This window comes from Rhodanobacter sp. OR87 (genome assembly GCF_000473345.1).
Taxonomy (GTDB): Bacteria; Pseudomonadota; Gammaproteobacteria; order Xanthomonadales; family Rhodanobacteraceae; genus Rhodanobacter; species Rhodanobacter denitrificans.
In genome coordinates this window covers 1-56,608 of record NZ_AXBJ01000024.1, presented here as the reverse complement: position 1 = coordinate 56,608, position 56,608 = coordinate 1, and the positions used below count along the sequence as shown (strand labels likewise).

The 56,608-nt window shown below is 65.1% G+C and carries 47 protein-coding genes, 1 tRNA gene and 3 pseudogenes (1 of these 51 cut by a window edge); 22 read left to right on the top strand and 29 right to left on the bottom strand.

Annotated features, from left to right (window positions below; genetic code table 11):
- Both RHOOR87_RS0115700 and hisS read right to left on the bottom strand, forming a co-directional pair.
- Nucleotides 1–855 carry the 5' end (the start) of an aromatic amino acid lyase gene (locus RHOOR87_RS0115700; RefSeq protein ID WP_015447389.1) on the bottom strand. It extends 1,047 nt beyond the left edge of the window, so 855 of the gene's 1,902 nt are visible here — the first part of the coding sequence; the start codon lies at nucleotides 853–855; its stop codon lies beyond the left edge, outside the window.
- Between the two features lie 55 nt (nucleotides 856–910).
- On the bottom strand, nucleotides 911–2,290 hold the full coding sequence (hisS, locus tag RHOOR87_RS0115695) for a histidine--tRNA ligase (protein ID WP_007513134.1): 1,380 nt from the start codon (nucleotides 2,288–2,290) through the stop codon (nucleotides 911–913).
- A gap of 166 nt (nucleotides 2,291–2,456) precedes the next feature.
- On the opposite strand from hisS, the gene RHOOR87_RS0115690 reads away from it, so the two are divergent.
- Nucleotides 2,457–2,533, top strand: a tRNA-Pro gene (locus tag RHOOR87_RS0115690).
- A 149-nt stretch (nucleotides 2,534–2,682) separates the two neighbouring features.
- Nucleotides 2,683–3,333, top strand: a complete 651-nt coding sequence (locus tag RHOOR87_RS0115685; protein ID WP_007513113.1) for a BON domain-containing protein — start codon at nucleotides 2,683–2,685, stop codon at nucleotides 3,331–3,333.
- A 59-nt stretch (nucleotides 3,334–3,392) separates the two neighbouring features.
- Here RHOOR87_RS0115685 and RHOOR87_RS0115680 read toward each other — a convergent pair whose 3' ends face one another.
- On the bottom strand, nucleotides 3,393–4,376 hold the full coding sequence (locus RHOOR87_RS0115680) for a zinc-dependent alcohol dehydrogenase family protein (protein ID WP_231381813.1): 984 nt from the start codon (nucleotides 4,374–4,376) through the stop codon (nucleotides 3,393–3,395).
- Between the two features lie 108 nt (nucleotides 4,377–4,484).
- Nucleotides 4,485–5,849 (bottom strand): alpha/beta fold hydrolase, encoded by a 1,365-nt coding sequence (locus RHOOR87_RS0115675; protein WP_231381811.1) that lies wholly within the window; start codon nucleotides 5,847–5,849, stop codon nucleotides 4,485–4,487.
- 98 nt (nucleotides 5,850–5,947) lie between these two features.
- On the opposite strand from RHOOR87_RS0115675, the gene RHOOR87_RS0115670 reads away from it, so the two are divergent.
- A complete protein-coding gene (locus RHOOR87_RS0115670; protein WP_231381810.1) occupies nucleotides 5,948–7,279 on the top strand; it encodes an erythromycin esterase family protein in 1,332 nt (443 codons plus the stop codon).
- Between the two features lie 27 nt (nucleotides 7,280–7,306).
- Here RHOOR87_RS0115670 and RHOOR87_RS19325 read toward each other — a convergent pair.
- The 5 genes and pseudogenes from RHOOR87_RS19325 to RHOOR87_RS20480 all read right to left on the bottom strand — a co-directional run.
- A pseudogene (locus RHOOR87_RS19325) lies at nucleotides 7,307–7,861 on the bottom strand (ferritin-like domain-containing protein); the annotation flags it as partial.
- Between the two features lie 154 nt (nucleotides 7,862–8,015).
- Nucleotides 8,016–8,315, bottom strand: coding sequence for a hypothetical protein (locus RHOOR87_RS20485; protein WP_153021644.1), 300 nt, complete (start codon nucleotides 8,313–8,315; stop codon nucleotides 8,016–8,018).
- Nucleotide 8,316: 1 nt separating this feature from the next.
- Nucleotides 8,317–9,603, bottom strand: a complete 1,287-nt coding sequence (locus RHOOR87_RS19980) for a DUF3987 domain-containing protein (protein ID WP_081700014.1) — start codon at nucleotides 9,601–9,603, stop codon at nucleotides 8,317–8,319.
- A 387-nt stretch (nucleotides 9,604–9,990) separates the two neighbouring features.
- The gene (mobF, locus tag RHOOR87_RS19975) at nucleotides 9,991–12,915 is read right to left on the bottom strand and encodes a MobF family relaxase (protein ID WP_081700013.1); all 2,925 of its coding nucleotides are present in this window, start codon (nucleotides 12,913–12,915) and stop codon (nucleotides 9,991–9,993) included.
- Nucleotides 12,916–12,936: 21 nt separating this feature from the next.
- Complete coding sequence (locus RHOOR87_RS20480) at nucleotides 12,937–13,356, bottom strand: hypothetical protein (protein ID WP_153021660.1); 420 nt, start codon at nucleotides 13,354–13,356, stop codon at nucleotides 12,937–12,939.
- A gap of 307 nt (nucleotides 13,357–13,663) precedes the next feature.
- On the opposite strand from RHOOR87_RS20480, the gene RHOOR87_RS20475 reads away from it, so the two are divergent.
- Nucleotides 13,664–14,098 (top strand): hypothetical protein, encoded by a 435-nt coding sequence (locus RHOOR87_RS20475; protein ID WP_153021661.1) that lies wholly within the window; start codon nucleotides 13,664–13,666, stop codon nucleotides 14,096–14,098.
- A gap of 133 nt (nucleotides 14,099–14,231) precedes the next feature.
- Here RHOOR87_RS20475 and RHOOR87_RS19970 read toward each other — a convergent pair whose 3' ends face one another.
- The 9 genes and pseudogenes from RHOOR87_RS19970 to RHOOR87_RS0115615 form a co-directional block, all read right to left on the bottom strand.
- Nucleotides 14,232–15,902, bottom strand: a complete 1,671-nt coding sequence (locus RHOOR87_RS19970) for a recombinase family protein (protein WP_081700012.1) — start codon at nucleotides 15,900–15,902, stop codon at nucleotides 14,232–14,234.
- 54 nt (nucleotides 15,903–15,956) lie between these two features.
- Nucleotides 15,957–16,238: pseudogene (locus RHOOR87_RS0115650) on the bottom strand (DUF455 family protein); the annotation flags it as partial.
- 124 nt (nucleotides 16,239–16,362) lie between these two features.
- Entirely contained in the window at nucleotides 16,363–17,838 is a 1,476-nt protein-coding gene (gene purF / locus RHOOR87_RS0115645) for an amidophosphoribosyltransferase (protein WP_007513103.1), read from the bottom strand.
- A 27-nt stretch (nucleotides 17,839–17,865) separates the two neighbouring features.
- Nucleotides 17,866–18,486 (bottom strand): CvpA family protein, encoded by a 621-nt coding sequence (locus tag RHOOR87_RS0115640; RefSeq protein WP_007513101.1) that lies wholly within the window; start codon nucleotides 18,484–18,486, stop codon nucleotides 17,866–17,868.
- A gap of 37 nt (nucleotides 18,487–18,523) precedes the next feature.
- Nucleotides 18,524–19,582: an SPOR domain-containing protein gene (locus RHOOR87_RS0115635; protein WP_027485545.1), complete on the bottom strand. Its 1,059-nt coding sequence runs from the start codon at nucleotides 19,580–19,582 to the stop codon at nucleotides 18,524–18,526.
- Between the two features lie 77 nt (nucleotides 19,583–19,659).
- The gene (gene folC, locus RHOOR87_RS0115630; RefSeq protein ID WP_027485544.1) at nucleotides 19,660–20,934 is read right to left on the bottom strand and encodes a bifunctional tetrahydrofolate synthase/dihydrofolate synthase; all 1,275 of its coding nucleotides are present in this window, start codon (nucleotides 20,932–20,934) and stop codon (nucleotides 19,660–19,662) included.
- A 98-nt stretch (nucleotides 20,935–21,032) separates the two neighbouring features.
- Complete coding sequence (locus RHOOR87_RS0115625; protein ID WP_027485543.1) at nucleotides 21,033–23,633, bottom strand: heavy metal translocating P-type ATPase; 2,601 nt, start codon at nucleotides 23,631–23,633, stop codon at nucleotides 21,033–21,035.
- A complete protein-coding gene (locus RHOOR87_RS0115620) occupies nucleotides 23,630–24,055 on the bottom strand; it encodes a MerR family transcriptional regulator (protein ID WP_007513092.1) in 426 nt (141 codons plus the stop codon). The genes RHOOR87_RS0115625 and RHOOR87_RS0115620 overlap by 4 nt, the downstream gene beginning before the upstream one ends.
- A gap of 108 nt (nucleotides 24,056–24,163) precedes the next feature.
- The gene (locus RHOOR87_RS0115615; protein ID WP_027485542.1) at nucleotides 24,164–25,612 is read right to left on the bottom strand and encodes a PLP-dependent aminotransferase family protein; all 1,449 of its coding nucleotides are present in this window, start codon (nucleotides 25,610–25,612) and stop codon (nucleotides 24,164–24,166) included.
- Between the two features lie 208 nt (nucleotides 25,613–25,820).
- On the opposite strand from RHOOR87_RS0115615, the gene RHOOR87_RS0115610 reads away from it, so the two are divergent.
- Together RHOOR87_RS0115610 and RHOOR87_RS0115605 are read left to right on the top strand one after the other, a co-directional pair.
- Nucleotides 25,821–26,567: an MBL fold metallo-hydrolase gene (locus tag RHOOR87_RS0115610; protein WP_231381809.1), complete on the top strand. Its 747-nt coding sequence runs from the start codon at nucleotides 25,821–25,823 to the stop codon at nucleotides 26,565–26,567.
- Between the two features lie 9 nt (nucleotides 26,568–26,576).
- Entirely contained in the window at nucleotides 26,577–27,047 is a 471-nt protein-coding gene (locus tag RHOOR87_RS0115605) for a cupin domain-containing protein (protein ID WP_027485540.1), read from the top strand.
- Nucleotides 27,048–27,067: 20 nt separating this feature from the next.
- Here RHOOR87_RS0115605 and RHOOR87_RS0115600 read toward each other — a convergent pair whose 3' ends face one another.
- From RHOOR87_RS0115600 to RHOOR87_RS0115590, 3 genes are read right to left on the bottom strand one after another with little or no spacing between them, the layout of a single operon-like run.
- Entirely contained in the window at nucleotides 27,068–27,439 is a 372-nt protein-coding gene (locus RHOOR87_RS0115600; RefSeq protein ID WP_027485539.1) for a metalloregulator ArsR/SmtB family transcription factor, read from the bottom strand.
- A gap of 4 nt (nucleotides 27,440–27,443) precedes the next feature.
- Entirely contained in the window at nucleotides 27,444–28,529 is a 1,086-nt protein-coding gene (gene arsB / locus RHOOR87_RS0115595) for an ACR3 family arsenite efflux transporter (RefSeq protein WP_027485538.1), read from the bottom strand.
- Complete coding sequence (locus tag RHOOR87_RS0115590; protein WP_027485537.1) at nucleotides 28,526–29,032, bottom strand: arsenate reductase ArsC; 507 nt, start codon at nucleotides 29,030–29,032, stop codon at nucleotides 28,526–28,528. Before RHOOR87_RS0115590 ends, arsB begins: the two co-directional genes overlap by 4 nt.
- A 75-nt stretch (nucleotides 29,033–29,107) precedes the next feature.
- Between RHOOR87_RS0115590 and arsH the strand changes: the two genes are divergently transcribed.
- Nucleotides 29,108–29,875: an arsenical resistance protein ArsH gene (gene arsH, locus RHOOR87_RS0115585; protein WP_027485536.1), complete on the top strand. Its 768-nt coding sequence runs from the start codon at nucleotides 29,108–29,110 to the stop codon at nucleotides 29,873–29,875.
- 107 nt (nucleotides 29,876–29,982) lie between these two features.
- Here arsH and RHOOR87_RS0115580 read toward each other — a convergent pair whose 3' ends face one another.
- Both RHOOR87_RS0115580 and RHOOR87_RS0115575 read right to left on the bottom strand, forming a co-directional pair.
- A complete protein-coding gene (locus RHOOR87_RS0115580; protein ID WP_015447375.1) occupies nucleotides 29,983–30,546 on the bottom strand; it encodes a YdeI/OmpD-associated family protein in 564 nt (187 codons plus the stop codon).
- Between the two features lie 44 nt (nucleotides 30,547–30,590).
- Nucleotides 30,591–32,435 carry an ABC transporter ATP-binding protein gene (locus RHOOR87_RS0115575; RefSeq protein WP_027485535.1) on the bottom strand — a complete coding sequence of 615 codons (1,845 nt, stop codon included), beginning with the start codon at nucleotides 32,433–32,435 and terminating at the stop codon, nucleotides 30,591–30,593.
- A 153-nt stretch (nucleotides 32,436–32,588) separates the two neighbouring features.
- On the opposite strand from RHOOR87_RS0115575, the gene RHOOR87_RS0115570 reads away from it, so the two are divergent.
- The 3 genes from RHOOR87_RS0115570 (at nucleotide 32,589) to RHOOR87_RS0115560 (ending at nucleotide 36,349) form a co-directional block, all read left to right on the top strand.
- Nucleotides 32,589–34,997 (top strand): DUF3772 domain-containing protein, encoded by a 2,409-nt coding sequence (locus RHOOR87_RS0115570; protein WP_043795708.1) that lies wholly within the window; start codon nucleotides 32,589–32,591, stop codon nucleotides 34,995–34,997.
- A 36-nt stretch (nucleotides 34,998–35,033) separates the two neighbouring features.
- Entirely contained in the window at nucleotides 35,034–35,849 is an 816-nt protein-coding gene (locus RHOOR87_RS0115565) for a helix-turn-helix domain-containing protein (protein WP_027485533.1), read from the top strand.
- A gap of 77 nt (nucleotides 35,850–35,926) precedes the next feature.
- Nucleotides 35,927–36,349 (top strand): VOC family protein, encoded by a 423-nt coding sequence (locus tag RHOOR87_RS0115560; protein WP_015447371.1) that lies wholly within the window; start codon nucleotides 35,927–35,929, stop codon nucleotides 36,347–36,349.
- 12 nt (nucleotides 36,350–36,361) lie between these two features.
- Here the strand turns inward: RHOOR87_RS0115560 and RHOOR87_RS0115555 are convergent, their stop codons facing one another.
- Both RHOOR87_RS0115555 and RHOOR87_RS0115550 read right to left on the bottom strand, forming a co-directional pair.
- Entirely contained in the window at nucleotides 36,362–37,996 is a 1,635-nt protein-coding gene (locus tag RHOOR87_RS0115555; protein ID WP_027485532.1) for an alpha/beta hydrolase-fold protein, read from the bottom strand.
- 61 nt (nucleotides 37,997–38,057) lie between these two features.
- Nucleotides 38,058–39,737, bottom strand: a complete 1,680-nt coding sequence (locus tag RHOOR87_RS0115550; RefSeq protein WP_027485531.1) for a serine hydrolase — start codon at nucleotides 39,735–39,737, stop codon at nucleotides 38,058–38,060.
- Nucleotides 39,738–39,891: 154 nt separating this feature from the next.
- Here RHOOR87_RS0115550 and RHOOR87_RS0115545 point away from each other — a divergent pair, with 154 nt between their 5' ends.
- Nucleotides 39,892–40,686 (top strand): phosphatase PAP2 family protein, encoded by a 795-nt coding sequence (locus RHOOR87_RS0115545; protein WP_027485530.1) that lies wholly within the window; start codon nucleotides 39,892–39,894, stop codon nucleotides 40,684–40,686.
- Nucleotides 40,683–41,516, top strand: coding sequence for a DUF72 domain-containing protein (locus tag RHOOR87_RS0115540; RefSeq protein WP_027485529.1), 834 nt, complete (start codon nucleotides 40,683–40,685; stop codon nucleotides 41,514–41,516). Before RHOOR87_RS0115545 ends, RHOOR87_RS0115540 begins: the two co-directional genes overlap by 4 nt.
- Here RHOOR87_RS0115540 and RHOOR87_RS19320 read toward each other — a convergent pair.
- Nucleotides 41,517–43,068, bottom strand: a pseudogene (locus tag RHOOR87_RS19320) (oligopeptide:H+ symporter). It abuts the gene before it with no gap.
- 165 nt (nucleotides 43,069–43,233) lie between these two features.
- Here RHOOR87_RS19320 and RHOOR87_RS0115530 point away from each other — a divergent pair.
- Genes RHOOR87_RS0115530 through RHOOR87_RS0115520 form a run of 3 tightly spaced genes read left to right on the top strand, consistent with a single transcriptional unit; the run spans nucleotide 43,234 to nucleotide 44,367 of the window.
- Nucleotides 43,234–43,668, top strand: coding sequence for a ribonuclease domain-containing protein (locus tag RHOOR87_RS0115530; RefSeq protein ID WP_007513056.1), 435 nt, complete (start codon nucleotides 43,234–43,236; stop codon nucleotides 43,666–43,668).
- On the top strand, nucleotides 43,665–44,108 hold the full coding sequence (locus RHOOR87_RS0115525) for a barstar family protein (RefSeq protein WP_027485528.1): 444 nt from the start codon (nucleotides 43,665–43,667) through the stop codon (nucleotides 44,106–44,108). Before RHOOR87_RS0115530 ends, RHOOR87_RS0115525 begins: the two co-directional genes overlap by 4 nt.
- 31 nt (nucleotides 44,109–44,139) lie before the next feature.
- On the top strand, nucleotides 44,140–44,367 hold the full coding sequence (locus RHOOR87_RS0115520) for an RNA-binding S4 domain-containing protein (protein WP_027485527.1): 228 nt from the start codon (nucleotides 44,140–44,142) through the stop codon (nucleotides 44,365–44,367).
- Here RHOOR87_RS0115520 and RHOOR87_RS0115515 read toward each other — a convergent pair.
- Nucleotides 44,364–45,179, bottom strand: coding sequence for an arylamine N-acetyltransferase (locus tag RHOOR87_RS0115515; RefSeq protein WP_027485526.1), 816 nt, complete (start codon nucleotides 45,177–45,179; stop codon nucleotides 44,364–44,366). The two genes, RHOOR87_RS0115520 and RHOOR87_RS0115515, sit on opposite strands and share 4 nt — an antisense overlap.
- A gap of 130 nt (nucleotides 45,180–45,309) precedes the next feature.
- Here RHOOR87_RS0115515 and msrA point away from each other — a divergent pair, with 130 nt between their 5' ends.
- Together msrA and RHOOR87_RS0115500 are read left to right on the top strand one after the other, a co-directional pair.
- Nucleotides 45,310–45,990 carry a peptide-methionine (S)-S-oxide reductase MsrA gene (msrA, locus tag RHOOR87_RS0115510; protein ID WP_027485525.1) on the top strand — a complete coding sequence of 227 codons (681 nt, stop codon included), beginning with the start codon at nucleotides 45,310–45,312 and terminating at the stop codon, nucleotides 45,988–45,990.
- Nucleotides 45,991–46,229: 239 nt separating this feature from the next.
- Entirely contained in the window at nucleotides 46,230–48,014 is a 1,785-nt protein-coding gene (locus RHOOR87_RS0115500; protein ID WP_043795702.1) for an ABC transporter ATP-binding protein, read from the top strand.
- A 329-nt stretch (nucleotides 48,015–48,343) separates the two neighbouring features.
- Here RHOOR87_RS0115500 and RHOOR87_RS0115495 read toward each other — a convergent pair whose 3' ends face one another.
- Entirely contained in the window at nucleotides 48,344–49,576 is a 1,233-nt protein-coding gene (locus tag RHOOR87_RS0115495) for a hypothetical protein (RefSeq protein WP_231381808.1), read from the bottom strand.
- 164 nt (nucleotides 49,577–49,740) lie between these two features.
- Between RHOOR87_RS0115495 and parE the strand changes: the two genes are divergently transcribed.
- Entirely contained in the window at nucleotides 49,741–51,630 is a 1,890-nt protein-coding gene (parE, locus tag RHOOR87_RS0115490) for a DNA topoisomerase IV subunit B (RefSeq protein WP_027485522.1), read from the top strand.
- A gap of 48 nt (nucleotides 51,631–51,678) precedes the next feature.
- The gene (locus RHOOR87_RS0115485; protein WP_015447353.1) at nucleotides 51,679–52,200 is read left to right on the top strand and encodes a 3-hydroxyanthranilate 3,4-dioxygenase; all 522 of its coding nucleotides are present in this window, start codon (nucleotides 51,679–51,681) and stop codon (nucleotides 52,198–52,200) included.
- A gap of 18 nt (nucleotides 52,201–52,218) precedes the next feature.
- Here RHOOR87_RS0115485 and RHOOR87_RS0115480 read toward each other — a convergent pair whose 3' ends face one another.
- Complete coding sequence (locus RHOOR87_RS0115480; protein ID WP_027485521.1) at nucleotides 52,219–52,770, bottom strand: NUDIX hydrolase; 552 nt, start codon at nucleotides 52,768–52,770, stop codon at nucleotides 52,219–52,221.
- Between the two features lie 166 nt (nucleotides 52,771–52,936).
- Between RHOOR87_RS0115480 and RHOOR87_RS0115475 the strand changes: the two genes are divergently transcribed.
- From RHOOR87_RS0115475 to RHOOR87_RS19315, 3 genes are all read left to right on the top strand, one after another.
- Nucleotides 52,937–54,421, top strand: coding sequence for an amino acid permease (locus RHOOR87_RS0115475; RefSeq protein WP_007513030.1), 1,485 nt, complete (start codon nucleotides 52,937–52,939; stop codon nucleotides 54,419–54,421).
- Between the two features lie 74 nt (nucleotides 54,422–54,495).
- Nucleotides 54,496–55,980, top strand: a complete 1,485-nt coding sequence (locus tag RHOOR87_RS0115470) for an amino acid permease (RefSeq protein ID WP_027485520.1) — start codon at nucleotides 54,496–54,498, stop codon at nucleotides 55,978–55,980.
- A 406-nt stretch (nucleotides 55,981–56,386) separates the two neighbouring features.
- Nucleotides 56,387–56,608: transposase domain-containing protein (locus RHOOR87_RS19315; RefSeq protein WP_043795695.1), on the top strand; the 222-nt coding region annotated here is incomplete at its 3' end.

The following is a 56,608-nucleotide window of genomic DNA, read 5'->3' as shown; positions in this document are numbered from 1 at the left end:
GGTGGAATCGCCCAGCAGTTCGCGCACGTGTGCCGCGGTCTCCACCTGGCCCGGGTGCGGGCGCAGCGCGTGGACGTCCGCGCGCAGGGCGCCGCTGCGACCGGCGAAGGCATCCAGCGTCATCGCCGCGGCGAGGTCGGCGGTATCCAGCAGATGCTCCAGCGCATCCAGCGCCAGCGCGGCGGTCGCCAGCATCTGCGCGGTGCCGTTGTTGAGCGCCAGGCCTTCCTTGAATGACAGCCGGATCGGCGCGAGCCCGGCGCGCTTCAGCGCCTCGGCGCCGCTGATCCGCTCGCCCTGGTAGAACGCCTCGCCGCCGCCGAGCAGCACGATCGCCAGGTGCGACAGCGGTGCCAGGTCGCCACTGGCGCCGACCGAGCCCTTCTCCGGCACCACCGGCACCACGCCGGCGTTGAGCATCGCCGCGAGCGCTTCGAGCGTGCTCACGCGAATGCCGGAGTGACCGCGCATCAGCGTGTTGATGCGGATCAGCAGCATCGCCCGCACCACGTCCTCGCCGAACGGTTTGCCCACGCATACGGCGTGGGTGATGATCAGGTTGTGCTGCAGCTCCTCCAGCAGCGTGCCCTCGGGCGCGTGCGGATTCCCGCCCGGCAACTCGTCGCGCACGCGATGCGCGCCGAGCAGCTTGTCGGCGTTGCTGCCGAAGCCGGTGGTGACGCCGTAGGTCGGTTCGCCGCAGCTGACCTTGTCGGCGAGAAAATCGGCGGCGCGCTGCACCCGCGCGAGTCCGGCCGGGGCCAGCGTAACCTTGTTGCCGTGGCGCGCCACCGCCACCAGCTGGGCGCGGGTGAGGCTGTTGCCGTCGAGGACGATGGTATCGGTTGTGCTCACTGCTGCCTCATGGATGGATTGCGTCGTCTGTCATGGATCACCGGGAAGGTGGCACTCAGCCCATCGCCGCGGCCTGCTCCAGCTCCACCCGCAGCGTCTTGACCAGTTCGCCGCGCGCCACCTCGAACTGGTCCTCGCGGCGCAGGTCCTTCACCGTCACCACGCCGCGGGCCAGTTCGTCCTCGCCCAGCACCACCACGAAGCGGATGCCGGCGCGGTCGGCGTACTTGAACTGCCTGCCCAGCTTGCCGCCTTCCAGCACCACCTCGGTGGCGATGCCGGCACCACGCAACTCGCCGGCCAGCGCCAGGTAGGCCGGCAGCTGCGCCTCGTCCATCTGGGTCACCAGCACGTCGACGGTGCTCTTCGCCGTATCGATCAGGCCGGCGTCGCGCAGCTGCCAGTACAACCGGGTCAGGCCGATCGAGATGCCGACGCCGGGCAGGTGCGACTTGGTGTACTGGCCGGCCAGGTTCTCGTAGCGCCCGCCGGAGCAGATCGAACCGATCTGCGGGTGGTCGTTCAGCGTGGTCTCGTAGACCGTGCCGGTGTAGTAGTCGAGACCGCGGGCGATTGACAGGTTCAGCGCGTAGTGCGTCTGTGGCACGCCGAACGCGTGGATCAGGCCCAGCACTTCCTTCAGTTCGCTGCGCCCCTGCTCCATCGCTTCCGGGCCGGCGCCGAGCGCATCGAGCTTGTCCAGCGCATCCTGCAGCGTGGTGGAACGCACCTGCACGAAGGCGAGGATCTTCGCCGCCACCTCGGCGCTCAGGCCGAACGCTTCGCCGGTCAGCGTGTCGCGCACGTAGTCGGCGCCGCGCTTGTCCAGCTTGTCCACCTCGCGCAGCACCAGCATCTGCTGCTCGCCATCGACGATGCCCAGGCTCTCGAAGTAGCCGCGCATCAGCTTGCGGTTGTTGAGCTGGATGGTGAACGGCCCGATCGCCAGCTCGCGGAACACGCTGTAGATCACCGCCGGGATCTCGGCGTCGTAGCGCACCGACAGCGTGTCCTTGCCGATCACGTCGATGTCGCACTGGTAGAACTCGCGGAAGCGCCCGCGCTGCGCGCGTTCGCCGCGGTACACCTTCTGCATCTGGTAGCGGCGGAACGGGAAGCTGAGGTCGCGCTCATGCTCGGCCACGTAGCGCGCCAGCGGCACGGTGAGGTCGAAGCGCAGCGCCAGTTCGGGTGTGCCCTCGTCGGCCTTGCCCAGCGCGCCGGTGGACTGCACGAAGTACACCTGCCGCTCGGTCTCGCCACCGCTCTTGGTCAGCAGCACGTCGGAGTATTCGATCACCGGCGTCTCGACCGGGAGGAAACCGAAGCGCTCGTAGTTGCGGCGGATCACGTCGAGCATGCGCTGGAACGCGATCTGGTCGAGCGGCAGCAGCTCGAGCACGCCGGGCATGGTGCGGGCCGGGGTAAGCGCCATGGAATCCTCTACTGACGATGGGAGACGTTCCGTCGCGTGACAGGCCGCACGACGGCAGCCGTCAAGATTAACAGAACGCCGCCGCCCTTCCCCAGCGGATCGTCCAGCGGATGCATCGAAGCTGTTGCCAAGCCCCCGATCGGCGATTAAGATACGCGGCTTCCCACGGGGTGTAGCTCAGCCTGGTAGAGCGCTACGTTCGGGACGTAGAAGTCGCAGGTTCGAATCCTGTCACCCCGACCAGATCACGAAAAAGGCCACCCTTCACCGGGTGGCCTTTTTCGTGGCGGCGGATGCCGGCAAACGCGACGTGCGTTGACGTCGATCAATACGGCAGCGGTGGAACGGGACGGTAATGCACTCTCCCCTGGCTCCCTCCCCGGAGGTGTGCGATGAGCGACAAACAATTGCGGCAGGACGTGATCGACGAGCTGGACTTCGAGCCCAGCATCGATGCGGCGGACATCGGCGTGACATGCGAGAACGGAGTGATCACGCTCTCCGGACACGTCCCGAGCTACACGCAAAAGGTCGCCGCCGAACGTGCCGCATGGCGCGTCAAGGGCGTCAAGGCGATCGCGCAGGAAATCCAGGTGCGCTTCGCCGCGGCCAAGAAGACCAACGACGATGAGATTGCCCAGCGCGCGCTCAACATCCTCGCCTGGAGCTCGCCCTCGCCGCATGACGCGGTGCATGTGAAGGTCCAGGACGGCTGGGTCACGCTGACCGGCGAGGTGCGCTGGAACTACCAGCGCGAGGCAGCGGAAGCCAGCGTTCGCCGCTTGTCGGGCGTGCTCGGGGTGACCAACGCGATCGCGCTGACGCCGGCGGCGATTCCTGCCGACGTCGAGGAACGCATCCGCAACGCGCTGCGGCGCCAGGCCGAAATCGAGGCGGCCAGGATCCGCGTCGTGGTCGACGACGGCGGCACGGTGAGCATCGAGGGCGACGTCGACAACTGGGAGGAGCGCCGCGCGGTCGAGCGTGCCGCATGGTCCACGCCCGGCGTGCGCATGGTCGAGGACCATCTGCGGATCAGTTGAGCCGGCAGCGGCGCAAGGATCGGCGCCTGGGGTGCCGATCCCGGCGGCCGCGCCATGCGTCAGCCGGGCTGGCAGGTCAGCACCGCAGCACCGCGAATACGGCCGTGGCGCAGGTCGGACAGCGCCTCATTCGCCCGATCGAGCGGGTATGCGACGGTGGTGGTCGCCACGCCCGCCTGCGGCACCACGGCGAAGAAGTCCTTCGCGTCCCCGCGGGTCAGGTTCGCCACCGACAGCAACTGCCGTTCCTCCCATAGCAGCCGGTAGGGAAACGCCGGGATCTGCGACATGTGGATGCCGCCGCACACGACGCGGCCGCCCTTGCGCACCGCCTGCAGGGCCAGCGGTATCAGGCCGCCGTCCGGCGCGAACACGATCGCCGCATCCAGCCATTGCGGCGGCCGATCGAGGGAGCTGCCTGCCCACGCCGCTCCCAGCGAGCGCGCAAACGCCTGCCCTTCAGCATCGCCTGGCCGGGTGAACGCAAACACCCGGCGGCCCTGCCAGCGCGCGACCTGGGCAATGACGTGCGCCGCCGCGCCGAAGCCGTACAGGCCCAGCGCATCGGCCGCGCCCGCCTTCGACAGGCAGCGCCAGCCGATCAGGCCCGCGCACAGCAACGGCGCCAGCGCCACCGGGTCGGCGTGGCGGTCCAGCGGAATGCAGTAGGCCGCCTCGGCGACCACATGGCTGGCGAATCCGCCCGGGCGCGTGTAACCGGTGAACTGCGGCGCATCGCACAGGTTCTCGGCGCCCATGATGCAGTACCGGCACACACCGCAGGCGTGCCCCAGCCACGGCACGCCGACCCGGTCGCCGGCGGCCGGAGTCGTCACGCCCTCACCCAGCGCCTCGACGATGCCGACGATCTGGTGCCCCGGGATGACCGGCGGCGTCACCTGCGGCAGTTCGCCGTCGACCACGTGAAGGTCGGTGCGGCACACCCCGCAGGCCTCGACGCGCAAGCGGACCTCCCCCGCCGCCGGCTGCGGGTCGGGCAGTTCCCGCAAGCTCAGCGGCTGGCCGATGGCGGTCAGTACCATGGCGAACACGGCAGTTCTCCTGCGGCGTCGTGCGTGATGGAAGCGAACGTCGGCGGCGGCCACGGAGGACCTCCAAGCGCCGCTCCGGAGCGGCCTGCCGCACGCGCGTCAGAGCCAGCGCGCGAACCAGTCGGCAGCGATGGCCGCCACCTGTTCCAACGCGCCGGGTTCCTCGAACAAATGGGTGGCCCCCGGCACCACGGTGAGGCTCGCGCCCTGCGGCATCGCCGCCTGGGCCGCCCGGTTGAGCTCCAGCACCTGCAGGTCGGCGCCTCCCACGATCAGCAGCGTCGGCGCCTGCACGCGCGACAGACTGGACGTGTCGGCCAGATCCGGGCGTCCGCCGCGCGATACCACCGCGTCGATCTCGCCGGGCCGGGCCGCGGCCACCATCAACGCAGCAGCGGCGCCCGTGCTCGCGCCGAACAGGCCGCGCGGCAGATCGCGCAGGGCGACCTGCTGCCGCGCCCATTGCACGGCCGCGTCCAGTCGCCGGGCGAGTCGCGGCACGTCGAAGCGCGCGGCCGTGTCGCGATCCTCCTGCGGCGTCAGCAGGTCGAAGAGCAGCGTGGAGAAACCGCGTCGATTCAGTACGGAGGCGACGTAACGGTTGCGCGTGCTGTGCCGGCTGCTGCCGCTGCCATGCACGAACAGCACCAGGCCGCGCGGCGACGGCGGGGAGACGAGGTCGCCCTCGAGCACCACCTGCCCGGCGGGGATATGAACCGGGCCTTCCGGCGGCAGCGACGCCGGTGCCCCCTTGGCGGCCGGGCCGGCCAGCAGGGCGATCACCTCTTCGTCGGCGACACTGTCGAAATCGAGATAGTGCGAACCGACCGCATGGAACGGGCGCGGCGTCGCCAGGCAAACGACCTCGTCGGCCAGGGCGGACACGCGCGCCAGGCTGTCCGCCGCGGCCACCGGTACCGCGCAGACCAGTCGCGCCGGCCCCTGCGCGCGAACCGCCCGCAATGCCGCCACCATCGTGGCGCCGGTCGCCAGGCCGTCATCGACCACGATGACCATCCGCCCGGCGAGAACCGTCGCAGGCCGGCCGGGGCGGTAGCGCGCACGACGCTCGCGGATCAGCGCCAACTCGCGCTGCGCGACGCGCCGGGTATAGGCGGTGTCGGCGCCCGCCTCGGCGGCGTATTCATTGAGCAGCACGCTGCCGTGTTCGTCCACCGCGCCGATGGCGAACTCGGGGTTGCCCGGTGCGCCGAGCTTGCGCACCAGCACCACGTCCAGCTCGCCACCCAGCGCGTCGGCGACTACCAGCCCCATCGGCACCGCGCCGCGCGGAATCGCCAGCACCACCGGCTGCGTGCCCCGGTAGTGGGCCAGCGCGTCGGCCAGTTGCCGGCCGGCATCGTCGCGATCGAGAAACGGCAGTGAGACCATCGGGATGCACTCCAGCGCGGCGCCGCACGGCACCGGCGGCAGCCAGCGTGCCTGTGGCGTACTGTGTGCCATCCGCCGCCGCACTTGTTGACCTGCATCAACATGGCACCCGGTTCCGCTGCCAAGCTGGCGCCATCGCCGCTGCGGCGACCGCGTGTATGGAGGCGCCCGTGATCGTCCGCCACCCTCCCCTGCTCGACGCCATCCGCGACGCGGCAGTGCCGCTCGACGGCGACGATCGCGACTACGATCCGCTGCTGCGCATGGTGGGCGAACGCCCCTTCGTGCTGCTGGGCGAGGCCACCCACGGCACGCACGAGTTCTACGCGATGCGCGAGGAGATCACCCGCCGGCTGATCGGGGAACTGGGTTTCGATGCGGTGGCGGTGGAAGCCGACTGGCCCGACGCGTACCGCCTCAATCGCCACGTCCGCGGCGTCGGCGACGCCTCGATCGACGAGGCATTCGGCGACTTCCGGCGCTTCCCGACCTGGATGTGGCGCAACCACGCGGTACGCGGATTCATCCAGTGGCTGCGGGCCCGCAATGCCGGGCTTCCGGCCGCCGCGCGGGCCGGCTTCTACGGCCTGGACCTGTACAGCCTGTACCGCTCGGCCGACGCGGTGATCGACTACCTCGAAGCGGTCGACCCCGACCAGGCCATGCTCGCGCGCCGGCTCTATGTCGCGCTGGACCACGTACGCGAACCGCAGACCTACGGCTTCGAGGCCGCCACCGGCCTGCGCCCGCCCTGCCGCGACGCCGCCGCGGCCCTGCTCGTCGAACTGCTGCGCAAGGCACCGGCCTACCTGGCCGAAGACGGCCCGGCGGCGCGCGACGAACAGTTCTTCGCCGAACGCAACGCGCACGTCGTGCTGCATGCCGAGCAGTACTACCGCGCCATGTTCGGCGGCCGCAGCAACACCTGGAACCTGCGCGACGCGCACATGGTAGACACGCTGTTCGCCCTGCGCCGGCACCTGCGCGCACAGGGGCGGCAGGGCCGCATCGTGGTGTGGGCGCACAACTCGCATCTGGGCGACGCCCGCGCCACGCAGATGGGCGAGCGCGGCGAATGGAACGTCGGTCAGCTGCTGCGCGAGCAGGCCGGCGCTGCGCAGGCCCTGCTGGTCGGTTTCACCACCTATACCGGCCACGTCACCGCCGCGCACGACTGGGACGCGCCGGCCGAAAGGCGCTGGGTGCGCCCCGCGCACAAGGACAGCTGCGAGCACCTGCTCTACACCAGCGGCCTGGACCGCTTCTTCCTGCCGCTGTCCGGCACGCTGGCCGAAGGGCTGACCGCGCCGCTGCTCGAACGGGCCATCGGCGTGGTGTACCGGCCCGAGACGGAGCTGGCCAGCCATTACTTCAGCGCCTCGCTGAGCCGGCAATTCGACGCCCTGTTCCACCTCGACGAGACCAGCGCGGTCGAGCCGCTCGACATCACCGAACACTGGACCCGCCACGAGCCACCGGACACCTACCCTTCGGGCCTGTAGGCAACGACGAACCGTTACCGCTTCGCCTCAACGCGCGGCCGCTGGCGGGACCAGTGCGGCCAGTCGGTCGAGTTCCGCCTCGACGAAGCCGGCCTGCAGCCGCGCCGGGCGGTTGAACGGGCCGCGCAGGCCGACGCCCATGCAGTCGCGCAGCAGGGTGAAGAACGTCTCGATCGGGTCGAGGCCGTCGCGCTCGCAGCAGTGGCGGTACCAGCGGGTACCGGCGGCGACATGGGCCACTTCCTCGCGCAGGATCACTTCCAGGATCGCCACCGTGCGCTCGTCGCCGAGTCCGCGCAGCCGTTCGATCATGCCGGGGGTGACGTCCAGCCCGCGCGCTTCCAGCACGCGCGGCACCAGCGCCATCCGCGCGGTGTCGCTGCCGGCCGTCTTCGCGGCCATCTCCCACAGGCCGTCGTGCGCGTCGAAGTCGCCGTAGGCGTGGCCCAGCTCGGCTAGCCGGTCGGACAGCAGGGCGAAATGACGCGCCTCGTCGTGGGCGCAGCTGGCCCAGTCGCGGTAATAGTCCGCCGGCATGCCGCGGAACCGATACACCGCATCCCACGCCAGGTTGATGGCACTTCCCATTTACGCGGTGTGGCTTTGCTTGGTGCCGAAGGCACGGCGAACCGCTCCACGCTGTGGCCGTAGATCCTTCTTTTCCTACTGATAAACCGCTCTCAAGATACAAGAAAAGCGCCTCTCGGCGCTTTCTTCTTGGTGTCGCTGGGTTGGTTCAAGTCTTTGAGCGAAGGTTATCAAAGTCTTTCTCTGTCCACCCTTCAGTTCCGGGGAAAAGTTCGGGATGTTCAAGTGGGTCAATGCCTACCGAGTAGTCTGTAAGTAATTTAATCTCCATCAAGTCGGCATCTTTTTCACATGTCATTTGGCTTGAATATTTCCACATTAGATATGTGGAAACTGGTATTTTCCCTTGCTTAAAGCACATAAACACTACCTTCATGAGATGTGCCTTTTCCTCTTCATTCATTTCACTAAGGGGCTTTATTCTATCATCTGCATCTAAAATATTCATATTATTCACCATTCTCAATAATTCCAGCCAGCTTCATCACAACAATCGCTTGGTCTTTATTTTCAATTCCTCGAACACTGTGGACAACGTCTGAGGGCCTAATATTCTTACCTTTCTCACTCAATCTCTTTTCCAATGATTTTGTATGTTCAACTTTCTTCTTTAAGTCATCAACAACGTCTGTACCGATGATTAAGAAAATGTCGTTCAAATGTATTTCAACCATCCTCAAAGCCCATGCCATATCCTCAGCGTCAATTTCAAGGTTCTCTTTACCTAGAATAACATGGTAAATCACTGCATATGAAAAAGCCTTGAAAAGATTTCTGCGGTAGAATGATCCCGGTATTTTTTTTGAGAAATGTTGTTGAAAACCCATCTTAAACAAAAGTTCAGCATCCTTGGTGAACCAAAAGTTTTTACCATTAAGTTCTAACTCATCAATCTTCTTAAATGCGTCAATTAGGTATCCATCCATTTCCTTGTAGTTGTATAAAGGGTAATCCTTAATTTCCCTTTCTGGATCGGGCTTAGCCCTAATCAACCCGAACCTTTGACAAAAGCCATCGGTAAGGCTTTCTTCATCTATTGACTTAATGAAGCTCTCGACGGTATTCATACCAAGAATGCTCATCACTGGTTTTTCAATAACTAAGTCTCCGCCCTTTTTTGTGCTTCGTGTTATTGGATCTTGCGAATACATCTTGAGGAGGTAACTTTTTATTTCAAATAAAGGGTGTCCCATTTGCTGACAACCTTTCAAAAATTGGGCGCACTCATCAAGAAACCAAAGCGCATAACCGTCCTTATCCAATAAATCTTTTAGATGTTCAAAGAACTTGGCACCGCTTGCGACTTCAAGAAAATTACACTTTACATTTGAATATTTGGCTAATTTAGTAACACTAAATGATTTGGCAGCACCGCTATCGGCCACAACAATATTCCATAAAAATGGAATGAACCCATCTCCCAATTCTTCACTGCCATAAGTTACACCACCTTTTAGTAAGTATCCGCTGACAAAGTGGAAATATGACATTAAACAAAGCTCAAGGGGTGAATCGGTTGCTGCCTGAAAAGCTTGAAGGACTTTTTCTAATCCTGATGCTGGAGGAACAACTGCCCAAATCCTTTCTGATTCTTTTATTGGCTTTTCGTAAGTTAGCCAACCTTTCATTTCGTCAATGTGTGTCTTATTGTCGATTAGATATTTAGTAAAGCCTGCTGGTTTTTTGACTTTCTTTTTTGGTTTTAGATCTGAAACCGATGCTCTAAACTTCCCCATGATTTTCACCTTATAATTGTTCTTGTATCCTTATGGTACTGTATTTTTAGACTTTTAATTATTTTTGTCTAAATTATTCTCGGTGACCTAATTTAGTCCTCTATCTCTTCTTTTTCTCAATGCCTCAAGAATGGCTATCTTATGCCATTCCTATTTTTACCCCCCACCCCCCTGTCTAAACGTCTAAAATTGGGCTAATTCAGCATCCAAAACCCCTATCTTATGCCATTTTTTACTGGATTTTGTTTAGACAAAAAGCGTCTACAATAGCGTCTAAACGTTGCCTCAATATTCTCTTTATTCTTGGCAATAAAAAAGCCGCCTTTCGGCAGCTTTCTTATACAAGTAACAATTATGGTATCCCTATGGTAACCGATATTTCAAAAATTAGATCTTAAATCTCGATGATCTTTTTTTTTGAACTTCTTCCCTTACTTCTTTCCTGAGCTTGCTCGGTGCTTTGCTCCATCTATCTTTCCTTGCCACCCGCAAGACTTCCCTTTCCACCGCTGTGGCCTCTGGTTCCTCTCTGGGTGCCTGCTGTTGCTCCTCCATGACTTGGGAAGCCTTCTTAATCATCAATGGGTCAATGCCTGACAGCTGGACCTGGGGAACGGCTGGCGCTACCTCCACCGCTACCGCTGGCGCTGTCGTCAGCTTTTCGTACTCTTCCCGATAGATCCTATCAACCTCATCCCTATCTTCCTTGGTGATGAAATTATAGACACCATCGCTTAGATCCTTCATTGCCAAACTTTCTTTTAGTCCCTCGATGATTTCTTCTTTTCCATAGAGTTTGAAATTATCTTTATGTCGAGTATATGCTACTAGACCCATGTTTCGGTTAACTTGGCTGTCGCAGTAAAAATAGCAATCATCAATGCTTTTTCCCTGACTTTTATGCACTGTAACTGCATAGTTAAGTTGTAATTGGTCAAAGTTATCGGGGACGCTTACACGCTTCCCAGCCTCATCTCCTGAATCCATTTGAACCAAAAGCCTACCTTGGGCATCTTGCCCAACCACGGTACCCTCGTCGCCGTTGATAACCTTAACATTGCCGTTGGCATCCGTTAGCCTTCGTCTTTTGTTGAACCTGACCTTATCGCCTTCTCGATATTCGTAATCCCCGATAGTGTTTAATGGCGCTTCGCTCCTTTCTCCCTTCTTGACAAGTTCCTGCTGGATCATTTGGTTCAAATATTTCACACCATCGTTAGTCGTAGCCATGACCAATTTATCCGCGTAATCCTTTTTGTTCTTAACATAGTCCTTGGCTATCGCCTCAATTGCATGAGCCTCACTTTCGCACTTCTCCACCATATCAAGGCTTTTCATATCCTCAACCATCTTTTTTGCATCTTTCTTGGTGTTTATGTTGTAAAAATTATCCCCTAATCTTTTAGCCGCAATCTTCTTTTGGCGTCGTATCTCTGTAAGTTCTGCGGGTCGTGTACAGCGGTCTAATATTTTGAGGCCCGATCCGGCTCCGACTGGAGAAAGTTGGTCGTAATCGCCTCCAAAAGACATCCGACAACCCGTTCTTCTTTGAATATCGATCAACTTCCAAGTTGTTTCAATATCAACCATGCCCACCTCATCGGTATAGATGAAAGTGTTGCTATCTGGCTTGATTACTCCTCTCTCATAGTCACTTAAAAACTTGGCAATGGAGGTACTCTTCATCCCTGTATCCTCTTCCAAATGTCGAGCCGCATCAGCTGATACCGCTACTCCATAGCATTTCCATCCTTCCTTTGCGAAAGATTGGGCTACCACTTGGCAAGCGGTCGTCTTACCTGTGCCAGCTAATCCGCGAAGGACGGTTATATTTTCTTTGCCTGTAAGGGCCTTGATTGCTTCAAGTTGCTCTTTGGAAGGTGGAAAGCCTCGCTCCTTTTGGAACTTCTCAACCATGTCCCCGATAGTCTTTTTTGGGATCTGATTTTTGCCAATGATAGAGTTGGCTTTTTTCACCGTCTCCATGATGATTTTGTCGTATACAGCTAGCTTTTTTGAGCAATAAAGCCTCTCTCCCAAGCCATTTTCCTTATCTAAATGGGTAATTAAATCTCCCTCAATAATCCTTTTTGCTGTTTCATCTATCTTCTGGATAGCGTCTGGGTGGCCTGTATACATTTGGCAAATCACTGCTTTAATGTCGTACTCGGTTACAAATGTCTTCTTTTTGAGGTCGTGGACATAGTCCAAGATTTGCTGATCATCGACAATCTGTGAAAGTTCATCTTTTTGATTGCTTTTGAATTGGAACTGATCAGCTGGCATAGCGTTCATTTGCCATTTCCAATCGTCCAACATCTCGGCGTAGGACATAATTCCTTTACTGCTTCTTATCTTTTTGAGGTACTTTTTAATATCCTTTGCGTCAATCTTCTCTTTTAGCATGTAATCCATCACTTCCATTTTTCTTTTTGAAAAGGCCTTCATCGCCTCTTCACCCACTCCCTGAACTTCCATTTCTACTTTATCGGTCGGGCCAAACTCACCCATCTCCCTAATATTTTTTATTCCCAATCCGGCTTTTTGGAGACCTTCCGCCAATTTGGCTCGGTATAGCGCTCCGCCATATTTCACTTGCTGATTGATAGAAAGCTGCTCCATCGCCCGACATTTTCCGCTGGCGTCGATACCGAAATTAAATAAAATCGCATGGGTATGTAATTGAGGGTCTGGCGAATTATCGCCCACTGGTCTAGCGTCAAAATGATCAATCATGGCATAGCATAATTTGTTGTTCTTGTTCTTCTTTACTCCACTCCTCCCTGACCGTGTTACTGCTCCTTTCCCCATCTCTTCCATCGCATAAGACACCGCCTCTCGATGGGCTTTGAGCATGGCATCTGCAAGCGCTGTATCTCCGTCAATCTTGGCTTTAGCCAAAGCGACTGATAGGCTTTTTGGAGCACTAAATGTGCAATCTAACCCTGCGCGTCTTTCCTTGCCCTCTCCAATTTTCTTATCACCCTCCTCCAATTTTCTTGCATTCTTCCCTTTGACCTTATCGCCTTTTTGAAACTTTTTCTTTTGGACTTGGGTTAAAGGTTTGCTTGTGAGCGGATGGATACCGTCGTAAAGTTGGGTAAATATCTCCTTATTGTCCTCAAAATTTCCATCCAATCCCCACTCTTTTGCTGCTTCTCCTGCCAACCTAAAGGAATTAGGGAATGGTGAAAATCCATCTTTTTTTGCGTAGTAGTCGGTGGCGCTATTGGGTGTTTCGTTGACCTGGACTACATCGTTAAGTATGTATTCTCGAAAGTCGTCTCCACTTAAATTGGTTACTGTTAACATAATGATTGCCCATTTTTCTTGTTATTCTTGTGTTCCTATTTCTTCAAATAGTTCTTTTAGTGGTTCTTCCCTTTTCCTTTCTTGAAGTTTTTCGATGATGGTTTTTATCGCCTCATCTGCAAAATCATCAATGCATATTCTTGCCTGCTCTTTGCTATTTCTTAATTGTTCTTGGATGAATTGCTTAACTGCTGGAGCGTTAAACTCTTGGTTTTTTTTGGAATCCCGAACTGGGTAACCTGTCCTTTTTTTGATTAGTTCTATCTCTTCATTGGTCAGCTCGATCCAAAAGCGCTTTGTATTTTTGGTGTTTTTGGCTTTTTCATTACCCCCGTTTGATACCGTTCTCTCCTCTCCCTGCTGGGTATGCTTGCCCTCTATATTTTCTATAATTTTGGCTTCATTCTGGGTAGCCTTGCCCCCTTGTTCTTGATTGTTCATTTGGTAAATGCCTCATGTTTTCTTTTCTCTATGGTACTTGATTTTTGCGATTTTAATTTTTACCATCTCGATGGTGCGTGTGGTCTATTTTATTTGGCGCTTTTGATTTTCGCTTTTCGCTTTTGTCAGTGCTTTTTTCAGTAAATCCAAATGCCCTCCTTTGTGCTGGGTAGCCTTGCCCTTCCTTGGTAAGTCTTAAAGCTGGGTAGCCTTGCCTTATGTTTTCCAAAGGCATAAAAAAAGGCTCCTTGCGGAACCTTTGCCTTTTTGCTAGCCTCAAACTTTACCGATGGGACAGGAGAAAGTGATGGCTGTGGATTTGGAGAAATTGCTTGGAAGTTTGAGCGCTCAAGAAATAAAGGACGCTTTGAACATCTTGGCTACTCGTGAAGAAAAGGCACGAGAAGAATTGAGGAATGAAGCTGTAAAGGTAATTCGTACAAAGTTTGAGGATTATGTTGATCAAGGTATTGACTTCTCCCCGACTGACTTTTCCTTTATCTTCAGGGTCAAGTCTGGCAAGCCGACAAAAGCCAAAACCACCAAGACCTCAAAGCCGTCCGATCCTAATGCTCCTCCTATGACTATTAGGAAGTTCAAAGGCAAAGTGTATCCCGTGGTTCGCGGTAAACCGATTGATCCCATCTTTGCTGGAATGTCCAAAGAGGAATTGGATAACCTCAAAGAACCCAACCCCGAATATAAAAAATACATGGATGAGAAGAGTAAGGCTGGCAAATAAGTTGACCCCCTCGACTTCGTCGGTCCCCCAAGGGGGACTATTAACGGTGCTTCGCACATTGGAAAAGCTAAAAGCCAAAGCTGGTTAACATCTAGAAATAAATGAGCCGTAGGCCAATGGGGCTCAGCCCCCTTTATAGCCCCCTTGGGGGCCGCCGTAGGCGGGGGGTGCTTTTCCCTTCCATGACCTCAATGATATTAAAGCCGAACTTCTCCACCATGTCTTTGGCTCGGGTTCCTCGGTTAGTCTTGGGGTACTGATATTGTCTATACCATATTTTTTCGTGGTTTTTGTAAATAGTTAGGTAGCCTGTGCCTCCCTCCTTATTGAAGTGGAAAAATAGACTGATCCCTAGACTTTGAAGGATGGCGCTAAGTTCAAGCCTTCCTTTTTCTGTCTCCATTTTTTCCACCAAGTCCTCAATGGTGATTTCTTCCTCCTCAACCTCTTTGGCTTTGGCTCCTTCAAAAGCTTTCTTGGTAATCTCTAATTGTTTTGAGACTTGCTTGACTTTTTCGATCAAGATTTTTGGAATAGGGAAGATGTCCAATTCTTCCATCTGTAAAGATACTGCCTTCTCATCTCGCACAGCTTTATAGTAAGCCTCCTCGAGCTTCTCCAGGTCGTCGCCTTGCTTTTCCTTACCATCGGCAAGGATACCTGTCAGCTTGCCTCCTACGCCTCCTCGGTGGCTCTCTGTAACCTCACGGCTGGCACCCAATCCCGCAAGCATGGCAAAATAAAGAAACTCATAAAAAGCCACATCGAACGGCATTTGCCAAATGCAGATTGGGCAATGATAGATCCTAAAAAACTGGATGTTAGTTTGGTTAGGATTTTTGGATTGTTGGTAAAAGAGTGGTGAGTGGCAAGTATGGCAAAAAATCATCTTGGCAAAAATGTTGCTGAAGTTAGATGATCGCCTGCCTCCGCTCTTTTGAAAACTCCGGGCTTCCATGGAAACAATGGCGCGATTGAATAACTCCTCTTTGACAACTTGAGGATAAAATCCCTCGATAGTCTCAACTATCTTTTGCCTCCTTCTTTTGGCGATGACCTCCCCTTTTTCAATTACTTCTGTATAGATGTTGGCCGTTCGTGAGTGGATACCCAAAACCCACTTTTTTGACAATAGGGCGTGAACCTTGGATTTGTTCCATTGATAAGTTGAATATTTGTTGACTACTGAAATTGCTTTATTCACACCGCTCAAAGCGATGACCTCCAGCAACTCCTCAACCTCTTCTTTTTCTTTTTGGTTGATTTGGTATTGACCATCCACAATGGTTAGACCAAAAGGCGCTATGCTTTGAAATAGTGTCTTTTCTTTGTTGGCTGTCCTTCTTTTCCAAGCCTCTTTTATCCGTAGGCTTTTAGTTTCACTTTCATTTTTTGCTCTTTCGGCAATCAAGCCGATCATTAAAAAATCTTCAAGCCGACTATTTACATAAAGCCTTTTGTCAAAGGTGGTGTAAAGGTTAATCCCCTTCTTCAGCAAGCCTCTTATTAGGTCGGTAGCGACTTCCCAGCCTTCGCGGGTAAGTCTGTCGATGCTCTCGCAAACAATGTAGTCACCGGGCTTTATTTTGCCTTTGGCGACGTCTTGGAGCATGGTTGCCAGCTCGCCGTTGATCCGGTTTTTGCCGGAGAAACTGCTGACCCCTTCATCTACATAGTTTCGTACCAGCTCAACCTTGGGGTAGCTGGTCTTGAAGTCGTCAAGCCCTGCGGTCTGGCGGGTAAGGCTGTCGCCCTCGCCTTGCACCGCTGTTGACCACCGAATGTATGCGTAAGCCCTTGCCATTGCTAGGTTCCTGCCTCTTCGCCTAGCTGGAATTTACATCATATAAATCGGCGGGGCTAGCTTGATCGCGTTGAACTCGATATGCGCCACCGCGTGCACCAGCGCCGCGCGGCCTTCCGCGCTGCCCAGGCCGCGCTGCGGAAGCTGGCGCGCACTGACCAGCCGCGGCTTCGCCGGGCGACCGGGCGGGCCGATCGGCACCGGCGGCGGCGCGGCGGCGTCCGCACGCAACTCGCCACGCTCGAAGGCCTGCCAGGTCGCGTGCGTCAGGCGGAGCTTCTCGTCCGGCGCGCTGGCGTCGAGGCAGGCTTTGGCGGCGGTGTGCAGATCGGTCACGACGAACCCTGCAGGAGCGCACCTTGTGAGCGATGCTTTTCCGTCACGTGACGAACCGCTATCGCGCACGACCGAAGGAAGCCCCTTGCGGACAAGGTGCGTTCCTGCGCGTGCGATGCGGGGCTCAGCCGGCCCGCCGCGCGGCCTTGGCGTCGTCCGAGCGCAGCATCTCGATCTGTTCCAGGTAACTCCGGTCCAGGCCGGTGACGTATTCGCCGGAGAAGCACGAGGTGTCGAACTGCTTCAGTTCCTCGTTGCCGTCCTGCACCGCCCAGATCAGGTCCTTGAGATCCTGGTAGATCAGCCAGTCGGCGCCGATCGTCCGCTCGATCTCCTTTTCGGTGTGCCCGGCGGCGACCAGCTCCGAGGCCGACGGCATGTCGATGCCGTACACGTTCGGGTAGCGCACCGGTGGCGCGGCGGAGGCGAAGTAGACGTTCCTGGCGCCGGCGTCGCGGGCCATCTGGATGATCTGCTTTGAGGTGGTGCCGCGCACGATCGAGTCGTCCACCAGCAGCACGTTCTTCTTGCGGAATTCCAGGTCGATCGCGTTGAGCTTGCGGCGTACCGATTTCACCCGCTCGCCCTGCCCCGGCATGATGAAGGTGCGGCCGATGTAGCGGTTCTTGACGAAGCCCTCGCGGAACGGCACGCCGAGCGCGCCAGCCAGCGCGCTGGCGGCGGTGCGTGCGGTGTCGGGGATCGGGATCACCGCGTCGATGCCGTGGTCGGGCCGCTCGCGCAGGATCTTCGCGGCCAGCTTCTCGCCCATGCGCAGGCGCGCCTTGTACACCGAGACGTCCTCGATCATCGAGTCCGGCCGCGCCAGGTAGACGTACTCGAAGATGCACGGCGTGTGCGGCGCGCCCTCGGCACAGCGGCGGGTATGCAACTGGCCGTCGTCGGTGATGATCACCGCCTCGCCCGGCGCCACGTCGCGGATGCGCTTGAAGCCGAGGATGTCCAGCGCCACCGATTCGGACGCCACCGCGTACTCGCGGCCCTCGCCGTTGACCCGCTCGCCCAGCACCAGCGGGCGGATGCCGTTGGGGTCGCGGAACGCGATCAGGCCGTAGCCCAGCAGCAGCGCGATGCAGGCGTAACCGCCGCGGGCACGCGCGTGCACGCCGGCCACCGCCTTGAAGATGTGGTCCGGGGTCAGCGCCATGCGGTCCTGGATCTGCAGCTCGTGCGCCAGCACGTTCAGCAGCACTTCGGAATCCGAGTCGGTGTTGATGTGGCGGCGGTCGTCCTGGAACATCTCGCGGCGCAGCGCATCGGTGTTGACCAGGTTGCCGTTGTGCGCGAACGCGATGCCGTACGGCGAGTTGACGTAGAACGGCTGCGCCTCGGCCGAGCCTTCCGAGCCGGCGGTGGGGTAGCGGCAGTGGCCGATGCCGATGCGCCCGCGCAAGCCGCTCATCGCGCTCTGCCCGAACACGTCGCGCACCAGCCCGTTGCCCTTGTGCAGGCGCAGCCGCGCACCGTCCACCGTGGCGATGCCGGCCGCATCCTGGCCGCGGTGCTGCAGCACCGTCAGCCCGTCATAGAGCGCCGATGCCACTTCGGTGGTACCGACAATGCCGATGATTCCGCACATGGTTTGTTGCCTGCTTCAGAGGATGATTCAGAAAGTCCGCGGCGGCACGGCCGTGCCGGTCGTCGCCGGATGCCGCGCGCTCGCCGCCGGTGCGGGCGCTGTACCCGAGATGGGGGCCGTCAACGCCGCCGGCAAGCCGGACAGACGGCCGAGCGTCGCCGGCGGATGGAGGTATTCGCGCACGCCCGGCGGCACCTGCTGGCCCAGCCAGGCCGCCACGTGCTGGAAGCGCGGCAGCAGCACCGACTGCCGCCACCATGGATCGCGCGTGAACGCGGTGAAGCCGATCAGGAACACCGCCACGGTCACCAGCAGCACGCCGCGCACGAAGCCGAACAGCATGCCCAGCAGGCGGTCGGTGCCGGACAACCCGGTGCTCTGGACCAGTTTGCCGATCACGAAGCGCAGCAGCGCGCCGAGGATCAGCACGGCGACGAAGCACAGCCCGTAGGCCACGATGATCCGCGCCGACGGCAGCTCGATCACGTGCTCCAGCCGCGCGGCCGCGGCGGGGCCGAGCAGCCACGCCACCCAGAACGCGGCGACCCAGATCGCCAATGCCAGCACTTCGGAGATCAGGCCGCGCCACAGCCCGACGAAGACCGACAGGGCCAGCACGCCTAGGATGATGTAGTCGGTCCAGTTCACCTGCTTGCCCCGTCAGTCCGCGTGCCGGAACCGGCGCTCAGGGTACCGGCACGACGTTGCCGTCGATGCCCAGCTTCGCCTTGATCTGGTCGTGCACCCGCTGCGCGTCGCCGCGCTGAGTCTGCGGACCGGCGCGCACGCGCCACAGACGCCTGCCGCCGGACTGCACCGAATCGACGAAGCCGTCGAAGCCGTTCGCACGCAACTTGTCGCGCAGCGCATTCGCATCGGCCTGGTCGCTCATCGCCGCCAGTTGCACGGCCCAGCCGCCGGCCCTGGCAGTGCTCGTGGCCGCCGGCGGCGGCGTCGCCGCCGTGCCGCTTTCGTGGCTGGCGTCCTGTTCGAGCCGGGCCGGCACGCCGGGGATCGACTGGGTGATCTTCAAGCGCGCGGCTTCGGCCGCGGCGCGCGTTTCGAACGGCCCGGCGATGACCAGGGTGCGCGGCTGGCCGACCTGGGTGATGGCGTGGCCGCCGACCGGATAACCCAGCGCCCGCACGCGGCGCACCAGGTTGGCGGCGCCGGCGGCATTGGCGTAGGCGCTGAGGTTCAGCGTGTAGTTGCCGCGTCCCGCGGCCGGCGCGGGCACAGGCGCAGGCGCAGTAGCCACCGGCGCCGCGGCCGGGGCCGCCGGCCTGGGCGGCGGCGTGATCGCCACCGTGTGCGGCTTCGTCGCCGGCGCCGTGCTGGTGTTCGCGCCGGCCGCCGGCGGGTTGGCCTGCTGAGGAATCACCGGCTGGCCCGGCGAGGTACCCGAACCGGTGGTCACCGTGGTCGGTTGCGGCGGCTTGCCTGCTTCGGGATCGGTCTCGACGTCGCGCGGGCGACTGGAGCCGATGTTCACCGTGGCCAGCCGGTCGCTCGAGGCCGGCGTCGCCGACGGCGTCGACTGGCCCGCGGCGCTCGAAGCGCCTGCCGGGGCATCCGGCGCCAGGCTCATGGTGCGGGTCTGCAGGTCGCGGTCGGGCGCCGGCGGGATCGCCAGGCTGACCGCCTGGTCGCCGCCCGGCGCCGGCGGGGTGCTGGAAAAGAACATCGGCACGAACAGGACCGCCAGCGCAATCAGGACGGCGGCTCCCAGCAGGCGTGTTTTCAAGTTTTCGCTCCAGGGCGGCAAACGCGGTGCACAACGGCGCGATTATACCTGCCCGCGCCGGACGCCATGAGCCAGCCTCAACCGAGGCGTTCAGCGAGCACCGCGCTGGCCACGAAAAACGAGCCGAACGCGAGGATGCGCTCGCCCGGTTGCGCAGCCGCACGCGCCGCCGCCAACGCTGCGGGCACGTCGGCATGCACGCCGTACGACGCCTGCGGCAGTACCTGCTGCAGGATCGCGGCCAGCGTCGCCACCGGCATGCCGCGCGGAGTGGCCTGGTCCAGCCCGGCCAGATGCCAGTGGCCGATGCGCGTACCGAGCGCGCCGATCACTCCGGCTACGTCCTTGTCCGCCAGCGCGCCGTACACCGCGTGCACCCGCGCCGGCGGCTGCGTGTCCAGCCATTCGGCCAGCGCGCGGGCGGCCTGCGGGTTGTGGCCCACGTCCACGACCAGCGGCGGCTCACCGCCGATCGACTGCAATCGCGCCTGCACCCGTACCTCGTGCAGGCCGGCGCTGACCGCCGCGAAAAAGGCGCTCGGTGTGAGCGCCCCCAGGCCGAGCACGTGCAACGCGGCGATCGCCGCCGCCGCATTCGCGTACTGCACCGGCGCCGCCAGCGCCGGATCGGGCAGCTCCATCGCGCTGCCGTCGCGATGGAGCCAGCGCCAGCCGTCCTGGTGCCGCTCCACGCTGAAGTCGATGCCGGCCCGCTCGACCCGCGCGCCGCGCTCGGCCAGCGCGTCGAGCAGACCAGCCGGCGGGTCCAGTTCGCCCACGATCGCCGGCCGCCCGGCCCGCGCGATGCCGGCCTTCTCGCGGCCGATGCTGTCGCGATCCGGACCGAGCCACTCCATATGGTCCAGGTCCACCGTGGTGATCACCGCCACGTCGGCATCGACGATGTTGACCGCGTCCAGCCGCCCGCCCAGTCCCACCTCCAGCACCGCCACGTCGACCACGGCGCGGGCGAACAGGTCCAGCGCGGCCAGCGCGCCGAATTCGAAATAAGTCAGCGGGACGCTGCCGCGCACCGCCTCGATCCGCTCGAACGAGGCAACCAGCGCGGCGTCATCGGCGTCGACGCCGTCGATGCGCACGCGCTCGTTGTATTCCAGCAGGTGCGGCGAGGTAAACGCGCCCACGCGCAGGTCGGCCGCGCGCAACATCGCCTCCAGCAGGGCCACGGTGGAACCCTTGCCGTTGGTGCCGCCGACCGTGATCACCCGTTTCGCCGGCGCCGGCGCGCCCATCCGTCGCCACACCTCGCGTACCCGGTCCAGTCCCAGCTCGATGCTGTGGACGTTGACGCGTTCCTGGTACGCCAGCCATTCGGCGAGAGTGCGACTCATGCAGTGACTTCGAGCAAACGGGAAGCACAAAGCTTAAAGCATCACCCGAACAAACGAACGAATGAACGCCCCCTGCGCCGCCCATGGCGGGCACGGCGTCACAGACGCAGCCGGCGCAGGCGCAGTGCGTTGCTCACCACCGACACCGAGCTCAGGCTCATCGCCAGCGCGGCGATCATCGGCGACAGCGTGATGCCGAACCACGGGTACAGCACGCCGGCGGCCAGCGGTACGCCGACCGCGTTGTAGACGAAGGCGAAGAACAGGTTCTGGTGGATGTTGCGCACGGTACCCTGCGACAGCGTGCGCGCACGCACGATCGCGCCCAGCTCGCCCTTGACCAGGGTCACCTGCGCGCTCTCCATCGCCACGTCGGTGCCGCTGCCCATCGCGATGCCGATGTCGGCAGCGGCCAGCGCGGGCGCGTCGTTGATGCCGTCACCGGCCATCGCCACGCGGCGGCCTTCGGCCTTGAGCCGACTCACCACGGCGGCCTTGTCGGCCGGCGAGACGTCGGCGTGCACCTCGTCGATGCCGAGCGTGCCCGCCACCGCCTGCGCGGTGGTGGCGTTGTCGCCGGTGAGCATCACGATGCGCAGGCCGGCCGCGTGCAGCGCCGCGATCGCCGTCGGCGTGTCCGGCTTGATCCGGTCGGCCACCGCCAGCAAGGCGGCGAGCGCGCCGTCGACGGCCAGGAACATCACCGTGGCACCCTGCCCACGCAGTTGCTCGGCGCGAGCGCCGGCCTCCTCGCCGATCGCCACGCGCGACTCGGCCATCAGCTTCGCATTGCCCAGCGCCGCTGCGCTGCCGTCCACCTTCGCGCTGACGCCGCGGCCGGTCAGCGAGCGGAAATCCGTCGCCGCCAGCGTCGCCACGCCTTCGGCGTCCGCCGCCACGACGATCGCCCGCGCCAGTGGATGCTCGCTCGGCCGTTCCAGCGCGGCGGCCAGCGCCAGCAGGCGTTCGCGCGGCTGGCCGCCCAGCACCACCAGCTCGGTCAGCGCCGGCTTGCCTTCGGTCAGCGTGCCGGTCTTGTCCACCACCAGGGTGTCGATGTCGCGCAGACGCTCGATCGCGCCGGCGTCCTTGAACAGCACGCCGTGCTGCGCGCCGCGGCCGCTGGCGACCATGATCGAGATCGGCGTGGCCAGGCCCAGCGCGCACGGACAGGCGATGATCAGCACCGACACCGCCGCGATCAGCGCGTGCGCCAGCCGCGGCTCCGGGCCGACGATCGCCCACGCCGCGAAGGCCAGCACGGCCACCGCCACCACCGCAGGCACGAACCACGCCGCCACCTGGTCGGCCACGCGCTGCAGCGGCGCGCGACTGCGTTGGGCGGCTGCCACCAGTGCCACGATCTGCGCCAGCATGGTCTCGCCGCCGACCTTCTGCGCGCGCATGGTCAGCGCGCCGTCCTGGTTCACGGTGCCGCCGGTCAGCGGATCGCCCTTCGCCTTGGCCACCGGCATCGGCTCGCCGGTGAGCATCGACTCGTCGACGTGGCTGTCGCCCTCGATCACCACGCCGTCGACCGGCACCTTCTCGCCGGGGCGCACGCGCAGCACGTCGCCGGCATGCACCGCGTCCAGCGCCACGTCCGCCTCGCTGCCGTCGGCAGCGATGCGCCGCGCGGTCTTCGGCGCCAGCCCCAGCAGCGCCTTCAGCGCCGCGCCGGTGCGCCGGCGCGCGCGCAACTCCAGGAAATCGCCCAGCATGACCAGGGTGACGATCACCGCCGCCGATTCGAAGTACACCGCAACCCGCCCGCCGGCGTCGCGGAAACCCTCCGGGAAGATGTCCGGCAGCAGGAACGCCACCGCGCTGTACAGCCATGCCACGCCGGTGCCCAGCGCGATCAGCGTGTACATGTTCGGACGCCAGGGCTTCAGCGAGCGCCAGCCGCGCACGAAGAACGGCGCACCGCCCCACAACACCACCACGCTGGCCAGCAGCGCCTCGGTCCAGGCCGCCACGCCGTCCCACGGCGCGGGCAGGTGCCAGCCGAACAGGTGCGGTCCCATCGCCACCAGCAGGGTCGGCACGGTCAGCACCACCAGCCACCAGAAGCGCCGCGTCATCGACGCCAGCTCGCCGCCGTCGTCTTCATCCAGCGTCGGCATCAGCGGTTCCAGCGCCATGCCGCAGATCGGGCAATGGCCGGGACCGACCTGCCGGATCTCGGGGTGCATCGGGCAGGTATAGATGGTGCCGGCCGGCACCGGCGGCGCGGGCTGGCGTTCGCCGGGGTAGGCCGACGGATCGGCCACGAACTTCTCGCGACAGCGCGCGGAACAGAAATGGTACGTCTGGCCGTCATGCTCGGCGTGGTATTTCGCCGTTTGCGGATCCACCGTCATGCCGCATACCGGGTCCTTCACGACGCGCGCATGCCCGTGATCGACGTGCCCGTGATCGGCGTGATCGTGATCGGCATGCTCGTGGTTCGCATGGTCGTCCGCCGCCTTGCCACCGCAACAGCTCCCCACAGGCTTCTGCCCGGCAGCCCGGTAAGTCGCCGGCGACGCATCGAACTTCGCCTTGCAGCCCGCGCTGCAGAAATGGAACGTCTGCCCGTCGAGCGTGCTGAGGTGCTTCGCCATCGCCGGGTCCACCGTCATGCCGCACACCGGATCGATCGCCGCGCCGGCCGCCGGCTTGTCGCCGCCCGCGCAGCAGGAAGCTTGCCCGCTCATGCCTTCACCTCGTCATCGCTCAAAGCGCGCAGGATCGGGCAATGCTCCGGCTTGCCATGCCCCGGACACGAGGCCACCAGCTGCGCCAGGCCATCGCGCACGCGCTGCAGTTCCGCGATGCGCTGCTCGATCGCCGCCAGCCGCTGCTCGGCGCGCTTCTTCACCGCCTTCACCCCGCGCAGGCGATCGGCCGACAGCGCCAGCAGCTCGCGGATCTCCTCCAGCGTGAAGCCGAGCTCCTTCGCACGGCGGATGAAGCGCAGCTGCGCCACCGTGCTGTCGCCGTAACTGCGGTAGCCGGACGCCCGCCGCTGCGGCTCGGGCAGCAGGCCCTCGCGCTCGTAATAACGGATCGTGTCGATCGCCACGCCGACGCGCTTGGCGACGGCACCGATGGTCAGGGAGGGAGTTTGCGTGTTCATGCGGCACAGTCTAGACCTTTGATCGAAGTCCAGAGTCAAGCGTTGCTGACGCGGGCTGCCTTGCCGCCATGTCCTGCACGCGCTCCCGCCGGAACCCGTCAGCGATGCCTACGGTTCCCGGCCCCTTTCCAGGGCACGACGAATACTCTGCAGTGCTGCCGTGATGTCGCCGGCATCGATCACGCCATAACCGAACGTCACCGCCGGCTCGATCCCGCGCGTCATCGCGTAGTCGGCGGTGGATTCCGCGCCGGCGGCGTGGCGCAGGATGGTCGGCATGAGCCGGGCCGCCCGCGCGGGGTCGCGGAATCGCGCGGCCAGGTGCAGGCCCGCTTCGGACGGAATCGGTTGCAGCCAGCGGCCGAGCACGCGCTGCAGCCCGTCGAGCAGCGCCGCGCGGCGTTCGGCGTAGATCGGCCGCATGTGGCGCACGTGCCGCGCGAGGTGGCCGTCGCGGATGAAGGCGGCAAGCGCGGACTGGGTGAGGCTGTCGCAATGCGAGTCGACGCAGTGCTTGACCGTGACCAGCCCGCCGTGCGCCCACGCCGGCGCCACCACGAAGCCCTTGCGCAGCGAGGGGAACATGCTCTTGGAGAAGGTGCCGACGTAGAACACCAGCGCGTCGCCATCCAGCGTCTGCAGCGCGTCGAGCGGACGGCCGCCGAAGCGGAACTCGCCGTCGTAGTCGTCCTCCACGATCACCGCGCGATGGCGGCGCGCGAAGTCGAGCAAGGCGGCGCGCCGGCGCAGCGACATCGCCGCGCCGGTGGGCGACTGGTGCGAGGGAGTGACGCTGATGATGCGCACGTCCTCGGGCAGGCGTTCGACACACAGGCCTTCGTCGTCCACCGGCAGCGGCAGCAACCGTGCGCCGGCGGCGGCAAACGCGGCGCGCAGCGGCGGGTAGCCTGGCTCCTCCACCGCCACCTTCGTTTGCCCCGGCGTGACCAGCAGCCGGGCGATCAGGTCGAACGCCTGCTGCGCGCCGGAGGTGACGACCACGTCGTCGGCGCTGCAGGCCACCGCGCGGGCAAACGCAATGTGCTGCGCGATCGCCTCGCGCAAGGCGGGGATGCCTTGCGATGGCGCATACGCAAACGGTTCGCGCGCGCTCTTGCGCAGCGTCTGCGCCGTCAACCGGCGCCAGACGTCGTGGGGGAAATGGCGGTGGTCGGGAATGCCCAGACGGAAATTGCGCTCGGGCAAGGCGCGCACGGACGACGGCTGCAGGAACGGTGCCCGCCATGCGGGCGCAAAACGCGAATCGTCCGTACCCACGCGCGCGGACTTCGACCGGCGCCGGGCGAACTCGACGACCTGCGGTCTGGTGCCCTTGCGCGCCACCAGGTAGCCCTCGGCGACCAGCAGGTCGTAGACAGTGACCACCGTATTGCGCGCCACCCCCAGGGCCTCGGCCACCTTCCGCGTGGCCGGCAATGCGGCGTGCGGCGGCAAGCGGCCGTCCAGGATCGCTGCGCGCAACTGCAGGTGCAGCGCGTGCGTGAGCCCGCCGGAGCCGCGCGGCAGCAGCACGGGAAACGGGAAAACTGGTTCCATCGAATCTCTCGTGAATGGCTCAATCAAGGATCCAGATTACCCCTAGAGTCAGCACGGTAGGAGCACCCCTCCGCGCCATGCTTTCCGTTACGTGACGAAGAGCATCGCGCCCTTCGGTGCGCCCCACCGGTGAGGTCCAGCCCATGGAGAATCGATCGTGACGAAAGCCATCTGCGAAACCTGCGGCACCCAGTATGCAGACTCCCCCATGCATTGCGCCGTCTGCGAGGACGAGCGCCAGTACGTCGGCGCCCATGGCCAGAGCTGGACGACCCACGAAGCGCTGAAAGCCACCCACACACTGCGCCTGCAGGACGAAGCCGGCGTGCTCGGCATCGGCCTGGCGCCGGATTTCGCGATCAACCAGCGCGCGCTGTACCTGCCCACCGACGCGGGCAACATCCTGTGGGAAGCGCTGAGCCTGGTCACCGACGAGGCGGTCGCCACGTTGCAGGCGCGCGGCGGCGTGGACCTGATCGCGATCTCGCATCCGCATTTCTACGCCGCGATGCTGGAATGGAGCGAGGCGCTCGGCAACGTGCCGATCCTGCTGCACGAAGCAGACCGCGAGTGGGTACGCCGGCCCTCGCCGAACGTGCAGTTCTGGCGTGGCGACGCGTACCGGCTGTCCGATGCGGTGACGCTGATCCGCAGCGGCGGCCACTTCCCCGGCAGCACGGTGCTGCACTGGAAAGACGGCCCGCGACCCGGCGGCGCGCTGTTCTCCGGCGACGCGCCGCACGTGGTCAGCAACCGCCGCCACGTCTCGTTCATGCGCAGCTATCCCAACTTCACGCCGATGCCGCCCGACACCGTGCGCGGCATGCAGGCGCGCCTGGCCGGCTACGCGTTCGAGGACGTCTACGGCTTCACCTGGGGTCGCAACATCATCGGCGGTGGCCGCGCCGCGGTGGACGCCTCGTTCGACCTCTACCTTGCCGCCATCGCCGCCTGAGCCGCGCCCATGACCATGCCCTCCACCCGCCTGCAGGACTACCTGCCCGCCCGCTTCAGCACCGCTGCCGCGCGGCACTGGGTGCCCTCCTCCACCCCCGGCAAGTCGTCCAGCCCGCTGCGCTTCTTCGCCGACGACCGCGGCTTCGTCGAGCTGCTGCGCATGGAGCCGGGCACGGTGATGCCGCTGCATCGCCACACCGGCGAGATCCATGCGTACAACCTCAGCGGCACGCGCAAGCTGTGCACCGGCGAACTGATCGGCCCCGGCGACTACGTCTACGAGCCGCCGGGCAACACCGACTGGTGGAAGGTCGTCGGCGACGAGCCGGTGCTGGCGCTGGCGATCGTGATGGGCACGGTCGAGTTCCTCGGCCCCGGCGGCGTGGTGACCGGCCGTGCCTCGGCCGGCACTCAGCGGGCGGAATACGAGCGCTACTGCCGCGAGCACGGGCTGGCGATCCGGGACCTGGTGGACTGATCGCAGCGACCTCAGGCGGTTCAGGCCGAAGCGCGCCGGCGCCTGGCCGCCGCGGCCGGCCGCTTGTCCGGTGCGCACTTGGCCGCGGCGGTTGCGCACGTGCCAGCGGACTGGCTGCAGCAGTGATCGGTCAGGTAGCCGACCAGCGCGTCCACCGTCTCGATCACCGGCGCGTAGTAGATGAAGCGCCCGCTTTGCCGGCTGCTCACCAGGCCTGCGTGCGACAGCTCCTTCAGGTGGAAGGACAGCGTGGCGTTGGGCAGGCCCAGCTTCTCCGCGATCGCGCTGGCGGCCAGTCCTTCCGGCGCGTGCTCGACCAGCAGCCGGTAGACCGCCAGGCGCGATTCCTGCGCGAGCGCGGCGAGGATGGTGATGGCTTGCCTGTTCTGCATGGCGCTACTCCTGGGCCGATTCATACCAGCGCTTGCTGCGGTTGACGATGCGCACCACCGACAGCATCACCGGCACCTCGATCAGTACGCCCACCACGGTCGCCAGCGCTGCGCCGGAATGCACGCCGAACAGGCCCACCGCGGTGGCCACCGCCAGCTCGAAGAAGTTGCTGGCGCCGATCAGCGCCGACGGGCCGGCCACGCAGTGCGGCACACCGAAGCGGCGATTGAGCCAGTAGGCCAGGCCGGCGTTGAAATACACCTGGATCAGGATCGGCACCGCCAGCAGCGCGATGATCGCCGGCTGCGCGAGGATCTGCCGGCCCTGGAAACCGAACAGCAGCACCAGGGTGGCCAGCAGTGCGCCCAGCGACACCGGCCCCAGCCGCTGCAGCAGTTTCTGCAAGCGCGTCTCGCCGCCGTGCGCCAGCAGCTGGCGCCGCAGCAGCATGCTGAGCGCCACCGGGACCACGATGTACAGCAGCACCGACAGCAGCAGCGTGTTCCACGGCACCGTGATCGAGGAGATGCCCAGCAGCAGCGCCACGATCGGCGCGAACGCCACCACCATGATGGCGTCGTTCAGGGCGACCTGGCTCAGCGTGAACGCCGGCTCGCCGTTGCACAGGTTGCTCCACACGAAAACCATCGCCGTGCACGGCGCGGCGGCCAGCAGGATCAGGCCGGCGATGTAGGAATCGAGCTGTGCGGCCGGCAGTTGGCCGGCGAACAGGTGGCGGATGAAGATCCAGCCCAGCAGCGCCATCGAGAACGGCTTCACCGCCCAGTTGATGAACAGCGTGACGCCGATGCCCTTCCACTGGCGGCGCACGCCGCCCAGCGCGCCGAAGTCGATCTTCAGCAGCATCGGGATGATCATCAGCCAGATCAGCACCGCGACCGGCAGGTTCACCTGGGCCACCTGCATGCCGCCCAGCGCCGCGAAGCTGTCGGGCAGCAGGTGGCCCAGCAGCGTGCCGGCGACGATGCACAAGAGTACCCAGAGGGTGAGCCAGCGCTCGAAAAAGCCGATGCGGACGCCCTCCGCGGGAGCCGGACAAGCAGTCAGTTCTGCGGGTGTCTGGTTCATGCGTCCGCTTCTTCGTCGGTGATGCTGCCGATGTGATCGAGCGCCTGCTTCAACTTGTCACGCCCCATCGTTTCCACCGGCAGCTTCAGCAGTGCCGTGATTCGATACAGGATCAGCGTGTGGGCGCGCCGGAACGCCGCGATCGCGGCGCCCGCCCCCTGGGCGGCGGCCGGATCGGGCAGGCCCCAATGACTTTTCACGAAGTCGCCGAACAGCACCGGGCAGGTCTCGTTCGCGGCGTTGTCGCAAACCGTGATCACGATATCCAGCGGCGGCGCGCCCGCTTCGGTGAAGCGGTCCCACGACTTGCTGCTGAGTCCCTCGGTGGCGATGCCCAGCGCCTTGAGCTCCTCGATCGCGTACGGGTTGACGCGCCCGGTCGGCTGGCTGCCGGCGCTGAACGCCTCGAAGCGCCCCTTGCCCAGGTGGTTGAGGGTGGCCTCGGACAGGATGCTGCGTGCCGAGTTGCCGGTGCAGATGAACAGGACGCGACACGGGGGCATGGCGACGGTTCCGGATTGGTTTCTATATTTCCATAATGATAGAATCGTCAAATCAAAGCAACAGGAAACGTGCCCGTGCCGATCCAGGACCTGCCTCATATAGCCGCCGATATGCTGGACACTCCCAGCCTGGCCAAGCTGGCCTTGCCGGCCGACGCCGGTCACCCGCCGCGCATCCTGATCCTGTATGGCTCGCTGCGCCCCCAGTCGTTCAGCCGCAAGCTGGCGCTGAAAGCCGAGCGCATCCTGCGCCACTTCGGCGCCGAGACGCGGGTGTTCGACCCGCACGAACTGCCGCTGCTGGACAGTGTGCCGGCCAGCCACCCCAAGGTGCAGGAACTGCGCGCGCTGTCGCTGTGGTCCGAGGGTCAGGTCTGGGTGAGCCCCGAGCGGCACGGCACGATCACTGGCGTGTTCAAGAACCAGATCGACTGGCTGCCGCTGGAAGACGGCAGCGTGCGGCCCACGCAGGGACGCACGCTCGCCGTGATGCAGGTCTGCGGCGGCTCGCAGTCGTTCAACGTGGTCAACACCTTGCGCGTGCTGGGCCGCTGGATGCGCATGCTGACCATCCCGAACCAGTCTTCGGTGGCCAAGGCCTGGCAGGAGTTTGACGACGACGGCCGGATGAAGCCGTCGCCGTTCTACGACCGCGTGGTGGACGTGATGGAGGAGCTGTTCAAGTTCACCCTGCTGGTGCGCGGGCGCAGCGACTACCTGGTCAGCCGCTACAGCGAGCGCAAGGGCGCAGCCGCGGCGAAGGCGCTGACCGTCGCGGCCAACGTGCTGGAAGGTGCGGCGACGGCGGGCAAACCCGCCTGCTGCAGCAGCGGAGCGTGCTGAGCCAGCGACGCACGTCTGCCGCAGCCACCGGCTAAACCGGCGCGTCCTCCGCCGGCCCGAAGCCGCGGCGGACGTGTCCTACGGCACCGACCGGCCACCGGGATCTGCTACGGCTCCTCCGGCTCCTCCGCCGCGTCCGGCGCCCCGAACGCCTTGCTGTAGTAGCCGGACGGGTCGAAACAGCAGACCCGGCGCTTGCCTGAAGCAAGCATGCCGCAGGCATCGGCGACCCGCTTGGCGCGCGTGGCCGATTGTTTGGCGGACGTGACCCAGTGGATCCAGTCCACGCGCGCCAGGGTCGTGGTGCTTTCCCAGGCTGCGCGGGCCTCAGGTGCGCCGTCCAGCGCCCGGCGCAAGTCCGGCGGAAGCTCCGGTTCCGGTTCCCTGGCCACCGGCGCCAGTTCGAGTGCGACCGTGTCGCCGACGGCGGCGCCCGCGGCTTCGCGCAGCGCCTTGTCCACCCTGAGCCAATGACTCAGCCGGCCATCCGGCTCGAGCGTGGCCCGGAACGCCTGGCCATCGAGCGTGCCCTCCACCGTCGTTCGGCCCCGCCGCGGCAGCCTGGCGCTGACTTCCGCGGGCAGCACCACGAACGCCCACGACGCATCACGGGGCTCCGCCGGACGCAGCAGCTTCGCCTCGAATCGGAATGTGGCGTTGTTCTTGACCATCGCGGATCTTCCCTGGGCAGCCAAAGGATACGGGGTCAGCCAGGTCATGGGACCGACGCGTCCTCCGCCGCCACGAAACCGCCGGTTTGCCGCTTCCACAGCCGCGCGTAGAGGCCTTCGTGCGCGATCAGCTCGGCGTGCGTGCCGGTCTCGACGATCTGCCCCTTGTCCAGCACCACCAGCCGGTCCATCCGCGCGATGGTGGACAGGCGATGGGCGATCGCAATCACCGTCTTGCCCTGCATCAACAGGTCGAGACTTTCCTGGATCGCCGCCTCGGCTTCGGAATCCAGCGCGCTGGTGGCTTCGTCCAGCACCAGGATCGGCGCGTCCTTCAGCAGCACGCGGGCGATCGCGATGCGCTGGCGCTGGCCACCCGAGAGCTTCACGCCGCGCTCGCCGACCAGCGCGTCGTAGCCCACGCGGCCTTCGCCATCGACGAGTTGCGGGATGAACTCGTCGGCGCGCGCCTTGCGCACGGCATCCATGATCTGCGCCTCGCCGGCGTCGGGGCGGCCGTAGAGGATGTTGTCGCGGATCGAGCGGTGCAACAGCGAGGTATCCTGGGTGACCACGCCGATCTGCGAACGCAGGCTTTCCTGGGTCACCTGCGCGATGTCCTGGCCGTCGATCAGGATGCGCCCGCCTTCCAGGTCGTACAGCCGCAGCAGCACGTTGACCAGGGTCGACTTGCCGGCGCCGGACGGCCCGACCAGGCCGATCTTCTCGCCCGCGCGCACGCTGAGGTCGAGCCCGGCGATCACCCCGCCCTGCTTGCCGTAGTGGAAGTGGATGTGCTCGAAATGCACGCCGCCGTTGGTGACCTCCAGCGGCATCGCGCCCTCGCGGTCCTGCACCGCGCGCGGCCGCGAGATCGTGGTGATGCCGTCCTGCACGGTGCCGACATTTTCGAAGATGCCGTTGACCACCCACATGATCCAGCCGGACATGTTGTTGATGCGGATCACCAGCCCGGTCGACAGCGCGATGGCGCCCACCGTCACCCGGCCCTCGCTCCACAGCCACAGCGCCAGCGCCGAGGTGCCCACGATCAGGAAGCCGTTGAGCGTGGTGATGCTGGCGTCCAGCGCGGTGGTGACGCGGGTCATCCGGCGTAGCTTGTCGGTCTGCTCGGCCATCGCCTCGGCCACGTAGGCCTCCTCGCGCCGGGTGTGCGCAAACAGCTTCAGCGTGAGCACGTTGCTGTAGCCGTCGACGATGCGTCCCATCAATTTCGAGCGCGCCTCCGAGGCCAGCCACGAGCGCTGCTTGATGCGCGGGATGAAGAACGCCAGCAGCCCGACATAGGCGAACACCCAGGCGACCAGCGGCGCCGCCAGCCAGACATCCGCCTGTGCGAACAGCACGACCGCGCTGCCGGTATAGATGGTGACGTACCAGATCGCGTCGACGATCTGCACCGCCGACTCGCGCAGCGCGCCGCCGGTCTGCATGATGCGGTTGGCGATGCGCCCGGCGTAGTCGTTCTGGAAGAAGCCCAGGCTCTGGCGGATCACGTAGCGATGGTTCTGCCAGCGGATGCGGTTGGTCAGGCTGGGCACGATCGCCTGGTTCACCAGCAGGTCGTGCATGCCGATCGCCAGCGGCCGCACGACCAGCGCCACGAAACCCATCCACAACAGTTCATTGCCGTGCTGCCGGAAGAAATCCGCCGCCGGCGCCCCCTTGGCCATGTCCACGATGCGGCCGATGAAGCCGAACAGCGACACCTCGACGATCGCCACCACGAAACCCACCGCGATCGCCACCGCGAACACCGGCCACACCTGGCGCAGGTAGAACGCATAGAAGCGCCACACCGACGTCGGCGGCATGCCGTCGAGCGGTTCCTTGAACGCGTCGATGAGGGATTCGAACCAGCGAAAGATCATGGGTGTTCCGGCACGACGGGGCGCTTCATTGTGCGTGAAGCCGGCATCGCATGGGGTGACGACCGTCGAGCCTGAACGCCAGCCGTGAAGATCGCCACTCATCCGCCCGGCGCGATTGACCGCCCGCGGCGGCGCTCCGATCATGGGCGGATGCCTACCCTGCTCCGCTGCCTCCTGCTCTTGTTGCTGACGTTCGGCAGCGCCGCGTCGCTTGCCCAGAGCAGCGACCCGTCATCGACCGCCGCGCCGGCGGCGACACCCGCACAAACGCTGGATCAGCTGGGCAGCCAACTCGACACCGTCAAGGCCGCGCTGAAGGACAAGAAGCCCGATACGCCGCTGGCCGACCTGCGCACCACCGCGCTCGGCGTGCAGGACCAGGCGCGCCAGCTGGCCGCCGACCTCGCACCGCAGATGACCGCCCTGCAGGCGCAGCTTGCCGTGCTGGGTCCCACGCCGGCGAAGGGAACGCCACCGGAGGCGCCGGAAGTCGCTGCGCAGCGGCGCAAGCTCGACAAGGCGCAGGCCGATCTGGACGCGCAGATCAAGCAGGCGCAGCTGCTCGGCCAGAACGCGGCGCAACTGGCCGCGCAGATTTCCGGCCTGCGCAACGACGAGTTCCAGGCGCGGCTGGCCTCGCGCACGGCCACGCCGTTCAGCCGCACGTTCTGGGCCGATCCGGTGCGCGCGTTTCCGGACGACGTGGCGCGGCTCAAGCGGCTCGGTGCGCGCTTCGCCGACGCCATGGCGCAGGCATGGCAGCCGCCGAACCGGCAGCCGCTGGCGTGGTGCCTGATCGCCGCCGCGCTGCTGCTGGGCGGCGGCCGTCGGATACTGGAACGGTTGCTGCTGACGTTCTCCACGCGCCACGTGCCGGACGGCCATCTGCGGCGCAGCGCGATGGCTGCCGCGGTGGCGCTGGCCGCGGTCCTCACCACCGGGCTGGCGGCGCAACTGGCCTACCTGGGACTGAACTGGAACGACATTCTCGACGACGACCTCGCCGCGCTGGCCACCAGCGTGGTCGGGCTGGTGTTCTTCGCCGCGTACGTGACCGGACTGGGCCGGGCGCTGCTGTCGGTACCGCGGCCATCGTGGCGCCTGCCGGCGCTGTCGGACCTGGCGGCGCAACGGCTGCACCTGTTCCCGTGGCTGCTGGCCGCGGCGGCGCTGCTGTTCGGCCTGCTCGACCGCACCAGCCGCGCGATCGGCACCAGCCTGCCGGCCACCGTGGCCACGCGTGGCCTGTTCGCGCTGGTCATCAGCGGCCTGATCGGCCTGGCGTTGCTGCGTCTGCGCCGCGCCCGCCGGGAACAGGCCGCCAGCGGTGCCGAGCCGGAGCACCGGCCGGTATGGATCGGCCTGCTCAGCGCGGCCGCCACGCTCGGCGTGGCGGTCAGCTGGCTGGGCGTGGCCACCGGCTTCATCGCGCTGGCGTTCTTCGTCGCCGTGCAGATGTTGTGGGTCGGCGTGATCGTGGCCACGGTGTACCTGCTGATCCATCTGCTCACCGATCTGATCGACACCTTGCTGTCGCCGCGTGGGCGCAGCGGCCAGCGGTTGCAGGCCACCTTCCAGCTGGCGCCGCACACGCTGGAGCAGACCGCCATCCTGCTCGCCGGCGTCTGTCGCGTCGGGCTCGTGCTGTTGGCGCTGGCGACCGTGCTGACCCCGTTCGGCGCCGGTCCGAAGGACCTGCTGGCGAGCGCCGAGCAGACCCTGGGCAGCGTCAGGCTCGGCGAGCTGGCGATCAACCCGGGCACCATCTTCGGCGGCGTGCTGGTGCTGGTCGCCGGGATGTTCGTGCTGCGCACGCTGAAGCGCTGGCTGGCCGAACAACTGCTGCCGAAGTCCACGATGGAACCGGGCATGCAGGACTCCATCGTCACCCTGCTCGGCTACCTCGGCGGCATGCTGGTGTTCGTGCTGACGCTGGCCGCGCTGCAGGTGGACCTGAAGAGCATCACCTGGATCGTCAGCGCGCTGTCGGTGGGCATCGGCTTCGGCCTGCAGGCGATCGTGCAGAACTTCATCTCCGGGCTGATTCTGCTGGTCGAGCGGCCGGTGAAGGTGGGCGACTGGGTCAGCCTGTCCAGCGACGTCGAGGGCGACATCCGCCGCATCAACGTGCGCGCCACCGAGATCCAGATGTGGGACCGCTCCACCGTGATCGTGCCGAACTCGCAGCTGATCACCCAGAACGTGCGCAACGTGACCCTGGCCAACGCGCAGGGCCGCGTGCAGATCAAGCTGCCGATGCCGCTGGACACCGACGCCGGCAAGGTGCGCGAGCTGGTGCTGGGCATCCTGCGTGCGCACCACGGCACGCTGGCCGCGCCGGCGCCGTACGTGCAGCTGGAAAACGTCAACGCCGGCGTGATGACGTTCAACTGCGTCGCCTACGTCGGCGGCCCGCGCGAGGTCGGCGGGGTGAAGAGCGAGCTGCTGTTCGAGATTCTCGAACGCCTGCGCCGCGAGCGGCTGCCGATGACCAGCCCGCAGAGCATGCTGGTTCGCACGCTGCCGCCGCTGCCCGACGAGGACGAGCGCACCGGCTGAAACGCGTAGACTTGCGCCTGATCACGGAGCATGCCGATGGGATTCCAGCACCGCCTGCCCGCACCGCCACTCGACACCCTGGTCGCGACGATCTGGGACTGGGACATGCCGCCCGCCGCCCATCGCTATGAACGCGTGCTGCCGCAGCCCGGCGCGCAGCTGATCATCAACCTGCACGAGGACGAGACGCGGGTCTACAGCGACGACGACGTGCGGCGCTGCACCCGTTCGTCCGGCAGCGTGCTCGGCGGACCCGGCCTGCACAGCGAGATCATCGACACCGCCGAGCAGATCCGCGTGATGGGGGTGGTGTTCCGCCCCGGCGGCGCCCACGCGCTGACCGGCGAGGATGCCAGTACGCTGACCGGCCACGACATCGACCTGGCCGACCTGTTCGGCAGCAGCGCCACGAGGCTGCGCCAGCGCCTGCTGGAAACCGCCGACGCCAGCACGCGCCTGCAGCTGCTGGAGCGATGGCTGCTGCAATGCCTGCGTGGATCCGCACCGGAATCCGCCGTGGCACACGTACTGGCCACGCTCGACCGGCTGCCACAGGTAGCCCGGATCCCGTTGCTGGCGCGCGACACCGGATTGTCCGAACGCCGGCTCGGCCTGCTGTTCCGCCGCCAAGTGGGCATGGGGCTGAAGCATTACGCGCGGCTGATGCGTTTCCGCGCCGTGGTGGTGCAGGCGCAGACGCTGCCCGCCGTGAACTGGAGCCACGTCGCGGCGGACTGCGGCTATTGCGACCAGGCCCACCTCACCCATGAATTCCGCCGCTTCGCCGGCATCACGCCAGGGGCGTTCATGGCGGCGCGGGGACCCTACCTCAATCACCTGCCGATCGCCTGAGCGGTTGCGGAAATCTACAAGACCGGCGGCATCACCGGCGCCATTCTCCGCGCACATCACCCAGCGAGGTTCTTCGCATGTCCCAGTCCCACGGCAGCACCATCATTCCCTGCCTGCGCTACCGCGACGCGCACGCCGCGATCGAGTGGCTGTGCAAGGCCTTCGGCTTCCAAAAGCACGCCGTCTACGAGAACGAGGACGGCGGCGTGGAACACGCCCAACTCACCTTCGGCGGCGGCATGGTCATGCTCGGCGAAGTGCGCGACAACGAATTCGGCCGGCACATCGCCCAGCCCGACGAGATCGGCGGGCGCGAGACGCAATGCGCCTGCGTGATCGTGGCCGACTGCAAGGCGCACTACCAGCAGGCGAAAGCCGCCGGCGCGGTAATCGTGGACGACTATGCCGAGAAGGACTACGGCGGCGCCGGCTACAGCTGCCACGATCCGGAAGGCCACCTGTGGTACTTCGGCAGCTACGACCCGTGGCAGCCCGAGTGACGCCGGTGCCGCTTACGGTGCCGCCGCGGCCCGCCGCTTCAGCTTCGAATCCGGCCGCGCCACCGCATACATCTCCCACGCCATCTGCTTGAGCAGCCCCTGACGATCCTTGCCCTGCGCGTACAGGTCGAAGTGGGTCTTGCCCGGCAGGAAGCGGAAGTCCGACTTCGCGCCCAGGCCATCCAGCACGGCCTTGAACTTGTGCGCGGCGCCGTCGAGATAGAACGTGTCGGCGGTGCCCACGACCAGGTGGATCTTGCCGTCCAGGTCGCCTTTCAGCCGCGGCCAGTTCGCCTGCACGAGATGGGCGATGTCGTAGTGCTCGCGCCAGTACGCGACCACGGCCGGATCGACGGCGCCGGTGTCGCGATCGAACATCGGCAGCGGCCGACCGTCCGCACCGCGCGGCGAGAACACCCACTCGAACGAGGCCATCTGGCCGCCGTACTCGCCCAGCACGCGTTCGAGCTGCGCGAACGCCTCGAAGCTGGCCAGCACCTTGCCCTTGTCGCGCACCAGCGGGTACGGCGTGCCGTCCGGCTTGCGGTACACGTTCGCGTGCGGTGCATACAGGTCCACCCCGGTGAAGTCGTGGAAGTCGCTGGGATCGGGCGAGGTGGACCAGGTGCCGCCGAAAATCTTCGGGTAACGCGTCTGCAGCCACAGCGTGGCCCAGCCGCCGGAGGAATGGCCGGTGAGGAAGCGGCCGGACGGTCGCGCATCCATGCGGTAGCGCAATTCCAGTTGCGGGATCAGTTCGGTGGTCAGCGCCCGGCCCCACGGGCCGTTGTTCACCGAGTCGGCGAATTCGTGCGTGCCGGTGGCACTGGACTGGTCCAGGAACACCCAGATCATCGGCGGCATCTGATGCTCGGCCATCGCGCCGTAGACCATCGCCGCGTTGCCGGCGAGCGACGCCGCGCTGCCGCCGTAGCCGTGGGTGGCATACACCACCGGCCAGCTCTGCTTCGCGTGCGGGTCGTAGCCCGGCGGCAACAGCACCCAGCCACGCATGTGGATCGGCCGTCCCCAGAACGCGCTCAGCGCCGGGCTGACGAAGTCCAGCGGCTGCGCCGCGCGGCGCGCCGCGTCGAGGTGCTTGCGGGTGATGTCGCTGAGGTAGCGCGCCGGCAAGTCCCACGGCTCGCGCGCGCTCAGCACGCGGTCCAGGCTCAAACGCGGCGGCGTCGCGGCCGGCAGGTGCAGCTTCACCACCGAGCTGACCAGGTCGCCCGCGCCGCGTCCGCTGTAGTTGTAGCTGTGATCGACGTCGAGCACTGCCTGCACGAAGTAGTCGCCAGGTGGCAGCTGCGACCAGCCGGCCGGGTACGCCAGCGCATCAGCGTCGATCTCCACGCCCTGTCCCGGCACCAGCCGGCTCACCTCGCGCGCGGCCACTGAGGCCTGGGTGGCGCCGAACGGATTGGCATCCACCTCGTCGACCTTGCCATCCTTGGCCGCAGCGATGGCCGCCTTGGCATCGGTGGCGAACAGCAGCAGCCGGCCCGACGTCGGCTGGGTCAGCGCACTGCCCAGCTCGACACGGAACGGGCTGTGCGCCACCGGCGCGTCGGTGCGCGCCAACGCCACGCCGGCCAACAGGCCGCAGCCCAGCACGATCGCTACTGCACGACGCATGTCACGCATGTCGATTCCCCAGTATCACGGCAGTGGAAGCGCCGAAGTCGCGATCGACCCCGGCACCCGTTCAACGCTTGTCGGTACCCGGCTCGTCCGCGACCGGCACCATGCGCAGGTCCTGGAAGTCGAAGCTGAAGTCGGTCAGCGGCGAGATCGGCTGCATGCGCACTTCGCTGACATGGCCGTCCACGTCCAGGCTGAAGGTAACGAAGGCGTCGGCGTTGAGCGTGCGGTCGTCCCAGCGCACGGTGAAAGTGTCGTGCTGCCACGGCGTCATCGTGCCGACCAGCTGCTTGGTCTTGCTGAAGCGCAGGCGCAGCTTGCCATTCTCGTGGCTGACGATGACGTCGCCGTACCACGGGTCGCGGTAGCTGCCGGCGTACTTCGCCAGCGGCAACGAGGGCTTGCTGCGCTTGTCGCGCGCGGCTTCGTGCTTGGCGAAGCTGTCGTCGGCCTTGGCCTCGGATTGCTTCACCGCCTTGTCGTACGCGGCGACCCAGTCGGTCTTGTGCTCCGGGTTCAGGTAAGCGTCGAGCACGCGATAGGTCACCGCGTTGAACGCGGCGCCGGATTCGGCATTGGTCAGCACCACCACGCCGAGCTTCAGCTCCGGCACCAGGGTCACCCGCGAGACCATGCCGGGCCAGCCGCCGGTGTGCCAGACCAGCTTCCTGCCGAGGTAGTCGGACAGGAACCAGCTCTCGCCGTAGCCGGAGAAGTTCGGCACCAGCGGCGCCAGTTCGGGAATCGGCGGCTTGCCGATCTTGATCGGGGTGAGCACGCTCCACATCTCGCGCTGGCTGTCCTCGGAGAACAGCCGCGCCGGCTTGCCGTCGGCGCCCATCGTCGGCAAGGCGCCGCCGGCCAGTTGCACGTTCATCCACTTCCCCAGGTCGTGCGCGCTGGAGTAGATGCCGCCGGCGCCAGGGTCGTTGAGCCAGGCCATCGGCGGCACCGGCTCGAGATCCTTGAAGTCGGCCTTGGCGTGGCCGGTGGCCACGTCCATGCCCGGTTTCAGATAGGTCATGTCGACCAGCGACTCGTCCATGCCGACCGGCTTGAACAGGTGCTCGCGCACGTAGTCGGCGTAGCTCTGGCCGGAAGCCTGCTCGATCACCAGGGTGGCCACCGCGAACAGGATGTTGTCGTAGGCGTAGCCGCTGCGGAAGCCGTTCTTGATCGGCACACGGGCCAGCCGCTCGACCACTTCCTTCGTGCTGTACGACGTCGGCGGCCAGTACAGCAGGTCGCCCGCGCCAAGGCTGAGGCCGCTGCGGTGCGCCAGCAGGTCGCGGATGCGCATCTCGTGCGTCACGTACGGGTCGGACATGCGGAACCACGGCAGGTGGTCGATCACCCGGTCGTCCATCTTCAGCTTGCCGGCGCCCGCCAGCTGCTGCAGCGCGGCGGCGGTGAACGCCTTGGTGTTGGAGGCGATCGCGAACAGCGTGTTCGCGTCCACCGGCGCCGGCTTGCCCAGCTCGCGCAGGCCGAAGCCCTGCTCCAGTACCACGTGGCCGTCCTTGACGATCGCCACCGCGATGCCCGGCACGTCGAACGCCTTGCGCGCGCTGTCCACGTAGGCGCCGAAATCCTCCAGCTGCGCCGGCAGCAGCGGCCGTGCGAAATCGCCGCTGGAGACCGGCGGCGGTGTCCGCACGGCCGGCGCCTGCGCCGTGACGGCGGTGGCGGACACGAGCAGCGCGCAGCACAGCGCCAGGCGCAGGGAGAGGGGTCGCTGAAACATCGGCAAGGCTCCGCGGGTGAAAAGTCGCGCCACTATCGCGGCAAACCGGGCGCAGGGCCAGCGCTGGAAGTCACGCCCTCGACGCGGTGCACGGCAACGCCGATCATGGCGCCAGCGTGCCGCGCCATGCAGCAACGCCGAACCGAGGAACGCGATGGAACCGATGGTGGAATGGATCGCCGCCCATGCCCTGCGGCTATGGGCGCTGCTGCTGTTGCTGGCCCTGCTGGCCGGCGACCTCGCCTGGCGCCGCAACGCGCGCTGGCATCGCCACGCGCTTGCCCGCGGCGGTGCGCCGACCGTGCTGCGCTGGCAGGCCGGACTGATCCTGCTGCTGGCGCTGGCCCTGCTGTTCCTCGCCATCGCCGCCGCGGTCGCCGGGCAGCCGACCGGCGAACTGGCGCGCTTCGACACCAGCCTGGCCGAGAGCCTGCACGCGCAACTGCCCGCCACGGCGCTGCGCGGCATCGCCGTGGTCACCCACCTCGGCGACCTGGGGTGGGTGGCGCCCGCGGCGGCCGTGGTGGCCGCGTTCCTGCTGCTGCGCCGGCACGGGCGGCTGGCGGGCATCTGGGCGGTGGCCCTGCTCGGCATCCTGCCGATCAACGGCGGTCTCAAGGCGCTGTTCCAGCGGGTGCGGCCGCTGCACGACCACGGTTACATCGTCGAGCGGGGCTGGAGTTTCCCCAGCGGCCACGCGTTCGGCTCCATCGTGTTCTACGGCATGCTCGCCTACGTGCTGCTGCGCCTGCTGCCGCCGCGCTTCCATCGTGCCGTGATCGCCGCCGCGGTGCTGCTGGTCGGCGTGGTCGGGATCAGCCGCATCCTGCTGCAGGTGCACTATTTCAGCGACGTGATGGCCGGCTACGCCGCGGGCGCGGCATGGCTGGTGCTGTGCATCGGCATGGCCGAACATCTGCGCGCCCCGGCAGGAGACGCCACGCCATGAACGATCTGTTCGCTCCCGCCAGTCACGACAGTCCACGCATTCGCGTCGGCATCGGCGGTTGGAACTACGCGCCGTGGCGCGACAACTTCTACCCGGCCAAACTGGTGCAGCGGCGAGAGCTGGAGTACGCCAGCCGCCAGTTGCGCACGATCGAGATCAACGGCACGTTCTACGGCGCACAGAAGCCGGCGACCTACGCGAAGTGGGCGGCGGAGACGCCGGCCGGCTTCATCTTTTCACTGAAGGCACCGCGCTACATCACCGAGGGCAAGCGGCTGGCCGATACCGGCAAGGGCATCCACGGCTTCGTGCACGGTGGCCTGGCGGAAATGGGCGACCGTCTGGGGCCGATCCTTTGGCAGCTGCCGCCCTCGCGGCCGTTCGATACCAGCGACCTTGCCGCCTTCCTCGACAAGCTGCCGCGCGAACTGGACGGCCAGCCGCTGCGCCACGTGCTGGAGGTACGCCACCCCAGCTTCCTCGACGCACGCTACGTGGCACTGGCGCGCGCGCAGCGCGTGCCCACCGTATTCACCGACTCGCCCGACTACCCCTCGCTGGCCGACCTCACCGGCGACTTCAGCTACGCACGCTTGATGCGCAGCGAAGATGGCAACCCCGCCGGCTACGCGCCCGCCGAACTGGACCGCTGGGCTAGCCACGCGCGCGACTGGGCCGCGGGCAAGGACATCGCCGACCTGCCGCACGCCACCGCATTGCAGCCGCCAGGCCCGCCGCGTGACGTATTCGTGTTCTTCATCAGTGCCGCCAAGCATCGCAACCCGGCCGCGGCGATGGCGCTGCAGTCGCGCGTGGACGCGTTGGCCTGATCAGCCGGAGCGGTAGTTGTCCACCTCGCGATAGCGCCGCGCATACAGGCCGAACGCCAGCGCGGCGAGCAGCGCGAAGGCGGCGAAGAAGAACATCTGGAACGCGGTGACGCTGAGCCCCGTGCCGGCAATGGAACCCGTGACGGTTTCGTTGCGCACCGCCGCGTTGGCCAGCAGCACCCACAGGTTGCCGATGGTCGTGGTGAGGTTCCAGAAGCTCATCACCACGCCTTTCATCGACGCCGGCGCCTGGCTGTAGGCGAACTCCAGCCCGGTCGCCGAGACCAGTACCTCGCCGAAGGTCAGCAGCGCGTACGGCAGCACCTGCCACGCGATCGACAGCGGATCGCCGCCGTCGATCACCACCTGCAGCCCGCCCACCACGATCCACGCCACGCCGCTGAACGCGATGCCGGCGGTCATCCGGCGCAGCGCGGTGGGCTCGTAGCCGAGGCGGCGCAGCAGCGGATACAGCACCAGGTTGTTGAACGGGATCAGCAGCATCACCAGCAGCGGGTTCAGTGCCTGCATCTGCGCGGCATGGAACCACGACGGCATGGTCATCTCGTGGCCCTGCACCACCCAGGTCGAAGCCTTCTGGTCGAACAGCGAGAAGAACGGCGTGGTCAGCGCGAAGATCACCAGCACCCGCAGCACGTTGCGCGCCGTCCACCGCCACGTCCGGATGCAGGCCGCGGGCACGCTCCATCTGCAACCACGCACCGCCGCCGACGCCGCCGATCAGCGCCACCAGCGCGAGGCAGGCGACGATCACGAAGCCGAGCGAGCCGATCAGGCTGAAGCCGGCCAGCGCCACCAGCACGCCGGCCACCGCGATCCACAAACCGGGCCGCGCCTGCCCGGGTCGATGGGTCAGCAACGCGGTGCGCAACACCCGCGAGAACGCGTTGGGGTCCGGCGGCGTCGGCGGCAGCATCACGTACTGCCGGCGGCCCAGCCAGAACACCACGGTGGCGATGAACATCAGGCCGCCGGGAATGCCGAACGCCACCGCCGCGCCGAAGTGGTGCAGGAACAGCGGCATCAGCAGCGAAGCGAAGAACGAGCCGAAGTTGATGATCCAGTAGAACGCGTCGAACACCACCTTGGCCAGGTGCTTGTTCGACTGGTCGAACTGGTCGCCCATGAACGACGCCACCAGCGGCTTGATGCCGCCCGCGCCCAGCGCGATCAGCCCGAGGCCGGCGAAGAAACCGAGGCGGTTGTGCTCGAAGATCGCCAGGCAGGCGTGGCCGAGGCAGTACACCAGGCTCATCCACAGCACGGTGTTGTACTTGCCGAAGTAGCGGTCGGCCAGCCAGCCGCCGAGCAGCGGGAAGAAGTACACGCCGATCACGAAGGTGTGGAACACGTCCTTCGCCGCCAGCGTGCGCTGCCCCTCCGGCAGGTACAGCAGCAAGGTGGTGATCAGGAACGGGGTGAGGATGTTGCGCATCCCGTAGAACGAGAAACGCTCGCAGCCTTCGTTGCCGATGATGTAGGCAATCTGCCGCGGCAGGCGCCCGCCGGCGTGGTCGGGGGTGGTGCTCATCCATACTCCAAAGGATCGGGTGGGCGGCGCGCGGCGCCGTATCCACGGGTCCGCCGAAGTGTGCGTAATTTCCTGCGATCACGGAACCCCGCAGGCAGCGCCTCTCACCTGGCCTGCCGCCCCGCCCTGCTAAGCTCGCCGCGCATCCACCGCCAACCCGTCCGCATGCGCCAACTCAAACCACTGATCCTGCTGGCATTCATCGTCCTCGCGGTGACGCTGTGGAATCGCCATGCCGGCACCCCGCCGGCCAGCACCGGCCCGGCGGCGAGCGCGGACAGCAGCGCATCGCCCCGCGCTCCGGAGCGCCCCGCCGGCACCGACGTACCCGCCTTCCTGCCGGCGGAGGCACACGCCACGCTGGATCGGATCGCCCGCGGCGGCCCGTTCGAACACAGCCAGGATGGCGCCGTGTTCGGCAACTACGAGGGCCTGCTGCCGAAGCAGCCGCGCGGCTACTACCGCGAGTACACGGTGGAGACGCCCGGCGCGCGCAACCGCGGTGCGCGGCGCATCATCACCGGCGGCACGCCGCCGTCGGTCTGGTACTACACCGACGACCACTACCGCAGCTTCCGCCGTTTCGAGGTGGACCGATGAGTCCGCACGGTTTCGAGCTGGACCTGACCAAGCCCACCCAGAGCGGGGTGTACTTCGTCGGTGCCGACGACCTCGACCGGCTCGCGCGCGCCGCCGCCCGCGACGAGCTGTGCGTCTGCCGCACCGACCTCGCCGGCTGCCGCGACAAGGGCGAACTGCTGCGCCGGCTCGCCGTGTCGCTGCAGTTGCCGGCCACGTTCGGCCACAACTGGGACGCCCTCGCCGACTGCCTGCGCGATCTCGGCTGGATGCCGGCCTGGGGCTACGTGCTGCTGTTCGAGCACGCTGACGAACTGCGCCAGTCCGCCGCAGCCGATTACGACATCCTGCTCGGCATCCTCGATGATGCAGCCACCTTCGGCAGCGATCACGACATGCCGTGGTTCGCGTTCCTGGCGCTGCCCGACAGCGCGTTCGACGACCATCATCCGCCCGCCTGAAAGCGGGCCGCTCCCCTCACCCTGGAAAACCATGCAAACCATCGACTTTGAACTGGAAGGCGACTACGTCGAGCTCAACATGCTGTTGAAGCTGGTCGGCCTGTGCGACAGCGGCGGCGCCGGCAAGGCGATCGTGGCCAGTGGCGCGGTGCGCGTCGACGGCGCCATGGAGCTGCGCAAGACCTGCAAGATCCACGCGGGCCAGGTGGTCGGCATCGACGACGTGGAAATCCACGTGCTGGCCGACCCCAGGGCCTAGCCCGGCAGGCTGTCCAGCCGCCGGTCGAGGTCGGCATGCGCGGGCAGGCGCAGCAGGAATTCGTGTTCCAGCACGTGGCGAATCTCGGCGACGCCGTCCAGTCGGTGCCGCTCGGGCTCCTGGCCCAGCCGACGCACGGTGAACTCGCGGTTGAGCAGGCTCAGGCGCCGGTCGGCGGTGGTGCGCGCCGCGATGAGGTTGTGCGGGAAACGCGAGGCCGCATGCGTGGAGACGTAGTGGTTGGCCACCATGTAGTCGACCATCTCGCAACGGCGCAGATCGAAGCGGTAGAGCGTGAACCACTGCCCGCTCACGCATGACTGCATGCGCCATTCGCCGTCGCGTTCGACCAACCGGAACGGCTCGTGCCCGGTCGGCTGTTCCACGTCGGCCTGCAGCCGCAGCGCGCCAGTCAGCACCTGGTTGCCGAAACCGACGTCTGCCAGCCAGCTTTCACCACCCAGCTCGACGCGCAGCAACATGTGGGTCTGCGCGGTGACCGCATCCTCCGGGTGCTGCCACAGCACCCGCGCGATCAGCCCCGACACCTCGAAACCGATCGTGCGCAGCACCGCGGCGAACAACAGGTTCTGCTCGAAGCAGTAGCCGCCGCGGCCCTCGTGCACCAGCTTGCGCTCCAGCGCCGGCGTCTCCAGCTCGACCGGCAGGCCAAGCAGCGGGGTGAGGTTCTCGAACGGAATCGTGGCCACGTGCGCCACGGCCAAGCCGCGCAAGCTGGCCAGGTCGGCGGCCACGCGGCCGTGCCAGTCGACACGCCGCAAATAGGCATCCAGATCAATGGAACCTTGCATCCCTCAACTCCACGAAGGCGACAGACAATGATGGTACCGGGCCGGCCGGCGCCGCACAGGTAACCGATGGCATATGGCCGGCGAAGAACAGGTATCGGGCCACCCGACGGCCCTTCTGGCGAGGCACCGCATGATCCGTCGCAGCACACTCCAGGCGATATCGCTGGCCGTCCTGCTGATGTTGGGCGCAAGCGCGTGCCAACCTGTGTCCGCTGCCAGCGGCACGCTCCCGGCGCCGACCGTCGACGCGCCGAAAACCGCCGTCCACGGCGAGCAGGTCGCGGTGCTGGCCGGCGGCTGCTTCTGGGGCGTCGAGGCGGTGTTCGAGCACGTCAAGGGCGTGCACCGGGTGGTAGCCGGCTACTCCGGTGGCGACGCCGACACGGCGCATTACGACGAGGTCAGCGAGGGCGATACCGGCCACGCCGAATCGGTGCAGGTGCATTTCGACCCAGCCGAGGTCAGCTACGGCACGCTGCTGCAGGTGTTCTTCTCGGTCGCGCTCGACCCCACCGAACGGAACCGGCAGGGCCCGGACGTCGGCAGCCAGTACCGCTCGGTGATCTTCTACGGCAACGAGGCACAGCAACGCATCGCCGGCGCCTATATCGCGCAGCTGACCCCGGCGAAAACCTTCTCCGCACCAATCGTGACCCAGCTGGTGCCGCTGCAGGCGTTCTATCCGGCCGAGGCGTACCACCAGCACTACTTCCAACGGCACCCGTACAACCCCTACATCGTCTACAACGACGCGCCGAAGGTGGCGCATCTCAGACAGCTGTTCCCCGAGCTGTACCAGGCCTCTCCGTAGGAGCGCGCCCTGCGCGCGAGGCCTTTTCGTCACGTCACGGAGAGCATCGCGCACGACCGGAGGAAGTCCCCCGCGGACAGGGTGCGCTCCTGCGCGTTCTGCCTTGCATGGAGCGGCGCGACCCCCATCTCGGGACTTCCGCGCATGCTGCGCCGTTGGCCTGACGATCTCTCCACGTGCCGTCCCACGCCTCTCCGCCACCCGCCGAATCGACCGAACTCACACGCAGTTTTCTGGGCGTGTTCCGCTACAGCGGGCGCGCGATCGAGCTGGTGTGGAGTACCAGCCACGCGCTGACGGTCGCGCTGGCCCTGCTGACGCTGATCGCCGGCCTGCTGCCGGCCGGCGTGGCGTATGTCGGCGCGCACATCGTCGATGCCGTGGTAAGCGCCAGCAAGGCATGGGCCGCCAGCGGCTCGGCACCGCTGCGATCGGTATTCGAATGGGTGGCACTGGAAGGCGTGCTGGTGGCGGCACTGGCCGGCGCGCAGCGCGGGCTGTCGCTGTGCCAGTCGCTGCTGCGCGCGCAACTGGGCCAGCGCGTCAACGTGATGATCCTGGAGAAGGCGCTGACGCTGGAACTGGCGCACTTCGAGGACTCGGAGTTCTACGACAAGCTGACCCGCGCCCGCCGCGAGGCGTCGAGCCGGCCGCTGTCGCTGGTGACGCGCACGTTCGGCCTGGCCCAGAACGCGATCTCGCTGCTCAGCTACGGCAGCCTGCTGTTCCAGTTCTCGCCGTGGGCGGTGGCCGTGCTGCTGCTGGCCGGACTGCCGTCGTTCTTTGCCGAGACGAAGTTCTCCGGCGACGCGTTCCGGCTGTTCCGCTGGCGCTCGCCCGAAACGCGCATGCAACTGTACCTGGAAACCGTGCTGGCGCGCGAAGACCACGCCAAGGAAGTGAAGCTGTTCGGCCTCGGCCCGCTGCTGCTGGGTCGCTACCGCGGCATCTTCGACAAGCTCTACCGCGACGACCGCGACCTTACCGTGCGCCGCGAGAGCTGGGGCTTCGGCCTGGGCCTGCTCGGCACGCTCACGCTGTACGGCGCGTATGCATGGATCGCCGCCAGCACGGTGGTCGCGCGCATCACGCTGGGCCAGATGACGATGTACCTGATGCTGTTCCGCCAGGGCCAGTCGGCGGTATCGGCGATGCTGTCGGCGATCGGCGGCATGTACGAGGACAACCTGTACCTGTCGACCCTGTACGAGTACCTGGAAACGCCGGTGCCGCCATCGCTCGGCACTGCACAACGCGGCACGAAAGCGGACGACGGCATCCGTTTCGAACAGGTCAGCTTCACCTATCCCGGTGCGAGCGAACCGGCGCTGCAGGACATCAACCTGCACATCCGCCCCGGCGAATCGCTGGCCCTGGTCGGCCAGAACGGCTCGGGCAAGACTACCCTGATCAAGCTGCTGACCCGGCTGTACACGCCGGACCGCGGCCGCATCCTGCTCGACGGCACCGATCTGCGCAAGTGGGACGAAGCCGTGCTGCTGCAACGCATCGGGGTGATCTTCCAGGACTTCGCGCGCTACCAGATGCGCGTGGGCGAGAACGTGGGCGCCGGCGACGTCACCCATTTCGAGGACGAAGCGCGCTGGCGCGAAGCCAGCGACAAGGGCATGGCCAGCGATTTCATCGACAGCCTGCCGGCCGGCTTCCAGACTCCGCTCGGCAAATGGTTCAACGACGGTCGCGAACTGTCCGGCGGACAGTGGCAGAAGATCGCGCTGGCGCGTGCCTTCATGCGCTCGCGCGCCGACATCCTGGTACTGGACGAACCCACCGCTGCGATGGATGCGCAAGCCGAGGCCACCATCTTCGAGCATTTCCGCGAACTGGCCGGCAATCGCATCGCCATCCTCATATCGCACCGCTTCTCCACCGTACGCATGGCCGACCAGATCATCGTGATCCAGGACGGCCGCATCGTGGAACACGGCAGCCACGAGCAACTGATGGCCGAGAACGGGCATTACGCACATCTGTTCTCGTTGCAGGCGCAAGGGTACCGGTGAGGCCGCGACTATCGCGGCCACCACCCAGTCGTAATAGCCGGGCACGAACATGAGCACGCCGGTCTCGTGCCCCCGGCTGGGGATCTTTGGACTCCAGCTACTTCACGGCCTCGTCGAAACCCGCGCCCTGCAAGGGGAATGACGAGCAAAGACTTGACCAGAACGCCCCTGAAAGGCCAGACACGGATCAGGCACGCCGGTGCCGGACTCGCGTGAGCGAGTCCGGACGTGCCGCGGGCTTGCGATCGAAGAAAAATCACGGATGTGGCTTTCTCCACCAGCTCCGCGACCGGGATCCTTCCGCAAGAAGAGGCAGCCTACGGCATCGTTCAACGGCGACCGGCGGCATTGACCGGCACCCTCACCATCGGCGAAGGTTTTTTCAGCGCGGCATCACCGTCGCCCGTCGCCATCGATACCATGCGGCCACCGTTGACATAGTCGATCTCCCTCGTGTCACTGCTGAACACCTTGCGCGGCTGTTCGATCCGATCAGTCGCGACCTGGCCGGCCAGATCAAGCTGCAGCATATGTGCAATCTCGGCACCGCTGGCCCGCATCGCGGTCTTCAGCGCATCCCCCTGGTTGGCTGCCCACGCGTTTGCCAGATACCGGGCGCGGGCATCCGCATCCCATACTGGCAGGGCCGCCTGAGCCAACCGCTGGCGATGCTCAGCCTGCTCTTGGTTGATCTTCGTGCGCAAGCGGGCCGCTTCCGAGTCGCGCCGATTCGGCTCGGCGTTTGCCTTCGCGATGTCGTCATCGACGTGCAATGCGGAATAACGCTGGTTCTCCTGCGCCACCATACGCTTGCTGTCTTCCGCGGTTTTCTGCGGCGCCACCTGGCGCTCCGACTGATAAACCAGCACGTTCCGATAAACTGGTTTATCCGGGGTCGCGCCGACATCCTGAATCGAAACCGTCGCGATCACTTGCAGTGCTGAAAAATCCGGCATCATCGAATACGTGGTTTGCACCAGCAAACGACGGGCCGTGGAGGTCGGTTTGGTTGACGTCATCGTGTAGTTGCCGAAATGCGCGGGTTGCAGGGCCAACGCCTGCTGCAACGAGTCGCTCAGCACCGACCTCGCATCAAACCCCTGCAGCGCCGCGCGCAACGGTTGTACGTGCGCCTCGGCGAAACGCTCTGCTTCCGCCTTGACTGCGGCATTCACGATCGCCATGCCGAGTGCGCCACCGGCTGCTGCTGCAAGGATCGGCACGCCAGGCCCCGGCACCACGTTTATGTTGGCGGCCGTAAAAGTATCCTGCGCAGCCAAACTGTCCTGATCAATGACGTCAACCACCGGCAGCGGCTCCAGCGCCTGCAGTTGCGCCGAACTCGGCCGTATCACCTGCGCCTGCTGCGCACAGCCACCCAGCCCCAGCACCGCTGCCATGGCAACGGCCAACTTGCCTCCTCGGCTCATGCGTTCCCCCTGATTCGATCTGATGACCAGATCACGCCATGCCCGAAGCGGCACGGCGAACTGGCGTGCAACTCTAATCTCCTGCTCCGCGCAGCGACAAGCCGGCAGCCTGGCCGCAATAAATTGCGCCACGTCGCGACTCGGGCCGGCCTTTGGCATCGTCCAGGGTCGGTTCAAACACCGAGTCCGGTTTCCCGCCCGCAAACGCCGGCGGCATGGTGCATTCGTCAGCCAGCTTGACCCTGCCTGCCCGCCCACCCCATGCTTTGCCGTCTTTTCCCCGTCGAAACACCCGCATGAGCAGTCGCTACAACGCCGCCGACATCGAAGTCCTCTCCGGCCTGGATCCGGTCAAGCGCCGCCCCGGCATGTACACCGACACCACCCGCCCGAACCATCTGGTGCAGGAGGTGGTGGACAACTCGGTGGACGAGGCGCTGGCCGGCCACGCGAAGAGCATCGAGGTGGTGCTGCACGACGACGGCTCGGTGGAAGTGAGCGACGACGGCCGCGGCATGCCGGTGGACATCCATCCCGAGGAAGGCGTGTCGGGCGTCGAGCTGATCATGACCCGGCTGCATGCCGGCGGCAAGTTCAGCGGCAAGAACTACAACTTCTCCGGCGGTTTGCACGGCGTCGGCGTGTCGGTGGTCAACGCGCTGTCCGACCGGGTCGAGGTGACGATCCGCCGCGACGGTTCCGAATACCGGATGGTATTCGCCCACGGCGACAAGATCAGTCCGCTGGAAGTGATCGGTACGGTGCCGAAGAAGCGCAGCGGCACCACGCTCCGGTTCTGGCCGGAGGCGAAGTATTTCGACTCGCCGAAGATCTCGCTGGGCAAGCTCAAGCACCTGCTGCGCGCCAAGGCGGTGTTGTGCGCCGGCCTCAACGTGAAGCTCACCGACGTGGCCTCGGGTGAAGTCGTCGAGTGGCATTACGAGGACGGCCTGCGCGACTACCTGCGCGGCGAACTGGACGGCATCGAAGCGCTGCCGAACGAACTGTTCGTGCACCAGATGGCGCGCGACATCGAGGGCATGGAGGTGGCGCTGGCCTGGTTGCCGGAAGGCGAACTGGTGCAGGAAAGCTACGTCAACCTGATCCCCACTGCGCAGGGCGGCACCCACGTCAACGGCCTGCGCACCGGCCTGACCACCGCGATCCGCGAGTTCTGCGACATCCGCAACCTGCTGCCGCGTGGCGTCAAGCTGGCACCGGAAGACGTGTGGGAGCGGCTGTCGTTCGTGCTGTCGACCCGGCTGCAGGATCCGCAGTTCGCTGGCCAGACCAAGGAGCGATTGTCCTCGCGCCACGCCGCCGGCATGGTCGAGAACGTCATCCACGACGCCTTCAGCCTGTGGCTGAACCAGCACGTGGAGATGGGCGAGCGGATCGCGCAGCTGGCGATCGAGCGCGCCAGCGCGCGGCTGAAGGCGGCCAAGCAGATCGTGCGCAAGAAGATCACCCAGGGCCCGCAGCTGCCTGGCAAGCTGGCCGACTGCACCGCCACCGACCTCACCCGCACCGAGCTGTTCCTGGTCGAGGGCGACTCCGCCGGCGGCAGCGCCAAGCAGGCGCGCGACAAGGAGTTCCAGGCGATCCTGCCGCTGCGCGGCAAGATCCTCAACACGTGGGAGGTCGAATCCACCTCCGTGCTGGCCTCGGAGGAAGTGCACAACCTGGCCGTGGCGATCGGCTGCGACCCCGGCAAGGACGACCTCTCCGGCCTGCGCTACGGCAAGGTGATCATCCTGGCCGATGCCGACTCCGACGGCCTGCACATCGCCACCCTGCTGTCCGCGCTGTTCCTCAGGCACTTCCCGACGCTGGTCAGCGAAGGCCACGTGTTCGTGGCGATGCCGCCGCTGTTCCGCGTCGACGTGGGCAAGCAGGTGTTCTACTGCCTGGACGAGGCCGAGAAGGAAGCGATGCTGCAGCGGATCGAGCGCGAGAAGATGAAGGGCGCGGTCAGCACCACCCGCTTCAAGGGCCTGGGCGAGATGAACCCGCCGCAGCTGCGCGAATCCACCATCCATCCCGACACCCGCCGGCTGGTGCAGCTCACCGTCGCCGACGGCGACGGCACCGCGCGCATCATGGACCTGCTGCTGGCGAAGAAACGCGCCGGCGACCGCAAGTCCTGGCTGGAGGAAAAGGGCGATCTGGCCACGCTGGAGGTCTGACCCGCGCGGTGGCGCTAAGATGCGGACATGTCACATGCGAACAAACCCATGGCCCTGACTCCGCCCATCAACCTGCAGCGCTGGATCGATGAGCATCGCCACCTGCTGCAGCCACCGGTGGGCAACAAGTGCATCGTCGACGGCGACTTCATCATCATGATCGTCGGCGGCCCGAACGCACGCACCGACTACCACTACGACGAAGGCCCCGAGTTCTTCTACCAGCTCGAAGGCGAGATCACCCTGAAAGTGCAGGACGACGGCGTGGCCCGCGACATACCGCTGCGCGCCGGCGAGATCTTCTACCTGCCGCCGCGCGTGCCGCATTCGCCCAACCGCGCCGCCGGCTCCATCGGGCTGGTGATCGAGCGCCGCCGCATCGCCGGCGAAAAGGACGGTCTGATGTGGTTCTGCGAGCGCTGCAACCACAAGCTGTACGAGGAACACTTCGTGCTGGACAGCATCGAGCACGATTTCCCGCCGGTATTCGAGCGCTACTACCGTTCGCGCGAAGCGCGCACCTGCGCTGCCTGCGGCCATCTCAACCCCGCCCCCGCAAAGTACGCGTAGGCGCCCGCGGGCAACCTCCTACGGGTGACGGGTGAGCCACTTGCGCGCCATGCGCCGCAGTGAAACGTCCAGGCTTTCATCCTTCGCCACCTCGACAACCGGTCGCCACGCCAGCGCGCGGGATTCCTGGTTGATCGTGAAGCACTCGTCCGCGCCAGCGCGCAGCACGTAGCGCACGTCGTAATGCCAGTGCTCCGGTTCGTCGCCTCGTGCCGGGATGCGGTGCCGGTCGAGGTCGAAGATGCCGCCTTCGACACGCAGGCCGGCCACGCCGGTTTCCTCCTGCGCCTCGCGCAACGCGACCCGCGCCAGCTCGGCGTCGCCGTCGGCGTGGCCGCCCGGCTGCAGCCAGCGGTCCAGTTTGCGGTGGTGCATCAGCAGCACGCGTTCGCCATCCGCGCTGACCAGCCAAGCCGAGCCGGTGAAGTGGCCCGGCAGATGGCCGCGCTCGAACACCGCAGCATGCGACGCGAGGAAAGCGCTGAAGGCGGCAACCAGCTCGCCGTCCCCGGGATGGCGTGCGCGATAGTCGTGCAGTGCAGCGCCCAGCTGCGGAAAATGCGATGGCATGACTTGTGGCAGGTGACGGGGAAAACAGCAGCCATTCTAGCTGCATCGCGTCTTGTACCCCTTCCACCGCTCCGCTAAGGTTGGCCGTCCGTCGGCTCGTCGCGTCCCTCTTCGTCGCGTTTCCGTTCGAGCGCGACGCTGCTGTTTTCCCCGGGGGAGCCACTGCATGCTGTTCAAGCGCATCAAACCGATCGACCAGATCATCGCCACGGCGGAGAAGAAGGCCCTCACCCGCCAACTTGGTGCCTTCCAGCTCACCATGCTCGGCATCGGCGCGATCATCGGCACCGGCATCTTCGTGCTCACCGCCGAGGCGGGCCAGAAGGCCGGCCCCGGCATGATGATCGCGTTCGTGATCGCCGCGGTGGTGTGCGCGTTCGCTGCGCTGGCCTACGCCGAACTCGCCTCGATGGTGCCGGTGGCCGGCTCGGCCTATACCTACACCTACGGTGTGCTCGGCGAGACCACCGCCTGGGTGGTGGGCTGGGCGCTGGTGCTGGAGTACACCATCGCCGCCAGCACGGTGTGCGTGGGCTGGGCCGGCTACGTCAACGGCCTGCTTGCGCACGCCGGCTTCGGCTTGCCGCACTTCCTGCAGGTAGGCCCGATGGACGGCGGCAGCTTCAACCTGTTGGCCTGCCTGATCGGCCTGGCGGTCACCTTCCTGCTGGTGATCGGCACCTCGAAATCGGCCAAGGTCAACACCGTGCTGGTGATGATCAAGATCATCGCTCTCACCGCCTTCATCATCGTCGCGTTGCCGGCGGTGAAGGATCCGAACTTCACGCCGTTCGTGCCCAACGGCTGGGGTAGCCCGACGGGCGGCATCGGCGTGCTGGGCGCGGCGGCCTCCATCGTGTTCGCCTACATCGGCTTCGACGCCATCTCCACCGCGGCCGAGGAAACCAAGAACCCGAACCGCAACATCCCCATCGCGCTGATCGCCTCGCTGGGCGTGTGCACCATCTACTACCTGCTGGTGAGCTACGCCGCGGTGGGTTCGGTGGGCGCGCAGCCCATGCTGGGCCCGGATGGCGTGGCGCTGGAGCCGGGCACGCCAGCCTTCGCGGCAGCGTGCCAGGGCTCGGACGCACTGGTGTGCAGCAAGGAGGCGCTGGCCCACGTGATACGCCTGCTCGGCCACAACAACATCGCCGCCTTCATCGCCTTCGCCGCCAGCATCGCGCTGCCGTCGGTGATCCTGACCATGACCTACGGCCAGACCCGCATCTTCTTCACCATGTCGCGCGACGGTCTGCTGCCCAGCAAGCTGGCCAAGATCCATCCGCGCTTCCACACGCCGCACGTCATCACCCTGATCACCGGCAGCTTCGTCTCGCTGTTCGGTGCGCTGTTCCCGGTGGGCATCCTCGCCGACATCACCAATTCGGGCACGCTGTTCGCGTTCATCATGGTGGCGCTGGGCGTGCTGATCCTGCGCCGTACCCAGCCCGAGCGCCCGCGCCCGTTCCGCACTCCGCTGCCGTGGCTGATCTGCCCGCTGGCGGTGTTCGGCTGCCTGCTGCTGTTCCTCAACCTGTCGAAGGAAGCCAAGATCACCTTCTTCGTCTGGGGTGCGATCGGCCTGGTGGTGTACTTCCTGTACGGCTACCGCAACAGCAACCTGGCTCGCGGCGTCGAAGCGGACTGATCCTGCCCCACGCACGCTGATCGCCATGCCGCCGGCACGACCCACGTCGTGCCGGCCTCACGTCCGGAAGCCTCATGCTCAAGCAACTGCTCGCCCGCAAGACCGATTTCAACGAGCCCGACGACACGCACGGGCCTACCCTGCGCCGCACGCTCGGCCCCTGGGGGCTGACCGCGCTGGGCATCGGTGCGGTAATCGGTGGCGGCATCTTCGTGATCACCGGGCAGGCCGCGGCCGACCATGCCGGTCCGGCGGTGATCCTGTCGTTCATCCTGGCGGCGATCTGCAGCACGTTCACCGCGCTGTGCTACGCCGAATTCGCCACGCTGATCCCGGTATCCGGCAGCGCCTACTCGTACGCCTACGCCACGCTGGGCGAGCTGATGGCATGGTTCATCGGCTGGAACCTGGTGCTGGAGTACGGCGTGTCGGCCTCCGCGGTGGCGGTGAGCTGGACCGGCTATTTCCTCAGCCTGCTCCAGCATATCGGCAGCACCTTCAACATGGACCTGAGCCTGCCCGCGGCACTGACCAATGCGCCACTGGCCTTTACCGCCGACCACCAGCTGGTCGCCACCGGCGCGCTGTTCAACCTGCCGGCGGTGGTGCTGATCCTGCTGCTCACCTGGATCTGCTACGTGGGCATCCGCGAGTCGAGCCTGGCGAATGCCGCGATGGTGGCGCTCAAGGTCGGCCTGATCACCCTGGTGATCGTGGTCGGCTGGCGCTACGTCGACCCGTCCAACTGGCACCCGTTCGTGCCGGAGTCGCAGGGCCATTACAAATACGGCTGGGGTGGCGTGCTGCGCGGCGCGGCGATGGTGTTCTTCGCCTACATCGGCTTCGAGGCAACCTCGGTCGCGGCGCAGGAGTCACGCAACCCGCAGCGCGACCTGCCGATCGGCATCCTCGCCTCGCTGGCGGTCTGCACCGTGCTGTACATCGCGATGGCCGCGGTGATGACCGGCCTCAGTTCTTACACCCTGCTCGGCACCGACGAGCCGGTGGTGACCGCCCTGCACGGGCACCCGCAACTGGAATGGCTGCGCTGGCTGGTGGAGGTCGGTGCGCTGCTGGGGCTGTCGTCGGTGGTGCTGGTGATGATCATCGCGCAGCCGCGCATCTTCATGATCATGGGCCGTGACGGCATGCTGCCGAAGGTGTTCACCCGTATCCACCCGCGCTACCGCACGCCGCACCTCAACACGCTGATCACCGGCGCCGGCATCGCCCTGCTCGCCGCGATTTTCCCGCTGGACGTGCTGGGCGACCTGGTGTCGATGGGCACGTTGATCGCGTTCATGGCGGTTTGCGCCGGCGTGTGGATCCTGCGGCATACCCGGCCGGAACTGCCACGCACGTTCCGGGTGCCGTTCGCACCGGTGATCTGCACGCTCGGCATCCTCAGCTGCCTCGCCCTGCTGTCCACCATGGCCTGGTACAACTGGTCGCTGATGATCGTCTGGACCCTGCTCGGGCTGGTGATCTATTTCAGCTACGGCAACCGGCACAGCCACCTGCGCAGCCCCGTAGCGGACGCCCCCTCGACCGATGCGTAAGTTCGCCAAATGACGCAGAAAAAGTCATATTTTCTGCAATAGTCGCCGAAATTCTACCAACAACACTTATCTGTCGGCACCGAACAGATTCTTGAAAAATTCCAGGAAAGCTGAAATATCTTCTTTGCTTTCAATGGATTAACGAGAATTTTCCAAGAGGAACCGCGGGGGTGGTCGCCCATTTGGCGAACTCGGGAGTATCATCCTCAGTCCGCGGGTTGATCACTTGGCAGTGGGCCCCGGATCGCGGCTCGGCGCGTCAGGTGGGTAAGCTCCTCAGCCTGATGTGTCCGGGCCGCACTTTTGCCTGCGTCTTGCCGACCACGCGCGCCAACAGAAAGGCCGGCGATGAGCCTAATGCCAGTCAGTTAAGGTATTGACGAAGCCGGAACGACCCAAGAGGCTCATGGTTTTCCATGAGCCTCTTGCTTTGATCTCAGCCCTGCAAGCCAACTTTGATGCGGTAGGCGATCTGTCTCCCGCCGCGTTTGATCGTTTCAGCCAGCTCATTCCGGCCGCCTGGATCGAGCAAGCATTGCAAGCGACTGGCACGACGTCACTGCGCCGTCGACGTCTGCCGGCCGAGCGATTGATCTGGCTGGTCATCGGCTTAGCGCTGTTTCGCAAC

Bases quoted from the DNA above. Each gene is read 5' to 3' on its own strand.
- hisS (WP_007513134.1), bottom strand. From the start codon at position 2,290: ATGGCGCTTACCCCGGCCCGCACCATGCCCGGCGTGCTCGAGCTGCTG.
- RHOOR87_RS0115685 (WP_007513113.1), top strand. From the start codon at position 2,683: ATGAGCGACAAACAATTGCGGCAGGACGTGATCGACGAGCTGGACTTC.
- RHOOR87_RS0115680 (WP_231381813.1), bottom strand. From the start codon at position 4,376: ATGGTACTGACCGCCATCGGCCAGCCGCTGAGCTTGCGGGAACTGCCC.
- RHOOR87_RS0115675 (WP_231381811.1), bottom strand. From the start codon at position 5,849: ATGGCACACAGTACGCCACAGGCACGCTGGCTGCCGCCGGTGCCGTGC.
- RHOOR87_RS20485 (WP_153021644.1), bottom strand. From the start codon at position 8,315: ATGAATATTTTAGATGCAGATGATAGAATAAAGCCCCTTAGTGAAATG.
- RHOOR87_RS19980 (WP_081700014.1), bottom strand. From the start codon at position 9,603: ATGGGGAAGTTTAGAGCATCGGTTTCAGATCTAAAACCAAAAAAGAAA.
- mobF (WP_081700013.1), bottom strand. From the start codon at position 12,915: ATGTTAACAGTAACCAATTTAAGTGGAGACGACTTTCGAGAATACATA.
- RHOOR87_RS20480 (WP_153021660.1), bottom strand. From the start codon at position 13,356: ATGAACAATCAAGAACAAGGGGGCAAGGCTACCCAGAATGAAGCCAAA.
- RHOOR87_RS20475 (WP_153021661.1), top strand. From the start codon at position 13,664: ATGGCTGTGGATTTGGAGAAATTGCTTGGAAGTTTGAGCGCTCAAGAA.
- RHOOR87_RS19970 (WP_081700012.1), bottom strand. From the start codon at position 15,902: ATGGCAAGGGCTTACGCATACATTCGGTGGTCAACAGCGGTGCAAGGC.
- purF (WP_007513103.1), bottom strand. From the start codon at position 17,838: ATGTGCGGAATCATCGGCATTGTCGGTACCACCGAAGTGGCATCGGCG.
- folC (WP_027485544.1), bottom strand. From the start codon at position 20,934: ATGAGTCGCACTCTCGCCGAATGGCTGGCGTACCAGGAACGCGTCAAC.
- RHOOR87_RS0115625 (WP_027485543.1), bottom strand. From the start codon at position 23,633: ATGAGCGGGCAAGCTTCCTGCTGCGCGGGCGGCGACAAGCCGGCGGCC.
- RHOOR87_RS0115620 (WP_007513092.1), bottom strand. From the start codon at position 24,055: ATGAACACGCAAACTCCCTCCCTGACCATCGGTGCCGTCGCCAAGCGC.
- RHOOR87_RS0115615 (WP_027485542.1), bottom strand. From the start codon at position 25,612: ATGGAACCAGTTTTCCCGTTTCCCGTGCTGCTGCCGCGCGGCTCCGGC.
- RHOOR87_RS0115610 (WP_231381809.1), top strand. From the start codon at position 25,821: ATGCATTGCGCCGTCTGCGAGGACGAGCGCCAGTACGTCGGCGCCCAT.
- RHOOR87_RS0115605 (WP_027485540.1), top strand. From the start codon at position 26,577: ATGACCATGCCCTCCACCCGCCTGCAGGACTACCTGCCCGCCCGCTTC.
- RHOOR87_RS0115600 (WP_027485539.1), bottom strand. From the start codon at position 27,439: ATGCAGAACAGGCAAGCCATCACCATCCTCGCCGCGCTCGCGCAGGAA.
- arsB (WP_027485538.1), bottom strand. From the start codon at position 28,529: ATGAACCAGACACCCGCAGAACTGACTGCTTGTCCGGCTCCCGCGGAG.
- RHOOR87_RS0115590 (WP_027485537.1), bottom strand. From the start codon at position 29,032: ATGCCCCCGTGTCGCGTCCTGTTCATCTGCACCGGCAACTCGGCACGC.
- RHOOR87_RS0115580 (WP_015447375.1), bottom strand. From the start codon at position 30,546: ATGGTCAAGAACAACGCCACATTCCGATTCGAGGCGAAGCTGCTGCGT.
- RHOOR87_RS0115570 (WP_043795708.1), top strand. From the start codon at position 32,589: ATGCCTACCCTGCTCCGCTGCCTCCTGCTCTTGTTGCTGACGTTCGGC.
- RHOOR87_RS0115565 (WP_027485533.1), top strand. From the start codon at position 35,034: ATGGGATTCCAGCACCGCCTGCCCGCACCGCCACTCGACACCCTGGTC.
- RHOOR87_RS0115560 (WP_015447371.1), top strand. From the start codon at position 35,927: ATGTCCCAGTCCCACGGCAGCACCATCATTCCCTGCCTGCGCTACCGC.
- RHOOR87_RS0115555 (WP_027485532.1), bottom strand. From the start codon at position 37,996: ATGCGTGACATGCGTCGTGCAGTAGCGATCGTGCTGGGCTGCGGCCTG.
- RHOOR87_RS0115550 (WP_027485531.1), bottom strand. From the start codon at position 39,737: ATGTTTCAGCGACCCCTCTCCCTGCGCCTGGCGCTGTGCTGCGCGCTG.
- RHOOR87_RS0115545 (WP_027485530.1), top strand. From the start codon at position 39,892: ATGGAACCGATGGTGGAATGGATCGCCGCCCATGCCCTGCGGCTATGG.
- RHOOR87_RS0115540 (WP_027485529.1), top strand. From the start codon at position 40,683: ATGAACGATCTGTTCGCTCCCGCCAGTCACGACAGTCCACGCATTCGC.
- RHOOR87_RS0115530 (WP_007513056.1), top strand. From the start codon at position 43,234: ATGCGCCAACTCAAACCACTGATCCTGCTGGCATTCATCGTCCTCGCG.
- RHOOR87_RS0115525 (WP_027485528.1), top strand. From the start codon at position 43,665: ATGAGTCCGCACGGTTTCGAGCTGGACCTGACCAAGCCCACCCAGAGC.
- RHOOR87_RS0115520 (WP_027485527.1), top strand. From the start codon at position 44,140: ATGCAAACCATCGACTTTGAACTGGAAGGCGACTACGTCGAGCTCAAC.
- RHOOR87_RS0115515 (WP_027485526.1), bottom strand. From the start codon at position 45,179: ATGCAAGGTTCCATTGATCTGGATGCCTATTTGCGGCGTGTCGACTGG.
- msrA (WP_027485525.1), top strand. From the start codon at position 45,310: ATGATCCGTCGCAGCACACTCCAGGCGATATCGCTGGCCGTCCTGCTG.
- parE (WP_027485522.1), top strand. From the start codon at position 49,741: ATGAGCAGTCGCTACAACGCCGCCGACATCGAAGTCCTCTCCGGCCTG.
- RHOOR87_RS0115485 (WP_015447353.1), top strand. From the start codon at position 51,679: ATGGCCCTGACTCCGCCCATCAACCTGCAGCGCTGGATCGATGAGCAT.
- RHOOR87_RS0115480 (WP_027485521.1), bottom strand. From the start codon at position 52,770: ATGCCATCGCATTTTCCGCAGCTGGGCGCTGCACTGCACGACTATCGC.
- RHOOR87_RS0115475 (WP_007513030.1), top strand. From the start codon at position 52,937: ATGCTGTTCAAGCGCATCAAACCGATCGACCAGATCATCGCCACGGCG.
- RHOOR87_RS0115470 (WP_027485520.1), top strand. From the start codon at position 54,496: ATGCTCAAGCAACTGCTCGCCCGCAAGACCGATTTCAACGAGCCCGAC.